This window comes from Streptococcus sp. HMSC071D03 (genome assembly GCF_001812125.1).
Lineage (GTDB): Bacteria > Bacillota > Bacilli > Lactobacillales > Streptococcaceae > Streptococcus > Streptococcus pseudopneumoniae_N.
This window is the reverse complement of the sequence record NZ_KV807780.1, coordinates 30,188-73,427: the sequence shown is the minus strand read 5'-3', so window position 1 is coordinate 73,427 and position 43,240 is coordinate 30,188. Positions and strand designations below refer to the sequence as shown.

63 protein-coding genes, 1 pseudogene and 1 other annotated feature are annotated in these 43,240 nt (G+C 39.2%); of the genes and pseudogenes, 10 read left to right on the top strand and 54 right to left on the bottom strand.

Features of this window, described 5'->3' with window-relative positions:
• Positions 1–303: 303 nt before the first annotated feature.
• The 40 genes and pseudogenes from HMPREF2837_RS07760 to HMPREF2837_RS11465 form a co-directional block, all read right to left on the bottom strand.
• Positions 304–1,248, bottom strand: a complete 945-nt coding sequence (locus HMPREF2837_RS07760; RefSeq protein ID WP_075230808.1) for an N-acetylmuramoyl-L-alanine amidase family protein — start codon at positions 1,246–1,248, stop codon at positions 304–306.
• A 2-nt stretch (positions 1,249–1,250) separates the two neighbouring features.
• The gene (locus HMPREF2837_RS07755; protein WP_049549242.1) at positions 1,251–1,583 is read right to left on the bottom strand and encodes a phage holin; all 333 of its coding nucleotides are present in this window, start codon (positions 1,581–1,583) and stop codon (positions 1,251–1,253) included.
• Positions 1,567–1,986, bottom strand: coding sequence for a hypothetical protein (locus tag HMPREF2837_RS07750; protein ID WP_075230807.1), 420 nt, complete (start codon positions 1,984–1,986; stop codon positions 1,567–1,569). Before HMPREF2837_RS07750 ends, HMPREF2837_RS07755 begins: the two co-directional genes overlap by 17 nt.
• Positions 1,987–2,002: 16 nt before the next feature.
• Positions 2,003–2,635, bottom strand: coding sequence for a hypothetical protein (locus HMPREF2837_RS07745; protein ID WP_075230806.1), 633 nt, complete (start codon positions 2,633–2,635; stop codon positions 2,003–2,005).
• Positions 2,635–2,889: a hypothetical protein gene (locus tag HMPREF2837_RS07740; protein WP_075230805.1), complete on the bottom strand. Its 255-nt coding sequence runs from the start codon at positions 2,887–2,889 to the stop codon at positions 2,635–2,637. Before HMPREF2837_RS07740 ends, HMPREF2837_RS07745 begins: the two co-directional genes overlap by 1 nt.
• Before the next feature lie 18 nt (positions 2,890–2,907).
• A complete protein-coding gene (locus HMPREF2837_RS11480) occupies positions 2,908–7,485 on the bottom strand; it encodes a phage tail spike protein (protein ID WP_075230804.1) in 4,578 nt (1,525 codons plus the stop codon).
• On the bottom strand, positions 7,482–8,177 hold the full coding sequence (locus tag HMPREF2837_RS07730; RefSeq protein WP_049549239.1) for an adenylosuccinate synthetase: 696 nt from the start codon (positions 8,175–8,177) through the stop codon (positions 7,482–7,484). The genes HMPREF2837_RS11480 and HMPREF2837_RS07730 overlap by 4 nt, the downstream gene beginning before the upstream one ends.
• Positions 8,177–11,200, bottom strand: coding sequence for a phage tail protein (locus HMPREF2837_RS07725; RefSeq protein WP_049549238.1), 3,024 nt, complete (start codon positions 11,198–11,200; stop codon positions 8,177–8,179). The genes HMPREF2837_RS07730 and HMPREF2837_RS07725 overlap by 1 nt, the downstream gene beginning before the upstream one ends.
• Positions 11,200–11,580 (bottom strand): DUF5361 domain-containing protein, encoded by a 381-nt coding sequence (locus HMPREF2837_RS07720; RefSeq protein WP_049549237.1) that lies wholly within the window; start codon positions 11,578–11,580, stop codon positions 11,200–11,202. The genes HMPREF2837_RS07725 and HMPREF2837_RS07720 overlap by 1 nt, the downstream gene beginning before the upstream one ends.
• 14 nt (positions 11,581–11,594) lie before the next feature.
• Positions 11,595–11,906, bottom strand: coding sequence for a hypothetical protein (locus HMPREF2837_RS07715; protein ID WP_065426694.1), 312 nt, complete (start codon positions 11,904–11,906; stop codon positions 11,595–11,597).
• Positions 11,907–11,908: 2 nt separating this feature from the next.
• On the bottom strand, positions 11,909–12,460 hold the full coding sequence (locus tag HMPREF2837_RS07710; RefSeq protein ID WP_049549236.1) for a phage tail tube protein: 552 nt from the start codon (positions 12,458–12,460) through the stop codon (positions 11,909–11,911).
• A 14-nt stretch (positions 12,461–12,474) separates the two neighbouring features.
• Complete coding sequence (locus HMPREF2837_RS07705) at positions 12,475–12,810, bottom strand: hypothetical protein (RefSeq protein ID WP_049549235.1); 336 nt, start codon at positions 12,808–12,810, stop codon at positions 12,475–12,477.
• Positions 12,811–13,047, bottom strand: coding sequence for a hypothetical protein (locus tag HMPREF2837_RS07700; protein ID WP_049549234.1), 237 nt, complete (start codon positions 13,045–13,047; stop codon positions 12,811–12,813).
• Positions 13,040–13,378, bottom strand: a complete 339-nt coding sequence (locus HMPREF2837_RS07695; RefSeq protein ID WP_049549233.1) for a hypothetical protein — start codon at positions 13,376–13,378, stop codon at positions 13,040–13,042. The genes HMPREF2837_RS07700 and HMPREF2837_RS07695 overlap by 8 nt, the downstream gene beginning before the upstream one ends.
• Positions 13,365–13,759: pseudogene (locus HMPREF2837_RS07690) on the bottom strand (phage Gp19/Gp15/Gp42 family protein). Before HMPREF2837_RS07690 ends, HMPREF2837_RS07695 begins: the two are co-directional and overlap by 14 nt.
• Positions 13,760–13,779: 20 nt before the next feature.
• A complete protein-coding gene (locus tag HMPREF2837_RS07685) occupies positions 13,780–13,998 on the bottom strand; it encodes a HeH/LEM domain-containing protein (RefSeq protein ID WP_049549231.1) in 219 nt (72 codons plus the stop codon).
• A 3-nt stretch (positions 13,999–14,001) separates the two neighbouring features.
• Entirely contained in the window at positions 14,002–14,898 is an 897-nt protein-coding gene (locus HMPREF2837_RS07680; RefSeq protein WP_049549230.1) for a phage major capsid family protein, read from the bottom strand.
• A gap of 14 nt (positions 14,899–14,912) precedes the next feature.
• Positions 14,913–15,374, bottom strand: coding sequence for a capsid assembly scaffolding protein Gp46 family protein (locus HMPREF2837_RS07675; RefSeq protein WP_049549229.1), 462 nt, complete (start codon positions 15,372–15,374; stop codon positions 14,913–14,915).
• Positions 15,375–15,454: 80 nt separating this feature from the next.
• Positions 15,455–16,867, bottom strand: a complete 1,413-nt coding sequence (locus HMPREF2837_RS07670) for a terminase (protein ID WP_075230803.1) — start codon at positions 16,865–16,867, stop codon at positions 15,455–15,457.
• Positions 16,868–16,930: 63 nt separating this feature from the next.
• A complete protein-coding gene (locus HMPREF2837_RS07665) occupies positions 16,931–17,197 on the bottom strand; it encodes a hypothetical protein (RefSeq protein ID WP_075230802.1) in 267 nt (88 codons plus the stop codon).
• Between the two features lie 59 nt (positions 17,198–17,256).
• On the bottom strand, positions 17,257–17,436 hold the full coding sequence (locus HMPREF2837_RS07660; RefSeq protein ID WP_075230801.1) for a CPCC family cysteine-rich protein: 180 nt from the start codon (positions 17,434–17,436) through the stop codon (positions 17,257–17,259).
• Complete coding sequence (locus HMPREF2837_RS07655; protein ID WP_075230800.1) at positions 17,426–18,631, bottom strand: hypothetical protein; 1,206 nt, start codon at positions 18,629–18,631, stop codon at positions 17,426–17,428. The genes HMPREF2837_RS07660 and HMPREF2837_RS07655 overlap by 11 nt, the downstream gene beginning before the upstream one ends.
• On the bottom strand, positions 18,621–19,889 hold the full coding sequence (locus tag HMPREF2837_RS07650; protein WP_049549224.1) for a phage portal protein: 1,269 nt from the start codon (positions 19,887–19,889) through the stop codon (positions 18,621–18,623). Before HMPREF2837_RS07650 ends, HMPREF2837_RS07655 begins: the two co-directional genes overlap by 11 nt.
• Before the next feature lie 195 nt (positions 19,890–20,084).
• On the bottom strand, positions 20,085–20,429 hold the full coding sequence (locus HMPREF2837_RS07645; protein WP_049549223.1) for an HNH endonuclease: 345 nt from the start codon (positions 20,427–20,429) through the stop codon (positions 20,085–20,087).
• Positions 20,430–20,642: 213 nt separating this feature from the next.
• Complete coding sequence (locus HMPREF2837_RS07640; RefSeq protein WP_049549222.1) at positions 20,643–21,209, bottom strand: site-specific integrase; 567 nt, start codon at positions 21,207–21,209, stop codon at positions 20,643–20,645.
• Between the two features lie 133 nt (positions 21,210–21,342).
• Positions 21,343–21,768 carry an ArpU family phage packaging/lysis transcriptional regulator gene (locus tag HMPREF2837_RS07635; protein ID WP_049549221.1) on the bottom strand — a complete coding sequence of 142 codons (426 nt, stop codon included), beginning with the start codon at positions 21,766–21,768 and terminating at the stop codon, positions 21,343–21,345.
• A 30-nt stretch (positions 21,769–21,798) separates the two neighbouring features.
• Positions 21,799–22,662, bottom strand: coding sequence for an SPFH domain-containing protein (locus HMPREF2837_RS07630; RefSeq protein ID WP_049549220.1), 864 nt, complete (start codon positions 22,660–22,662; stop codon positions 21,799–21,801).
• Between the two features lie 15 nt (positions 22,663–22,677).
• A complete protein-coding gene (locus HMPREF2837_RS11475) occupies positions 22,678–22,842 on the bottom strand; it encodes a hypothetical protein (protein ID WP_186823215.1) in 165 nt (54 codons plus the stop codon).
• Positions 22,832–23,068 (bottom strand): DUF3310 domain-containing protein, encoded by a 237-nt coding sequence (locus HMPREF2837_RS07625; protein WP_049549219.1) that lies wholly within the window; start codon positions 23,066–23,068, stop codon positions 22,832–22,834. Before HMPREF2837_RS07625 ends, HMPREF2837_RS11475 begins: the two co-directional genes overlap by 11 nt.
• On the bottom strand, positions 23,065–23,457 hold the full coding sequence (locus HMPREF2837_RS07620; RefSeq protein WP_049549218.1) for a YopX family protein: 393 nt from the start codon (positions 23,455–23,457) through the stop codon (positions 23,065–23,067). The genes HMPREF2837_RS07625 and HMPREF2837_RS07620 overlap by 4 nt, the downstream gene beginning before the upstream one ends.
• Positions 23,454–23,714, bottom strand: coding sequence for a DUF1372 family protein (locus HMPREF2837_RS07615; protein WP_049549217.1), 261 nt, complete (start codon positions 23,712–23,714; stop codon positions 23,454–23,456). Before HMPREF2837_RS07615 ends, HMPREF2837_RS07620 begins: the two co-directional genes overlap by 4 nt.
• The gene (locus HMPREF2837_RS07610; protein WP_049549216.1) at positions 23,711–23,908 is read right to left on the bottom strand and encodes a ribbon-helix-helix domain-containing protein; all 198 of its coding nucleotides are present in this window, start codon (positions 23,906–23,908) and stop codon (positions 23,711–23,713) included. The genes HMPREF2837_RS07615 and HMPREF2837_RS07610 overlap by 4 nt, the downstream gene beginning before the upstream one ends.
• Positions 23,908–24,393 (bottom strand): DUF1642 domain-containing protein, encoded by a 486-nt coding sequence (locus HMPREF2837_RS07605; RefSeq protein WP_049549215.1) that lies wholly within the window; start codon positions 24,391–24,393, stop codon positions 23,908–23,910. Before HMPREF2837_RS07605 ends, HMPREF2837_RS07610 begins: the two co-directional genes overlap by 1 nt.
• 299 nt (positions 24,394–24,692) lie before the next feature.
• Complete coding sequence (locus HMPREF2837_RS10845) at positions 24,693–24,923, bottom strand: hypothetical protein (protein WP_080979395.1); 231 nt, start codon at positions 24,921–24,923, stop codon at positions 24,693–24,695.
• Positions 24,924–24,937: 14 nt separating this feature from the next.
• On the bottom strand, positions 24,938–25,708 hold the full coding sequence (locus HMPREF2837_RS07595) for an ATP-binding protein (protein ID WP_049549213.1): 771 nt from the start codon (positions 25,706–25,708) through the stop codon (positions 24,938–24,940).
• Positions 25,702–25,860, bottom strand: coding sequence for a hypothetical protein (locus tag HMPREF2837_RS11470; protein ID WP_180821094.1), 159 nt, complete (start codon positions 25,858–25,860; stop codon positions 25,702–25,704). Before HMPREF2837_RS11470 ends, HMPREF2837_RS07595 begins: the two co-directional genes overlap by 7 nt.
• A complete protein-coding gene (locus HMPREF2837_RS07590) occupies positions 25,848–26,645 on the bottom strand; it encodes a phage replisome organizer N-terminal domain-containing protein (protein ID WP_049549212.1) in 798 nt (265 codons plus the stop codon). Before HMPREF2837_RS07590 ends, HMPREF2837_RS11470 begins: the two co-directional genes overlap by 13 nt.
• Before the next feature lie 18 nt (positions 26,646–26,663).
• Positions 26,664–27,092 (bottom strand): hypothetical protein, encoded by a 429-nt coding sequence (locus HMPREF2837_RS07585; RefSeq protein WP_049549211.1) that lies wholly within the window; start codon positions 27,090–27,092, stop codon positions 26,664–26,666.
• An 18-nt stretch (positions 27,093–27,110) separates the two neighbouring features.
• Entirely contained in the window at positions 27,111–27,377 is a 267-nt protein-coding gene (locus HMPREF2837_RS07580) for a helix-turn-helix domain-containing protein (protein ID WP_049549210.1), read from the bottom strand.
• A gap of 74 nt (positions 27,378–27,451) precedes the next feature.
• Entirely contained in the window at positions 27,452–27,595 is a 144-nt protein-coding gene (locus HMPREF2837_RS11465; protein ID WP_186823214.1) for a hypothetical protein, read from the bottom strand.
• A 117-nt stretch (positions 27,596–27,712) separates the two neighbouring features.
• On the opposite strand from HMPREF2837_RS11465, the gene HMPREF2837_RS07575 reads away from it, so the two are divergent.
• Positions 27,713–28,057, top strand: a complete 345-nt coding sequence (locus HMPREF2837_RS07575; protein WP_049549209.1) for a hypothetical protein — start codon at positions 27,713–27,715, stop codon at positions 28,055–28,057.
• Positions 28,058–28,138: 81 nt separating this feature from the next.
• On the opposite strand, the gene HMPREF2837_RS07570 is transcribed toward HMPREF2837_RS07575, so the two are convergent.
• Genes HMPREF2837_RS07570 through HMPREF2837_RS07555 form a run of 5 tightly spaced genes read right to left on the bottom strand, consistent with a single transcriptional unit; the run spans position 28,139 to position 29,796 of the window.
• Complete coding sequence (locus HMPREF2837_RS07570; protein WP_075230799.1) at positions 28,139–28,849, bottom strand: phage antirepressor KilAC domain-containing protein; 711 nt, start codon at positions 28,847–28,849, stop codon at positions 28,139–28,141.
• A gap of 33 nt (positions 28,850–28,882) precedes the next feature.
• On the bottom strand, positions 28,883–29,044 hold the full coding sequence (locus HMPREF2837_RS11460; protein WP_186823213.1) for a hypothetical protein: 162 nt from the start codon (positions 29,042–29,044) through the stop codon (positions 28,883–28,885).
• A gap of 18 nt (positions 29,045–29,062) precedes the next feature.
• On the bottom strand, positions 29,063–29,293 hold the full coding sequence (locus HMPREF2837_RS07565) for a hypothetical protein (protein ID WP_049549207.1): 231 nt from the start codon (positions 29,291–29,293) through the stop codon (positions 29,063–29,065).
• Between the two features lie 10 nt (positions 29,294–29,303).
• Entirely contained in the window at positions 29,304–29,501 is a 198-nt protein-coding gene (locus tag HMPREF2837_RS07560) for a hypothetical protein (RefSeq protein WP_049549206.1), read from the bottom strand.
• Positions 29,502–29,559: 58 nt separating this feature from the next.
• Positions 29,560–29,796 (bottom strand): hypothetical protein, encoded by a 237-nt coding sequence (locus HMPREF2837_RS07555; protein ID WP_049549205.1) that lies wholly within the window; start codon positions 29,794–29,796, stop codon positions 29,560–29,562.
• Between the two features lie 55 nt (positions 29,797–29,851).
• On the opposite strand from HMPREF2837_RS07555, the gene HMPREF2837_RS10835 reads away from it, so the two are divergent.
• Entirely contained in the window at positions 29,852–30,046 is a 195-nt protein-coding gene (locus HMPREF2837_RS10835; RefSeq protein ID WP_239665541.1) for a YjzC family protein, read from the top strand.
• A gap of 186 nt (positions 30,047–30,232) precedes the next feature.
• Positions 30,233–30,928 (top strand): hypothetical protein, encoded by a 696-nt coding sequence (locus HMPREF2837_RS07550; protein WP_049549204.1) that lies wholly within the window; start codon positions 30,233–30,235, stop codon positions 30,926–30,928.
• Here the strand turns inward: HMPREF2837_RS07550 and HMPREF2837_RS11710 are convergent.
• On the bottom strand, positions 30,918–31,049 hold the full coding sequence (locus HMPREF2837_RS11710; RefSeq protein WP_261674347.1) for a hypothetical protein: 132 nt from the start codon (positions 31,047–31,049) through the stop codon (positions 30,918–30,920). The genes HMPREF2837_RS07550 and HMPREF2837_RS11710 overlap by 11 nt on opposite strands.
• A 74-nt stretch (positions 31,050–31,123) precedes the next feature.
• Complete coding sequence (locus tag HMPREF2837_RS07545; RefSeq protein ID WP_049549203.1) at positions 31,124–31,399, bottom strand: hypothetical protein; 276 nt, start codon at positions 31,397–31,399, stop codon at positions 31,124–31,126.
• Positions 31,400–31,560: 161 nt separating this feature from the next.
• On the opposite strand from HMPREF2837_RS07545, the gene HMPREF2837_RS07540 reads away from it, so the two are divergent.
• The 3 genes from HMPREF2837_RS07540 to HMPREF2837_RS07530 all read left to right on the top strand — a co-directional run bounded on the left by HMPREF2837_RS07540 (position 31,561) and on the right by HMPREF2837_RS07530 (position 34,667).
• Positions 31,561–32,289 (top strand): XRE family transcriptional regulator, encoded by a 729-nt coding sequence (locus tag HMPREF2837_RS07540; RefSeq protein WP_049549202.1) that lies wholly within the window; start codon positions 31,561–31,563, stop codon positions 32,287–32,289.
• A 166-nt stretch (positions 32,290–32,455) separates the two neighbouring features.
• Complete coding sequence (locus HMPREF2837_RS07535) at positions 32,456–33,406, top strand: Abi family protein (RefSeq protein ID WP_075230798.1); 951 nt, start codon at positions 32,456–32,458, stop codon at positions 33,404–33,406.
• A 154-nt stretch (positions 33,407–33,560) separates the two neighbouring features.
• A complete protein-coding gene (locus tag HMPREF2837_RS07530) occupies positions 33,561–34,667 on the top strand; it encodes a site-specific integrase (RefSeq protein ID WP_075230797.1) in 1,107 nt (368 codons plus the stop codon).
• Positions 34,668–34,752: 85 nt separating this feature from the next.
• Here the strand turns inward: HMPREF2837_RS07530 and rpmA are convergent, their stop codons facing one another.
• From rpmA to HMPREF2837_RS07510, 4 genes are all read right to left on the bottom strand, one after another.
• Positions 34,753–35,046 (bottom strand): 50S ribosomal protein L27, encoded by a 294-nt coding sequence (rpmA, locus tag HMPREF2837_RS07525; protein ID WP_000916509.1) that lies wholly within the window; start codon positions 35,044–35,046, stop codon positions 34,753–34,755.
• 16 nt (positions 35,047–35,062) lie between these two features.
• Positions 35,063–35,407 (bottom strand): ribosomal-processing cysteine protease Prp, encoded by a 345-nt coding sequence (locus HMPREF2837_RS07520; RefSeq protein ID WP_049549198.1) that lies wholly within the window; start codon positions 35,405–35,407, stop codon positions 35,063–35,065.
• 15 nt (positions 35,408–35,422) lie between these two features.
• Positions 35,423–35,737 carry a 50S ribosomal protein L21 gene (rplU, locus tag HMPREF2837_RS07515; protein ID WP_000109141.1) on the bottom strand — a complete coding sequence of 105 codons (315 nt, stop codon included), beginning with the start codon at positions 35,735–35,737 and terminating at the stop codon, positions 35,423–35,425.
• Between the two features lie 36 nt (positions 35,738–35,773).
• Positions 35,774–35,860, bottom strand: a sequence feature (ribosomal protein L21 leader region).
• 64 nt (positions 35,861–35,924) lie between these two features.
• Complete coding sequence (locus HMPREF2837_RS07510) at positions 35,925–36,611, bottom strand: YoaK family protein (RefSeq protein ID WP_049549197.1); 687 nt, start codon at positions 36,609–36,611, stop codon at positions 35,925–35,927.
• A gap of 145 nt (positions 36,612–36,756) precedes the next feature.
• Between HMPREF2837_RS07510 and HMPREF2837_RS07505 the strand changes: the two genes are divergently transcribed.
• Positions 36,757–37,734 (top strand): Gfo/Idh/MocA family protein, encoded by a 978-nt coding sequence (locus HMPREF2837_RS07505; protein ID WP_049549247.1) that lies wholly within the window; start codon positions 36,757–36,759, stop codon positions 37,732–37,734.
• A complete protein-coding gene (locus HMPREF2837_RS07500) occupies positions 37,731–38,813 on the top strand; it encodes a DEAD/DEAH box helicase (protein WP_049549246.1) in 1,083 nt (360 codons plus the stop codon). Before HMPREF2837_RS07505 ends, HMPREF2837_RS07500 begins: the two co-directional genes overlap by 4 nt.
• 115 nt (positions 38,814–38,928) lie before the next feature.
• On the opposite strand, the gene HMPREF2837_RS07495 is transcribed toward HMPREF2837_RS07500, so the two are convergent.
• Positions 38,929–39,306 (bottom strand): YwiB family protein, encoded by a 378-nt coding sequence (locus HMPREF2837_RS07495; RefSeq protein WP_148131838.1) that lies wholly within the window; start codon positions 39,304–39,306, stop codon positions 38,929–38,931.
• Between the two features lie 71 nt (positions 39,307–39,377).
• On the opposite strand from HMPREF2837_RS07495, the gene HMPREF2837_RS07490 reads away from it, so the two are divergent.
• Complete coding sequence (locus tag HMPREF2837_RS07490; RefSeq protein WP_049549195.1) at positions 39,378–40,682, top strand: HD domain-containing protein; 1,305 nt, start codon at positions 39,378–39,380, stop codon at positions 40,680–40,682.
• Positions 40,683–40,694: 12 nt separating this feature from the next.
• Entirely contained in the window at positions 40,695–41,501 is an 807-nt protein-coding gene (yidA, locus tag HMPREF2837_RS07485) for a sugar-phosphatase (protein ID WP_049549194.1), read from the top strand.
• 235 nt (positions 41,502–41,736) lie between these two features.
• Here yidA and HMPREF2837_RS11705 read toward each other — a convergent pair whose 3' ends face one another.
• Both HMPREF2837_RS11705 and HMPREF2837_RS11700 read right to left on the bottom strand, forming a co-directional pair.
• Complete coding sequence (locus HMPREF2837_RS11705; RefSeq protein ID WP_261674346.1) at positions 41,737–42,111, bottom strand: MFS transporter; 375 nt, start codon at positions 42,109–42,111, stop codon at positions 41,737–41,739.
• Positions 42,112–42,205: 94 nt separating this feature from the next.
• Positions 42,206–42,958, bottom strand: coding sequence for an MFS transporter (locus tag HMPREF2837_RS11700; RefSeq protein ID WP_239665539.1), 753 nt, complete (start codon positions 42,956–42,958; stop codon positions 42,206–42,208).
• Positions 42,959–43,240 lie beyond the last annotated feature (282 nt).

Sequence of the window (43,240 nt, the reverse complement as noted above, 5' to 3'; positions counted from 1 at the left end):
CCGAAAACTCGGAAAGCCTTATTTAATGCTACTTCTAGCTTCCTAGCCTTTACATTTCAAGGCTCGGGATAAAAAGGTTCACTGGACCTTTTTATTTTGCGATTGGGTAAACAGAAACTTGTTGTTGCAATAAAAGAAAACTATTATGCAATATCCTTCAAAACCTTGAAAAATCAACAAGTTACATTCGTAAAAATTACCGTAAAATTACATAGTCAATAATTATGGGTATCATTTTGGGTATCAAAAAAACCGCAAGCGTGAGCCTGCGGTCTAGTGTAATAATTTTTTATTCTTTCTGTTTTATTTTGTCGTGATGAGCCCATCAGGCTCAACTGTAAATTCTGGTTTGTCTGCCATGCTGCCGTCTGGTTTGAGATAGTACCAACCGTTGCCTGATTTGATGAATTGATTTGATTTCATGTCGCCATCTTTTTCATCAAGATAGTACCAGGTTTCTCGGTATTTCACCCAGCCTTTAGCCATACGACCGTCTGCCTTGAAATAATACCAGTAATTACCGATGTACATCCAGCCTGTAACCATTGCGCCACGTTTGTCAAGATAGACCCAATCCTTCCCATCATTGAACCATCGATTGATTAGGCAATAGCCGCGATTATCAAAGTAGAACCATTCATTGTTAACTTTCTTCCAACGGTCTTTCGGATAAGAACCATCCGACTCCTCCCACCACCAGCCGGTTTCATTACGTTTCCAGCCAGCTTCAGATAGACCACCTTCAATATCTTTCTTGAATTGCTCACGGCTAATGCCCCATTTTGCCAAGTAAGGGTATGGATCCACATGGTCTGAGTGGTTGTTTGGTTGGTTATTCGTGCAATATTGATGCGTCTTGATTCCTGCTAGGCTGTCAGAGTCCAGCGTTCTCGGAATGCCTGCTTCGTCCGCAAGATTCCGCAGAAGTTCAATATAGAGCTTGTAGTCACGCATGAACTCTTCTTTACTTCCGTGACTTTCGATCAATTCGACTGCTGCGTAACTCTCAGCATTCCAACCGCCACCAACGTCCCAAGATCCGTTATTTACAGGCCCTACTTGCATGACACGGCCGTTTCCGACAACATGTGAAAAGAACCCTAGTTCAGGGTCTTTACGATAATGGTAGTCAGCTTCATTTTGTGCGGTTGAGTTTCGATTTCCTGTTGAGTGTGCATGCACTTGACGATAAGGTTGTACACCGACCTGAGGTAAGTTAGTTCTTAATCTGCTTGTATCAATATCCATCCTTACTCCCCTTTCCACTCTTCGTTAATTTGTTTGACCGCTGACTCAACGAAGGTATCAAGGTCACGGTCAGTCATGCTGATGTTGTATTTTGACAATTCTGCACGGATTTTAGTTCGTGCCTGTTCCAGTTTTTCCTCGCCTTTAAAGCCAGTTTCTGAAGCTACTTGCTCTACGGCATTGACCGCATTTTTGGCCAAGCTCTCAACAATTTTGATGGTTTTCTCCCCACCTTTTTTAATGAGGTAATCTTTGACTGCTTTAACCACAATCCCAATCAAAATGATTAAAATGCTGATGGCTCCGTTTGCGATAATTTCATTGATTTGTTGCATTTATATTTTCCTCCACAATTTCTAATGCTAGAAATTTTTCATACAATACCTTGATGGCTCCATTCCCACCAAGTTCCACGTAACTTTCATAAAGACGAGACAATTCCTCAATCTCATGCTGATTGGTATTGCCTCGTCTAATGGCTTTTTTTAGGTTTTCTTGCAATCGAAAACGTTGTAATCTTTGAAGACCTTTTCCAATAACACTCAATCCTTTGCTATTATCTTTACCGATAGCCTCAACATTCGAGACTGTCTTTTTAATGGCGCTAATTTCATCAGATAAGAGACTGATTTGCTTGTCAGTCTCTTTCGTGTTCTGCGTGCTTTTGAAAGAGAAATAGCTAGGAATGATCACGATTAGAATTGGGCTCAATTTATCCAGAAATGCTAGTAATTCCAATCAGACCACTTCCAATCTACTGTGCAGGAACTCGAGTAGTTTCAAGATTACTTTCGTTTTTTTGCCCTTCCCACTTCCAGATTGCAAGAATACCATTTTGCGATGGCACGCCTTCAAGTTGCTTGAGAGATTCGCTTTTGTAAGTGAAAGCCTGATTTGTCTGAATCAAGACACGCTTGCCCTCGCCGTTCAATTCGACATGTTCAGGATCTTCAATCACAAACATATCACCTGGTTGATAGGCCTTACCTTCTTCAGCGAATGGGAAGAGTTCAACAAGTTCCTTGTAGGTTGTTCCATAGGCGATTTTCTCACCCATAATGGAATCTTGAGCCATGACTCGTACTACTTTGTCGATTTTATTTGCAAGCGCAGAGAGTCGATTCTGCTTGCTTTCATTCTGAGCAATCTTCTGATTAGCCTGTTCAAGCTGCACCTGTGTTTTGACGATGGCATTAGTTGGGTCAAGTTCTGTACGGATATGATCCAGCACTTCTTGAATCAAGGTTGCTTCATTATCCTGCGTATGGTCGCCGTGCAATTCTACTTGCTCGTAAGAATAGCGTCCGTTGTTTTCCATCTTGATTGCGACAACTGTCACATTTTCTGCGCCTTTAAGATATGGTTTAATTGCTACTTCGTAATTCATTAGTTAGTTCCTTTCATTTTTGCTTGTATCTCTTCAAATAATTCTTTAAGCGCTGGATCATATTCTAAAACAGCTTCAAATTCATTGATTCGTTCTTTGATGTTGTTGTTTTCTTGCATCAACTCCTGATTCGCAATCTTTTGATCGTTCAACTGAACAATAGAAAAATTATTTTCAATCATAGTATTCGTTGATGCAGTTGACAATTCATTGATTGTCATTCGTAGTGCTTGATTAATTTGCTCTGTAACCATTTCTGCCTCCTTGCATTATTAATTTAATTCAGAGAAATCTGTATATAAGATTCCTCTTTTATCTCTAAGAGTATTAAAATTGACGATAAATCTTTCAAGGATCCCTAAGAGAGAAACTTTTTGGCCCCATTTATTAATAAAATAAAAATCACCAGATAAAATCGCTGAACGTTTTCCTGTTTCAGGTTTGTCTTTATCAACAATAGGCCCGATTGTAGGTGTATCACTTGTCTGAATTATCCAGCCTTTTTCATTTTCTCCGAAGCCTTTATTTGATACTCTCAAATAATCTCCTATGGAATTCACGTTTCTTTGTTGAGGATTGTTCCAAATCTGTATTCCTGCAAAAGTTTGATTATTACCATTTTCCGTCCCATCTGAATTAGAGCCTATAACAGTAACTCCAGATTTTGTTTCTCTATTACCTGCTACTTCTTGAATACCGGTGTCAAATTTTATAAATTGATTCGGATAACCTGCTACAACACGTCTCATAGCTGCTTTTTCTGTATAGACTTCGTACTGACCTTTGTTTAAGTCAATTTTCATCGCTCCATTCGTAGCACTTAAATTCCCACCCGTAATTCTATCAGCGTCAATGGTGATGCTGTTAAGGTGATTGATAAATGCTTGCTTGCTTATAATGCCTTCAATCAACGCATCCTTCGCGGTAATTCTCTTGATAAACGCATCATCGAATTTCACTTTTTCCGCAGTAACAGCTTCAGCATCCAAAACTACAGTAGTCACCGAACCAGCTTCAAAATTGGCCGTCTTCAGCTTGTCAATCATGGCCGACTTGATAACTGCTTTATCAATCAAAGTTTCACCCGTGATGTGAGTTAGTTTCCCATCAAATCGATTATGGCCATTAGCGCCAAGATTAATTCCTGAAATCAAATCACCTGCACTGTTGATGTTTTGAACCGACCATGAGTCAGCAAGTTGTCTTTGAACGGTTTTCAGGCCTTCATTCTTAGATACTTCAACCTGGAACAGCTGGCTGGTCATAGCCATGCGAGCAACCTTATCCGCAATCCCGTTTTCAGTATTGCCTAAAATCCGCTCATAAAGCTGACTGGTTTCTTTAACACGCTGGAAGTCAGTAGTCTCTACTTTTCGTGCTAGTTGATTGGTCACATTCTTAAATTGACTATCAGCATTCGCTTTGTTAGCAGAGACCTGATCAGATATTCTACCCATTTGTCGTTCAGCATTATCCTTATTTGTAGCGATCTGAGTCTTTAAATTTGAAATCTGATTATCTGCGCCTTGCTTATAAGTAGTTATCTGACTTGAAATATCCGTGAACTTACCATCTACAGATTGACGATAGCTTGCGATTTGACTAGCGATTTCTTTATTCGCACTAGTTTTAACAGCTTCAATCTTCTGATTGATACCCTTCACATCTTCTTGATAAGTCGCTTTGCCTACATAGTCCTTCGTTGCCAGCTCACGGACAGAAGTTGCTTGCTTAGCGCTCTCTTCTCGAGTGTATCTTCTCAATGCTTCTTGTCGCTGGCCGTCTTGGCTGATATAGGTTTCAACCGTTGCCAGTTTAGCAGATAGGCCTTCAGCAGTCTTCTGAAATTCAGACTTGGCAACAACCAGATCCGTCTTCCCATCTTCAGGGGCAGGTCCTGCATCTATACGAGTCGAGCTTCTGGTCAATTCAACCTTGCGAAATGCCACATGGCCAATCCCGTCATAACCAAGAATAATTCGCCAGAAATCAAAATTCACAGGCTTGGTCAATGCTGGTATAGTGACTTGATAAGTCTGCCAGCTAGATGTGAGGTTGAAAGTGCCAGGTATAATTTCAGGATTACCGGAAACTGTACGGTTGGCCCTTAATGATAGCCAAACACTTGAAGAGCCAGAGTAGCAAATTCCTTGAAATGAGAGAGTATAAGTCTCTCCCACCTCCAAATCAAGAAGAGCAGTCGAACTCTTCCACGAAGATCGACTCCCCTCTTTCGAGTGGATTTGCAGCTGCTTCCAAGTATTAGTCGTGCCTTTTACATTGTATTCACCGTTGATAATTTTCCAGTCAACAGGACTACTATCTCCTTGAGAGTAAACCCAGAGCCCTCTTGAGAAATCGTAGTCTTCAGCATAGTTGCGACTACCGACCTTCATTTTTGAAAATTCTTCACGCAATTTCCCAGCTTCAGCCACAACTAAGGTCTTGTCTGCCTTGTCTTTGGTTGCATTGACAATCTCTTGTCTAATACCAGATGCCCGCACCTCAAATTCAGCCATGCTCAATTTCTTGTCCAGCTTGTTCTGCGTGCTTGTTTCCAAACTCTTCACGGACTGCCTGATGTTCTCAGCAGTCACGTTGAGTGAGCTGATATCCGCTTTAGTTCTAAGCCCTTCGGTCAGACGATTTACACCAGCATCAAGTGCATCAGCACGCTGTTTGAAGGTCGATTCGACAGTTGAAATCTGACCGTCAATATCTTCAGGAGCTTCTGAATAAGAAGTATCTACATCGCTTATTTCAAACTTCGGCATCCAAATCCAAACGGTTCCTTCTTGGTTAAAATCGAACAACCATTCATTTGTGGTCTGCTTGGATTCGTTTGTCCAACTTTTGGGAATATGGATAACATATCGTTTAATTTCTGTCGACAATGTTACATTTCCGGTTTTGTACCAAATGTTGCCTAATCGAGATCTCAGCATTATTCCGTTTTTATTCGCCTTGGCATAAAAACTAATGGTTACATCTTGATTAGTCGTACTTCCAAAAATTACTTTTCCAAATTGACCCAGAGCTGGATAAGTAATCTTAGGATTACCTCCGTCCCGACCAGATGGATTCTGACCAACGATTTTTAAGGCATTATGACCTAAATACTTATCTGTGCTATCAATAGCGGCCTCGTAAGTACTCGTAGTCCAAATCCCTGTTTTTGAAATATTCTGCTTGAATAGTGAATTCAAGAATAGATTTCGGCCGGATGCCTGCACACTCGCTATCCTACTAGCTAGTTCCTCCGCAGTCTGCGTGAGTTCTGACTTGCTGGCCTTACCATTAGCTAAGTTGGTCAGTTCTGACAGTCTGCGAGTCGTCGTCTCTTCATAGGTCGCTTGCGCTGACTTCACACCAGCCAGTTCTTTTTTGGTCTGAACAAGTGCTTCAACTTGTTCATCAACTTCATCTTTTATTTGTTCTTGCTTCGATAGAACTTCATTTGCTAAATCATCCAAATCACTTGACAAAGTCATCTGAGCGCTCGTAGCCTGTGTCTTAAACTCTTCAAGTTTAGCGATTGAATCCAGACCAATTCGCTTCGCTTCCTGAGCAAGCAGACTACTTGCGCCAGCGTTTTGTAAGGCTTCTATAGCCCTACGTTTAGCATCTTGTAAAGGACCATTTTCAAAGCTGTCGAAACGCTGATTGGTAGTGTCAGAGAGTTCTTGCTTGACTTCTTCAGCTCTTGCTTTGGTAGAATTCAGGCCATCAGTAAATTGATTGACCAACTCTTCTTTCTGTCTGTCAAAAGCAAGGTTAGCATTCTTGAGTTCTCTTGCTAACTGCCGTTCAAAATTACCTTGAAGTTGTTGAGTTTCGTCCTTGACAGCATCACTCACTGCGTTACCAATCGCATTCGCAAGACCTGACTGGAACTGACCGAAGCCAATTGATTTCAATTTCTTGGCCATTGGTGAGTAAGTGTACTTGGTAATCTTCTTACGCACATCAAGGTTGTAGACCTCATGAAAAAGACTAACAATATCGAACATCTGAACAGGCACGTCACTCTGGCCGACAACCTCAATCTCAAGGCTATCTTCCATCATGTCACAAAGTGAGGTTCGATAATACTGCTCACCATACTTACGAAGGCTTGCTTCATCCTTCACATCCTGGTCATTAACCTCAATCACATCTTCATAGATTTGACTATACTTGTTAATGAGTGGACTATCAATTGTGACCGTAAATGTACGATCAGGTGCTTTCTCTTCCTCACCTTTGACAGTCGTAGTGAAAGTAATTCGAGTCTTCAAAGACTTGGTAGAGGTCTTGTGCTGATAGCTAGACAGGTTCTTTTTGTACATAAAAAGCGATTCATTTTCTGAACCGCCATTTTTTAAAAGTCTAACTTGATATCCATGACGTACAAGGTCTCCACCCCATTGACCAATAATAGAGTGCTTATCTTTCGCAAATGCCTCCATAGCATTCTTAGAGCCAATATTGAAGGTGTGCCTATCTTCAATATCCGAGAAGAACGAGAACGGATTGTCACGAGTGATGCTTCCAGCGAAGCGACTCAAGGCAGTCGAACCAGTCTGCCTATCCAAAGAGATTGGATTGACCACATAGTTATTCAAGAGGGTGAACACCTGGTTCGCATAGACTTGAATATAACCATGCTTCTTCTCAACCTCGAAGATGACAAAATCCTGCTCGCCGTGAAGATCATCAGCAGTTAGGAATGTCTCCTCCTTCAACTTCTCCCACAAGGGATCAGAAGTTGGGAATCGAAAACTCAATTGGTAGGTGCTATTATCCTCTTGAACAATTTCATCAGCGTATGCAGCATTCAGAGGCATATTCCCATTTGTTAAATAAATCAAATCTTATACCTCCAATTTGGTCGAAAAGTAATCTTACGGACGGTTCCAGTAAACGAAACACCAATCTTACCAGTCGGGATTTCTAAGAACCCTCCACGCTTCCGAAGTGTGTTCTGAACCGCACCAGTAGCGTTGTAGATGTTCTGCTTTCCTTGTCTACAATCGATTGTAGCCTTGGTCTTAATCGTAAGATACATGGTCTTACGACCAATCGTAAGAGAGATATCACCATCCCCCTCGATTTCGATGATAGGCTCTGAATAGATTGTTCCAAGATTATTGATTGTACCAGATGCAGTCAGAACCACAGGTTCTACGCTCTTCTGATATCTGAATGGTTGCATTTCTAACTTAATTTCTAACTTCCAAGCATGATTCCCAAAAGGTTCAAAACTAGCAGTCACAAAGTTAGCATAAAACAATGAGCCAAGCTGATAGCTAAATTCCAAAACGTTATCATTCGATTGAAACTTATCAAGAATACTTGAAATCTCAACCATTTTTTTAACGTATAGAATGAAGGTCCTTTCGTAACTGTCGAAAGAACCGTCTAATACACGATAACTGCCATTGACTCCATAAAGGTCAGCCTTCTCTCCCTTCGGCTTAGCAGCCTCCACCTTCCCAAAATCTGTCACATCACAACCAGGAAGGCTTGATGTATTAAAACCGTTGATGATCATATAATCCATTAAATTCCTCCCCTCGCATAAATAGCACCATGTTGTTCGTAGGTTTTGAGCGAGATAATGTCATTGTCTAGATAGACATCTGACGATTTCTCAAGGATAGCAGTAAGGATTCTTTCCATACTTGCTCTCAGAATCGCTATCTCAGACACGGTTCTATTTTCATGCGCTTCAAATTGAGTTGATGGCATAGCCAACTGAGCCTCAAGACTTTTAGTAACTGAGGCAGAGGAATTCAGGTCCAGACCGTCTCCTGAAAATACATCCGCAATCTCATCAGCCATGCCTCCGACCGTTTGCTTGACATCCTTAAATTGGTCTTGCAATCCTTGATCTAACCCCTTCATGATTGCAGTACCAGCAGGAATCAAGAGTTTACGGTCATATTCGATAGGACCTTTGTGATCACGAATCCAATCCGCGATTCCACCAACAAAGTCGGTAACAGAGGACCACATAGACTGCAAACCATTCAAGAAACCTTGCAAGATTGCTTGTCCTGCACTATACAAATCAATATTCCACAATTGATTGAAAAAACCAGTGACATTGCTTACAAGACTAGACACAGCATTAGACATAGTGTTCCATGCGTTCTGTGCTCCAGATACAAGACCATTGATAATGCTTAAAACACTAGATGCTAGAGAACTCCAAGCATTGCTTGCCGTTGACTTGATGTCTTCCCACAAACTTGATAGGAAGTTCATAAAGCCATCCCAGATATTTTGAGCTCCCTGCACCAAACCTGTGATCAGACTTGTTACAGTAGATTTTAACCATTCCCAAGTCGCTGAAGCAGCCGACTTGATAAACTCCCAAATCGCACTAAGAACAGCAGAAAAGTTTTCAAAAACAGCAATACCATAACCAACAATAGTATCTACAACTCCAGAGAAGTATGTTTTGATACCTTCCCAAATCATGGAAATGCCATTTTGAATACCTTCCCAAATTAGAGAAAGATCAGCTCCTAGCTGATTAAAGTTCCCTGTTACAAGGTCAATAATGATTAGAATAGCGCCCAAGAAAATGGATTTGATGAACTCCCAAGCGCCTTGAAAAATCATCTTAATCCCTTCCCAAATTTGAGTAAGACCGTCTGAAATGTTATTCCAAACATTCATGAATCCGTCAATGAACGGTTGAACAATAGCCATTACTACCGTTGTGATAGCTGTCCATGCCACAGACGCAGCCTCTTGAATACTTATCCACAAGTCAGAAAAGAATGTTACAACAGCAGTCCACATCGCTTTCAAAGATTCGATGTAAGCAGTCCAAGCTGTAACAACTCCATCCCACAATGTGCTAGCACCCTCAGAGATACCAGACCAAAGACCGACAAAGAAATCAGCAATCCCCTGCCAAGCCTGCTTGATCCAATCCACAAAAGATGACCAAATTTGCTGACCAGTTTCTGTTTGTGTGAAGAACCATACCAGTCCAGCAGTCAATGCTGCGACTGCCGTTACGATTAGGCCAATCGGATTTGCAGATAAAACTGCATTAAAGATACCAAACGCTCCACTTGCTCCCATGGTTGCAGCCGCATTCGCCGCCTCTGCGGTAGTGAGTGCACCGGTTCTTACGAACTGAGCTAGCATTAAGCCATTCGTAATAGCTAGAGTTGCATTCCTGATTGTTTCAATTCCTTTTATTACCGCTAAGACAGCTTTATATCCTGCCCATGCACTCGTAATACCAACAACAGCCGATTTTAAGGCATCTAATGCAAGAGGTGAATCTTTTAACCAAGAGGTAAATTTACTAAGACTTTCAGAGGCGTCCCTGATAAAACCTGTGATACTTTCAAAGGCAATGCCTAGCAGATTCACTCCCTGCTCTCCATCTTTGATCCCTAAAAGATCACCAACGAAACCCCCAATAATGCCTAATACATCACCGATTGCAGAACCAATGTTCTCAAAAGTAACTCGAATATTGTCTGCTATGTTGATAATTTGGTTCGCTGCATCTTCGCTAAAACCAAGTGCATCTAATATTTCAAAATTCCCCTCTTTATCCATAGACCCAAAGATCATATCAAAGAAGGTTTCGAAAATTCCTGTCACATGTGCAACTTGATCAAAAACAGCACTACCAAAAGCATCTCCGAAAAGTTGAGAAGCAATATCACTGAGTCCGTGTGTTAAAACAACACCTAGCCCTGATAAGATGTTCCCTATCATGGGTAAGAAATTTCCGAATAAAAATGTTTTCGTTGTTTCTAATAATGACTGCAAGGCTGGTGTTACATTTTCACCAATTGCTATCTTCCCTAGCACATTCTGAGCAGCTGCTTTCATGGATTCAAAAGAACCACTAAAAGTAGATGCTGCCTCTTTGGCAGTTGTACCAGTGATGTCGAGATTTTCTTGGATAGCATGGATAGCATTATAAACATCCGAAAGATTGTTAATGTCGTACTTAACACCCGTCAGTTTCTCTGCATCAGCTAAGAGCCGTTGCATTTCTTGCTTTGTACCACCGTAACCAAGCTTCAAATTGTCAAGCATGGTGTAGTTCTGCTTAGCAAATCCTTGATAAGCCATCTGAATGCTCTCCATAGATGTACCCATCTTGTTCGCATTATCTGACATATCAATCATGGCCATGTTTGCTGTTTCAGCAGCTTTATTAGTGTCACCACCAAGAGATTGCAAGAGGCTAGCTGAGAAGCCTGTCACATTTTCCATATAGGCATTAGCTGACAAACCTGTGGTCTTGTAGGCTTCGTTAGCATACCCCTTCACCTTGTCAGCAGAACCTTTGAATAGAGTTTCGATACCTCCAAGTGATTGCTGAAGCGCTGCTCCTTCACTGATAGCTGCCGAAAAGGCCTTGCCAATTCCTGCCGCTGCAATAACTTTCGTCATAACGCTAACAAGACTAGAACCCAATGACTGTCCAGCGCTTTGCCCTGCTGAACTCGCTTCAGGATCGAGGATTGATTGGATTTTACCAGTAATACCTCTGGCTGATGGTATCAATTGTACATAAGCTTGTGCTATTTCTGTCGCCACTAATCCTCACCTCCTATCTTTTCTAGAATTTGCTGACGATATTCTTCAAAGTCCTCACCAGAATCAAAGATCATCTCCTTACTTTCTTTAGCTTTAGTTTTACCTGTCAGCTCCTCTGCAACCATTAATGGTTTGTTGATTCCTTTCTGACCGTCTGTTGTTTTAAACCAAACAAGAGCAGAAAGTCTATCTAGTACGCCCGCAAGCAAAAAGGTTTCAAAAGGAACCTTGATATTGGTCATTGCTAGTTTGATCCGTGAATCATCTCTCAGACCAAAAGCAAAGACAGCTACCTGGTCAGCAGGTAACTGTCTGTAGTCAAAAATTCCATAGGTTTCAGCTAAATCACAGATAAGAGCATCTTCGTCTGTTTGAATCATTCTAGCAAGGAGTGCTATTTTTTTAACTGGTTCTTACTTGTAAAGATTTCCCGAATTTCATTCCCAATCTTGTCCAAAGGAACAATTCCATCCGCAGTTCGCACATGATTTTTCAAATCTTCCGATTTGTTACCAAGCATGAGTTTGACCACTTTGGGTAAAACTGCCGGATTTGTATCTACTTCAGCGATGGCTTCAAGTAACTCATAGTTTTCCAAGCGCTCTTTTGTAATTTCAAAAGCAAATCCAGTCGAAGTAACACCACGAATTGTTTTAATCTGTGGGGTTGCTCCGTTATTTTTTTTCTTATGATTTCGTCTTGACATGATTAAGCTCCTTTGATGTATTCATAGTGTGTGTCGTCAGCAGCGTTAGGGAAGGCAGTGACTGTCGTACCATATCCGAGAACACTTCCATCGTTATAAGTAATTTCATCGATGGCAGTTACCTTTCCTGAAGGGATAACAATACGTTTAAGTACACCACCTTTTAGAACCGTTTCGATTACAAGGCAATGATGTGGCAATTCTTTTGAATTTGCCTTAATTGTAATTCCTGATGACAAGTCCCCAGATACATTATCTGGTCCATACACTTCCTTCAAAACATGTAGATTCAATGCCTCAATAAGCATATATTTGAATGTGTCTGTTTTTTCCTTTTGAACTGAACTTACAATGACACCGCCCCATGCTTTAATATTCTCTGACTCAGGGGAGTTGCTATTGGTCATACCGTCATCTGAAATATAACCTAGTGCTTCAAACGCCTCATCTAATTTTGTTGTTGCGTCTGTCGGCAGTGCTGTTCCAAGAGGTGCAGAATAAACCGCACCTCCGATTTTAGGTTTTGCAGTCGTTACATTTGCTTCTTTTCCCATTTAATTTCTCCTTTTTAAAAATAATTAATATCAAATACGGCTTGATATCGATATTGTTTCGTTTCAGTGTCCGTAAAGTTGTAATCGCTGTTTAAGTGGACACCACAGATTGAATCTAATTCAATCAACTCTTTTACAGCTTTTTTCACTTTCACATTAAGCTCTGCAGCCTTCTGCATAGTAGGACCATAGCTTTGAAAAGCAAAGGTCGCACTACCAGAATGATTTCGCTCCTTACCTCCAGTTTTTTGAATAATGACAAAACTGGCTGGAGCTTCAGCTTCATGCTCAAAAAATGACGGTACATCTAAATGACCGTCAAGATATTTCTTGATAATAATTTCAATCATCTAATGCACCGCCTTCAACAAAGTGTTATTTTTCAAATTATCCCTTTTCGCTTTTCGCGTAGCTGGATAAATCATAGCATTGGCCCTTGTCTTACCAACGTGGCTATCTTGTTCGTAACCAGGGCCACATCTTTTTTTAATGACTGTCGCTTCTTTGTTCAGAATGTCCTGAATCTCTTTTGATTTCAAAAGAGCTCCTACACCCGAACCGATAAGCTTGACTTTTGTATTACTCATACGCTTCAACCATCACTTTCTTGTTCCAGTCTAAAGGCATCATGGCTTCAATTCCTTCCAAAGGAATACCAATCGTGCGCCATTTGCGCCCAAAGAAACGAACTTCACGGTCTTTCCACTCGTTCTGATCGCCTTTTGGAATGCCTAGTGTATAAGAGACCTTCTTTCCAGTCAGATTGAGTTGATTAGTGACATCTTCTGTCGAAGCTGGAACAACCAGGACGTTATCTACTTGAACTTCGGTATTCTCATAGATTGGATGCCCAAAGTCATCCCGACCATTCTTGGTTTTCCCAATCAAAGTCACAGTAATTCCTTTAATCCGTCCCATAGATATCAATCACCCCATATCTTTGTTTTTTAGACCCAGACGTTTCAATTCAGAGTCCTTGATGAAGAGGCCGCCACCAGGTACTAGATAAGAACCACTCACTGAATAACCCAAAGCGCTCTCAGCAAATTGAGTCATCGGCTCCTGCTCAGTTGAGGTCATCAAGGTACGAGCTACCACATCGACTGTAACCGATTTGACCACTATGGCAAAAGATGGATCAGTAGTAACCAATCCATCTATATCTTTGCCAACTTTTTTAGCTTCAACGCGAAGAGAATGAGAAACAACTTCCAACAGCGCTTCGGCTCGTTTTTCCTCATCGAATTTCAACGCCCGCCACAATTTTTTCAAATCTTCTACTGTTGCAAAGTTTTCCATTTCTACCTCCAGTCAAGCGACTACTGGACTTCAGTGTCAGCTTGTTCGATTATCGAAATCAATTCAGGTTTTGTGGCGCGGTTATCATAAGTAATACCTTTTTCATCAAGGATTTCTTTCAACGCTGCGTTAGTTAATGAGTCCAAAGGTTTGTATTCTGCAATTGGAACCCAATCGCCTCCACTAATTGCATTTTCAGTAACGATAGTAGTCCCTGTTTTTACATTAATGTATTCCATATACTACCCCGCTTTCACAACACGAGCAAAGCTGTTTTTGTCCAAAATTCCCCAACCGAGATAGATTTCTGCACGAAGATAGACTTGGTTATAACCTTTCAAGTCTTTCCCAGAATTGTCTGGATCACCATATCGAATAACTTCGAGTGGAATCTGCTTAGCATATCCCCATTTAACCATGTTAGCAAAGTCACCAACAATAGCAACATCCTTATTGGTTCCAACATTAAGACCAACTGTAGTATTCACATCTACAGGTAGACCATTAATAGCCCCTGGATTTGCTCCCCATGCCAATTCAGGGTATAGGCGCTCATTAGCTGAGTTCTTCATGCTAGCTAGTGCACTTGCAAATGTAGTATCAATAGCCATACCGCTAACGATATTATCAGCTCCTTGAATCATTTTAACTGCATCTTCGACATTAGTATCTGGATCGCTTGTTGTAAAGTTCACTGTCTGAGTGACCGCCTTGTCAAAACAGTTATCCCCAATAACAGCGGATTCTTGTTTAGTACGTGGATTTACGCCATGGAAGGCCATGATATCAATACCACGAGCTACTTTATTAGCAAACCCTTCATTGAATGACTTCAAAATATCGATTTTAGCCTCTTCTGATGCAAAAATGAACTCATCAGATACACGAGCGCCATACTCGATTTTAATAGGCACAATAGTTACAGGTTCTAGACTTGCACCACCATGCGTTTTCTTCCCGTTTTCTGCAACGATATCTACATCAGCATCTAACGAGAACGTAAATTCTTTCAATCCATTGAAAGGAATCGCTTGTTGATTAGACAATTTAGCCAGTGAGCTGTGACCCTTAACTTTGTTGATAAGGTCTGTCACAAGCATTGGATCAAATAATGTTCCTCTTGATAGTTGATCTGTCATATATTATTACTCCTTTAATCTTCAAAAACTAAACCTTGTACTAGGTTTTTATAAGATGTATTTTCAGTTTTTTCTAGAGCAGGCTCTAGATTTCGCATTGGTGCGAAATGTTCAGTAGGTTTTACGAAAGATGCCAAGCGCTCCGCATCAGCTTTGAAGCTTTCTTCATCATTTCCATGCAAACGATCTGCAAGGTCATAAGGCAGTCCATGTTGCAAAGCTACTCGAGTTCGCAGACTAGCTGTCTCATAACCAGCGATTTGATTCTGCAAAACTTCAAGTTGCTTGTCAGCATCTGACTTACTTTGATTAGTAGCTTCGATTGTTGACTTCAAGCCAACATTTTCTGTTTCCAATTCTGTAACTCGAGATTTGAGCTGGTCATAGTCGCTATACTTCGCTTTCTCACGAGATAAACGCTCCTTAATAGCAGCATCAAATTCTTCTTGTGTAGTGATTGGTTTAAATTCTGACATTCTCATGTCTCCTTTCTCCTGCTTCCCCGGCAGTTCGGTAATTTTTGGCATCAAAAAAAGCAGTCACAAGACCGCTTATTTTAATAACTGATTTTTTGCTTTTTCTTAGGCTTGGTCGTAGCACAAGCCCAGTGCGCAAGCAAAGCACTATCCATCAAAGAAATATCCATATCGTCAAAGTGCGATCGATAACCAAAACCACCATTTGAGCCAATATTCCGCTTATCGCAGTTAGTAGCTACTTTTGATAGCGATGGTTGACCAGCGTGACAGATGGTTTTCTGGTAAATTCCCTGCTCCCAAAGAGCGTTGGCCACGATGATTTCTTTCACCGTCGGTAGAATCACGTTCTTGATTCTATAGTCCTTCAACTCTTCATCCAGGATCTTTTGACCACTTGCGCCATCGATGACAATTTGAGCCACGTCAGCTTGACGCAAGAAAGCAACCATCCACTCATTCCCATTACGAACAGATTGACAATCGACTGTCTCGATAAAAAAACGGCCATCCTTGGTTCGTGCAGCAATACTCAATGCCACATTCGTTCCATCTTGACCATACTTAATACCAACAGACAACTTGCCAGACAATTCTGGTACATCATCCACCTTGAGCTCATTCCACTCCGTTTCAGAAATGGCAGATTTTTGGTTGTAGGTTGGCCAGAATCCCAAACGTTGGATATTATGGTCAAACTTATCCTCACCAAGCTCTGCTTCTATTTTCCGCTCGTTCAAATGGTAGCCCATGGATGGATTGGAATTATACCAAGCTTCCACATCGTCAATTTCCTTTTCATCGGATACCGACCACTCAGCCCAGCCTGAATACTTCCCTTTCCTGAAAAGACAAGTCTCACGATACTTAGTAAAGACCGTTCCACTTGATACTGGTGTCGGAGGTGTTCCACACATGATTGTGATAGGATTTTCACTATCCGTAACCGTATATTTCAAAGCAGATTCTTGCTCGGTTGTGTACTCTTGAGCCTCGTCAATGATTAGCATATCAAAACCTTCACCAAGACCACCATTTGATGTCCTAGTACGGAATTGGATAACACCACCTGTCGAATAAAGTTCAATCCGCTCCTGCCCCTTAGCCCGAATGGAGTTAAAATCCTCACCATCAACATACCCCATCTTTTCAAGGTATCGCTTGACCTTTTCAAAAGAGGCATGAGAGGTAGAAATTCGGTGAGCCGTGTGCAGGATATTTAATCCTTCATGTAGCCCCCAAATTTCACCAATATATAGGATTTCAGATTTACCATTACGACGAGGGATAGAATAACCAAACTTCTGATGCACCCAAAGACCATTTTTATCAACAGCCATCATTGGCAACAAAAGGTTTTTCTGCCAGGCATAGCAAGAAAGACCAGTCCGTTCGTAAAGTTCAATCGCTTCTTTAGCTTTTGAATTTTTCTTGACGTATTTTAAAATCACCGATTGAGTAGGATTCTGATTGCCAAGTTTCTTCCTCGCCATTCCACTTTCCTTTCAATCGTCATCGCATGATAACCCTATCGCTGGGAGATATCGGATCACCTCCTAGATACTAGCTAAAATATTCAGATACTTTACTTCTTCGTAAGTTTCTGCAAAAATATCTGGTTTGCATGGATAAAATTCACCTTGAACTCCTTTGATAATATAATCCCCTTTTTTGGCTATCATATCACCTTCAAGTGTAGCAATCCATATATTCCCAAGTGCATCAAACCAAATCTTATTTTCTGCAAAGTCAATTACTTCTTTATAGTTATTCCCGTTCCAAAGCACTGCCTCAACCACAACAGGTTTCTTTCTGTACTTCATTTTCTGACTCCTTTCAAAGCATAATAAAAGCACCTAACTTCAACTTCAGTTAAGTGCTTTTATTTAATCGGTTCACCCATAGCATAAGCTTGTTTAGCTTCTACTAACGTCATCTTGTTGGGACCACCATCAATGTTGGTTTCACCCGTATTTTGCCAATTACAATGATCACAAATGTCATAAACAGCAGTCAATGTTCCACAAACCGGACAATGTACATACTCTTCATCATTGATCATCACCAAGTTGCCTTTTCCAATCTTGCTCAAAATAATTCACTCCTTCCTCTGGTTTTAGGATCGTTGTAACACGTCCCCTTTTGTTATCACCCAATGCAAATATGTTTTTTTCTAAATCATATCTTACACGTCGGTATTCCGTATCATAACCAAGTACATTATCGCCAATAGGTTCACCTAAAAGTGTTCTCCCTAGTTCAAGATACTGCATTTGTGTAATATTACCAAATTCTTCACTATGCTTTCTGAAATGCCCGTTGAAAGATTTTTCAGTAGGAAAGCTAGCCTGAGACCAACGAACGCGGTCTTTTAGTTCTTGATATCCCTCACCACCATTATACTTCAAATCCTGAAACTTTGCTAGTGAAATAGGAGCATTTTGAACTCCTAAAACATCAACTATTTTCTTGTATTCCTGAATATCTGCTTTGCGATTATTATCACGCACATCAATATTCATTCTCTTACGCTTTTCTAATTCATCGGAACTCTCATTTCTGATTTTTTTAGTCCAAGAATTTTGAACCTTACCATTTTTAGGATGATAGTCAATTACACAAGTACAATGCTGATGCCTTCTGTAGAAATTCGCTGGTTCCTCACCGTATATGTAATTTCCTACTAAGCTATCACACCATTTGCAGCAACGTCTAGTAGAGTGTCTACTAATCGTCGGTACCAAGCCAGTTTTAGCATGAAACTCCGCATTCTTCCTGATTGTATCATCAATAATTGACTGTGTAAAGTTCACAATAGGTTCACCGAGCAACCAACTGACATCCTCAAAATTCTCCTCAGACGAAAAGCGATTGACAATGCCAGCTATTCGATCCTGATTCAATTCAGGGACTTGCACTTTGAGACCGATTTTGGCTTCATCATTCAAATTCTTCTGAACATCGCTAGCATAACCACTCACAAGCTCGTGATTTCGCCCTAGCATGTCCGTCAGCAAACGATGAGCGATATTGTAATACATTTTACCGTCTGGCAATTTATCGGCGCTCAGAGACGCTCCTAGAGCCTTAGAGAGAATCTCTCCAATTTCAACCGCAAACTCATTTGCAGTTTTGTAAGTGGCTTTTTTTGCCTTCAAAGTAGCAAAAGCATTTCTGACAATCTCGCTCTTGCCAAAATCTCGTTCAAACCTCTCTTGAACCTCTTGCAAGATACCAGGTAAAACATCATTCTCCATTTGAACCACCCTCGCTTATCACTGGCCTAGCAGACATGTCTCCAGCAATACCAGTAAGGTCTCGAATTGTCTCCGCATTGATGTAACCAGGCAATGCCTGATTCAACTTCACAACACCGTCACCAATCATAGTCATTGTATTCGCATCCGCTTCAAACAATGGCTCCCACTTGACTGTGGTTCTTACAAATTGACTTCTAGTATAGCAAAACTCATCACGCAAACAAGCTGCAACATAAGCGACATTTAGCAATCCAGCACCTAGTGAGCGCTGAGCCTTCCGCCCAGCTAAACGCAAATTCTCATGACTAGCCTTGATGGCTTCCACAGATGATGGATTATCTGAAACGAAACCAAGGTCATCCAATGTCAGCCCCATTTCGCCAGCAAATCCAGCTGCGGCTGTTCTGAGCTGTTCAGTAAAAGGTGACATGCTAGCGGTAGTAAATTGCCCAACGCTCGGCTTCTCTCCTTTGTCACTAGAAGAAATCGTCAACAAGCTTGATACAGTAGCTTTCCATTTTTCCATAGGCTCTGCATCAGGATCAAGCCCAAGAATATATTTCTGTGGCCATGAGTAGAACTCAGCCGTAATATCCGCTCGTTCCAAAGTACGCTTAGCATATTTCTGATAATACATCCCAGCTCTGGTGATACGACTCCGACCAAACGGACGAACAGCATCAGGACGATGAATGACTGGAACCAACAAAGGGATACCAGTTTCATTCACAACTGAGTATGGACTACCATCTTTTGGAATAAAATGAGTAGCATTAGGCTCGAAGTAGGCTTCAAGCGTTGGACGATTGTAATCATCACGAGCCAACACCGCATAACCTTCCACAAGCAATCCAGTAATAGGATCAATGACACCAGTTGCATTACTTGATTCAATGACTTGCAACCTCACCTTATCATCTTCACCCTTCGAAATGTAGACAAAGCTACACGAACCAATCAGCGCAGCTAAAATAGCACTATCAAAGAAGATATCAGGATTGTTCCGATTAAAGATTTCTGTAACATTAAAATCATCGTTAGCAAATTCCCTGAAAATCAAACGATCTGCAAGACTATCAACGCCCTTTGCAGCCCAACCAAGGACAGCCTGGTACTTCACCCTGACTTGTGGAGGAATTGTGATTCCTGTCGGTGCTTCATGGTGTTGCATTGCATAATGCTTGTACCTCAGATTAACTCTGCTCTGATAGAGAGTCAACTTTCTCCTGAGATAGTCAATTCCTCTTAATTCCAAACCGTTCTCCTTTCTTGTGATGATTTGGCGCGAGAAAAAATGTACAGTGACGGCGTGAAGCCCTCGAGCGCCTAGTGGGAGGGGGATACCCCCCTATCCTCTGCTAGGACTTCCTCACACTCTTCTATTTTTCTCTAAGTCTAATAATCCGGTAATTCATATTTTTATTAAAAATAATTTAATATATTTTTTATTTTAAGATCTATATTTTGTCCAATCTCTCGATTGTGGCAAATTTCTGTTGCCAACAACAGTTGTACTTGCTGATTTATCATCAGCATAAAGCTTGTCAGACTTCTGTCTATTGCACTGCCAGTGCGCGAGCTGTAGGTTATTGATGTCTGATGGATGACCGTTCCGATTAATTGGAATGATGTGGTCAATGACTGGTGACAAAGGATGTGGATACTTCAATGACTTGTCTACTGGTAGTCCACAAATCCCACAAGTATTTCTTGTCTTAAGAATAATCTTCTTATTTTTCTCAAAGGCGACTCGGTGAGGACCACTCCGGTCTGGTCTTTCTTGGGGGATATTCATTTAGGGAGGGGCCTTTCTTTTTTGGGGAGGTAGGTAGTTAAATTTTTATGATGTAGGGGGGAGTTTTTCAACCTCTGACACCCTCATATATTTAACATATCTTATATTTTGTGACTTTCAAGAAAGTATGGTTTAGCCCAATCATGACAATGGGTTTCCGGTTTTTCTTATTTTTTAATTTACCATTTCTCAATATGATAAATAAGCGTGCTTTTAATACGTAAAAGTAAGCATACTTTCATCAATTTCATCTTGATTGTATCCAATATAATCTAATGTGATGTCTGGAGCAGAGTGATTAAGTATTTGCATTAAAATAGCTATATTCCCATTTTGTTTATAATGATGATAACCAAACGTTTTTCTCATCGAATGTGTTCCGATGTGCTTGAGTCCTGAATGTTTAGCTGCATCGTTCAAGAATTGATACACAGCCACTCTACCGATATGTTTAATACTTACTCCGTCACCTCTAACTTTTTTTCTACTTGGAAAAAGATAGTCGTAACTCTCAAGATGATTTTCTTTTATATAACGATTCAAAGCCTTTCGTAATTCTGGATTAACTGCAAATTTTCTTATTTTGCCAGTTTTTTTCTCTTTGATTTCAATTCTATCTTGAACTACATGTTTCACTTGAAGAGGAACAATGTCGCTTACTCGTAGACCTGAATATATTCCTACTAAGAAAAGAATATAGTTTCGTTCACTCTTTGATTTCAAGTAATTCTTCATTCTATCAATATCGTCTAGCTCACGAATTGGTTCTACTTTTTTCACGATATCACCTCCAAACTAAAAGAAAAGACAGGGTGTGCCTGCCTTTACAATTATTTCATAATATAATTTTAGCACATAAAATCATATATTTACTCCGGACTTACTCCGAGTTTACTCCAAAAAAACTCCAAATTTACTCCAAAATTTCAATCTGTTCTCCATTGCGGTATAGCTCTGCAAATGCCATCAGAGACTTATCCAAGATGTCGTAATATGAACTTTCTGAAAGAGACAAGTCCATTGCGATTGTTTCATCCTTCTTGCAATTCCACTGAAGATACTTCTCAAAAAGTATCCTACGATAGAGGGGATCATGTAATCTACTGACAGCTTGCTCAATTGCATCCAGCTCAATCTCTGCATCAACTTTTCGTATAGCCAATTTTTCAACTTGACTATCTCTCCCGCTTAATGGATTTCGTGGCATGAATGAGTAGGTGGTGGTCACTCTCTGACCATCAGTGTCATTTGCGACTCTTCTCCAACGAGGATATCCTTTTAGAATCCTTTTGGCATTCTCTTTCGTTTTTATTTCATTTATATCAGGAAAGAAGGGCATCGCTCACCTCGTTTCTATGCCGTTTATATTTTACTCATGATTTGTAATCACGCTACCAGCTCCATTGACAGTAACCCAGCCATGTTTTTCTCTGGCTTCCGCTTCCTTCATGCGGATAAGGTTGTCTGTGATTGAGTCTGACTTAGCTTTGTTAGCTTTGGCTTCACCTTCTGCTTTGATGATACCAGCATCCGCTTCAGCTTGAGCTTGAACTTTCTTAGTATCGGCTTCGACCCTAGCTTTTTCTTGTTCCTGTTTAGCTGTGTCGATTTCCTTCTGTTTGACAGATTCAGATTTGATTGCTGCTTCAATCTCATCTCCTGCATCCTGATCAGTTATTGTGAATGAAACAAATTCAAGATCATAAGATTCAAATTTTTCTTTTAGCGCCTTATCAATCCCTTCATAGACTTCTGTCCGTTTATTTCCAAGAATATCATAGATATCGTAATTTCCAGTCACAGATTCAATAGCCCGTTGAACTGCTGGCGCAATTACACTCTCATTCACATTTTCTAACTTGGTGTAGTTTGAAAAGATCGTCATGGCCTTTTCTTTATTCACACGATACTTCACATCAATGTTAGTATTCAGCCATTGACCATCTTTGGTCTGAGTTGTGATTTTTTCCATAGTCTTCGTCTGAACTGAAGTCGAAAGAGTATAGACGGTATCGATGAAAGGAATTTTAAGATGATAGCCTGTTTGTAGGGTGTTTTCCTGAACACCTCCGATCGCACTGACCTTTACTCCAACCGTATTAGCTGGGATGCGCTTCACGGCCGTGAGACGAAAAATTCCAAGTGAAGTAATAGCAACAACCATGATGATGCCACCTTTTGCAAGTTTCGTAAGTTTAGTTTTTCCTGTTTCATTATCGTATTGTGTAAACATTGTTTTTACTCCTTTTTAAATCATTTTTCCTTCAAATACTAATGTAATAGTCCCTGTCCCATCTATGTGCTTAGAAACCAGTGCACGACAATCTGAACCATACTCAACACCATCAATCGTGATGCTATGCTTTATTTTGTCAACGTTGATGATAGATCCATTTGATGTCTTAATTCTCATGTTCCATCTCCTCAATCAACCAATCAAGGTTCTTGCGTGCCTTCTTCAAGTCTTCAAGACCGTTTTTCTTCTGATGACGTAGTAAATACTTCAAACTATTTCCTAAGTAGAAGCCCTTTAACTGTTCTGGTGTCATGAAATTTCTTAAAGCATCGATAGACTCCATACCATATCGTCCTTGATAATGGCTTGGTTTGTTTACGTTGTCAATTATTTCTGGGTTCATTCCTTATCCTCCAAAAGCTCCTTATTTTCGTAGACATTGCCGATGATTTCCTCGTCTTCAGTCCACGCATACCCACTTAGCAATCCCTTTAGATATATGGCAGGCATTCCGCCTATGAATGTGCCACCGTATTCTTTTTCTAGATATACTTCATGGGAACATCCTCTTGTACATTTAACGATATCACCGATGAATACCTCTTTGCCATTCTTATCCTTGAGTCCTGTTGATTGCATGAGTTCGATTTCGTCAAACTCTACAGATATTTCTGTAGATCTTTCAATATCTCCCTGCTGGCAGATATCTACGAGCTTACTATCAAATGAAATGTTAGTTACATCACACATCCATTTTGGCGACTTCATCCACGCTCTAAATTTGGGTATCATAATTTCACCTCATCTCCAATCGTCAATGATTCGTAGCTTGTTTGCGTGACTACGAAAATGCCATAACTTTTAATAGTGATAGTGTACATGTCGCCAATCTTCTCCTTTTGTAAAACTCTGCCTTTGATTTCCGCACCTTGATTATCGGCTCGATAGATAACCATCGGGCGCTTTGCTTCTAGTTTTTTAATGTGGATACTCTGCCAGATATTTAATCCAGCAGACAATAAAATCCAGATTGCTATGAATCGTTTCAATCTGTGACCTCTCTTCCATCTCTTACTTTTTGCAAATAATATTTATATATTTCATTGTCGGTATGTTCATTTACTAACTTTTCAAGTGCTTTATTGACCACTTCTGATATGCTTCTATAACCACCATATTCTTTTAAGGCTTCGACATGGTCATACATATCTTTGGTAAGCGTTGTTTGTACCTTTCTAGCCATCACTCCACCTCCTCCACTTCAATTCCCGGACAATCGAACACCCAGCCAAAGCCAGCTTCTTCTAGTTCTTTGCGGGTAACTTTATAATTCCCAGCTGTTATATCTTGACTAAAATAAAGAATACTCCCTGATTGCGATTTGACCAAAGGCTGCCTATTTTTTAAAGTCACCACATACTGGTTCTCTTCCTCGATCTCGTAGCCATCTAGCCATGCACGAGCGGCTAAATCAAACGGTCGTTCTTGCATAAACCATTTACCAACTTCTTCATTTGTGAAATCAAAATCGAAGAAGTCTGCTACGTCTTTGCAAGATTTTCTAGCTTCCTCAATCCAATCTGCCACAAACTGCGGTACTACGACTTTTTCTGGTTCGTCAAGACTTTTAATAAGCTCCTCTATATATACATAAACTGCCCAGCCAGTAAGTCTTATGATGGTTTCTTTCTGTGCCTCAATCCTTTTTAACGCTTCCTGTTTATTCATCTTCCAACTCCTCCACTTTCTTCCTCAATTCTTTATTCTTTTTCTTCAACAAATCGCGCTCCAACGCTCTAATGCGTCTTTTCCGTGAATCGCACGGCTTCGAATACTCGATTATATTCTCTTCGTTTTGCTCGATTGTGCGTTTCAGTCCTTCGATTACTACCTTTTTGCTATATTCCATGGTTTATCTAACCTGTTTATAAAAATCCAGCTCTTGCCCCTCATGGCTCAAAGACACAAGAGCTAGCAAATTCTTTATACGTCATTCGTCCAAGTCTGACGCATATTCTAGCTCGCTTTTAACGTGGTTCGCGGCACGTTGATTTTGTTGCTAAGTAATAGCAATCTACCGCACCATAATCAAACCTCACATCGTCTTTTCCGATGTGTTTCTTGAATTTTGGTCTGGTAATACCTGAGAAAGCCCACTGATGATCTTTCATCTGTTCGATAAGTTCATCCACATTGTAAAAACTTCCAAGAAAAAATTGACAGTGTCCATTGTAGACGAAATATAGTCTTAATAACAAGGTGTCCCACCTCTCTAAAAGTAATCTTTCCTTTTATTTTTTAAGTCATTAAATACCATCAGATGATCATTGTCTACACCCTTCATCAACCGACTCATAAACGGCCGACCGTAGCGTTTCTGAATTTCTTGTGCAGTTAGATTAGTCGTGATAACCGTATTGGCCCTTTTGTTGAGAATGTTGTAAAGAATACTGAAGGACCACTCACTGTCCTTCTCCATACCCAAATCATCCAAAACCAAAAACTTAGCACTGGCAATCTTATTGACCAGGAACTCTTCCTGACTAAAGTCCGCCTTGATTTTCATCAGTAAATCAGTGACATTGATAAAGATAGCAATTTCTTTTGTAGCTTCTGATAAAGCTTTCATCATGGCAAAAGCAAGATGGCTTTTACCCGTTCCAGCTTCTCCTTGAAAAACAACATTGTTTCTCGCTCCACCTACCCACTCTCTACAAATTTTTTTGGCAAACTTCAATTTTTTAGCCTCTTTTTCAGTAGGTGTCTCAAAGTTATCAAGAGTAGCATTTTTCAGTACATCATCATAGAGAGAGAATCTCTCAAGATAGAACTTACGCTCTCGTTCATGTTCAGCATCAGCCAACTCATTGACCTTTATTTGATTCTCTGCATGTATCCGTTCTGATTCACATAATCGACAAAGGACATCATTTGTCCGGAGGATTTTGATCAAGGGAATTCCATGCTTTTCGCAAATTTCATCCTGCTGTTCAGTATTTCTATGGTAAGATAAGGCCATTTCCTCGAGTGCATCAGTTACCATGATACCTTACCTCCACAAGCTTGCCAGCTGGCCATATCTGACAAGCAAGCAGTGGCAGTAGAAAGAGATTGTTTTGCAAGCAGTGACTTCTTTTCCTCGCTTATCGGATAAAAGTCATCTTCAAATTGCTCGATAAGTTCTAAAATCCCCATTCGTCTGTCGCCTCCTTACCTGATTTTTTTTCTTGATGTTGTTTTTGAGATTGTTGAACCTGTTCAACTGTTGTAACCTGATTCAGCTGCCAATTTCGCAAAATACCACCTATGTATTTAACGTTTGGTTTTCCTAAATTAACAGCGGTCCTCAAAGCTTCTTTGACTAGTTCAGAGTCATTTTCGTTCAACAGATGATTGATTTCTTCAATTTCGAAACCTGATAGCAATCTGCGAAACTCAGACTGAAATAGTTCTAAGATATTTTCACTATTACTAGTAGTAGTTATATTCTTATCTTTATCTAATCTATTCTTAATCTTAGTCTTATCTCCTTCTTCTTCTAGTGCGTTACCGTCCGTTACTGTAACGTTACTTGTAACGTTACCGAGAGCTAGATTTTTTTGCTTCTCACGATGTCTTGCCACACGATTCCGTGTTTGTTCCTTGATTCTTTCCATGCCATCAATATTTTGATGTTTTTCCCAATTTGGCAAAGTAATGACACCGTCAATAATCTCAATCATCCCGAATTGCTCAAAGACTCCCAGAGCCATTCTGACAGTATTTAGAGGCCTTTGAAAAATTGTAGCAAGCATTTCATCAGTGTAATGAACCTTATCTGACATCATCAAAAGCCCGTTGCGATTATGTTTGCCAGCGAGAGCTAGGATTTTAAACCATATAACTAAAATGGCATCATGGTCTGGCAGTGCATCAATAAGACGTATTTTTTCATCGTCAAAAATGTCCGTCGTAATCTTAATCCATTTAATTTCTGACATATTTCCTCCTTGGAAGTATCATGCCCTAGCTCCCCATTTTCGTTGATTTCTCCGAAAATCCATGGTCATTTCTTTGTAAAGCAAACGCCCATTTTCTTCTAAGAGATTCGCATTTTGACTTCTTAGAAGGTCATTAATTCTTGCTTCTTCCTGATAGTCGCTAGCCAGTCTGTCATAATCTTCGATGCATTCTCTAAAACTATGAGGCACGTCCTCAATCGTTGAAGCGAGTCCGACAGGTGGTTGTGAATCATAGGTTGACTTTCTGTCACAGTTTTTCAGGTTTCTTCGTGCAACTTGTCTGAAATCTTCAGCTTCTTCAATGATGATCACTGTTTTTTGTTCAGCTTCTTCTTCATTTTTAGCAGTCAGTAGCATCAAGATAAAGAACCCGATAAAGATTGCCACTAAGCCAATCAATTGGCTTGATAAAGTTGGTTCTGTCATTTTTTCTTCTTTCTCCTTCTAAATCACTAAGTGCGACTGCACAAAGTTATCCAATTCATTTCTATCAATTCTTTTGGTTCCGTCAATCTTGTATAGATTCAAACCCATTCTTAACCATTTTCTGATAGTGTTAGCGCTACAGTCGGCATAATTAGCTGCGCTTTCGATAGATAGCCACCGTTTTTCTGTTGTTTCATGCTCTAACAATTCTTCGAATGATTCCTTGAATTGAGTTCTTACAACTGTTCGGATGCCATTTTCAAATTCTTCGCTAAGTATATTCACAAGAGCCTCCTAATGTGTTATAATTTTATTGGTTATTTTTCTATGCGCCTGATTTCCGTCAGGTGCTTTTTTGTTTACACAGTATTACTTTCCATCGCCCTGAGTTCAATCTCATGGCTGACTTGTTTCAATAGCTTCTCACACGCTATTTTAGCTTCTCTGTAGGTTTTAGATTCGCTGATGAAGTAATCAGCTAGTTCAATGATTTTATCTTCCAATTTGACCTCCTATATCAGTCTTGAGACGGATGTTTTTTTCTCCTCGATTGCTATAATAAATTTGACTAGGACCTCTCACCGTTTTAGTCAAAATTTCAACAGAAAGGAGGGAAAGTTATGAGTAACAACTTCAAAAAATATGACATTCTACTAGCACATGCTATTATCGCTAAAAATACAGGTCACAAGTTGATAGTCCAAACAGCTGCAGGGCGATACATTGGAGAAGCTTATAATCCTGATAGCTCTGATTATCCTGACGTATCTGCAGTTGCTCAAAACATAAAAGAACTTCGAGTTTCTGAATACGACCCAAAAAATCCAACAGCAATCTTTTTAGTAGATGTTGAAGTTCACACCGATTCAATAGGTGGACCGTTTAAAATGCCATACGTTTGTCTATTTCTAGATCAGATATTGGGTGTTTCGATTGGGAAATTCGAAGATCCGACTGAAGAATAGCATCTTTGTCTATCATAAAGTCTATCGATTGTTTGATAGGCTTTTTTATTTTCCCACTATACGGATATCGTCTTGGTCTCATTACACCGCCTCCTCATTCAAAAATTTGTTGATAAAATACTGCTGCCCCTTGCCAGTGACCTTGACGGTCTTGCTGACAGAGATATGACCGTCAGGATGTGTGATGGTTGACTCCTTGATTTCAAAGAGTTTCATTTCCATGCTTCGTTGTGTTGGCATGTTCCAGTCAGAACCTTTTCGCTTGATCAAGTAGCCATTTTCACGCAACCAGACAAAAAGGCGATTTCCTCCGATTTTGTAGCCGTTTTGACTGATGAGCTTAGCAAGGTCTCCGACCAAGATAGACGTGTGACTTGCGCTGACTGCGTCCGCAAAGAGTACCTTCGGTTTGTCCGCCTCAATCTGAGCTTCTAGCTTATGAACCTTCTTGTCTGCCATGAGCAAGGCTCTAGCCATAATCTTCTCAGGGCTGTTGAAGTCCTTTTCTACTTGGATGAAGTATTGTCGGACTTGCTTGCCTTGCTCTGTCCGCTGGATCATGGCAATTTCTTTGGCCATGTCTAACTTGATAACGTGGTCAGTAGCTCTACGACCTCCTGTACTTTGCGACAAAAATGTCGAAAAGTCTTCGTTTTCTGTAAATCCGTATTCCGTCATTCGTGGAAACCATTTATCATAAGGTGTTTTGACTTCTAGAGCCTCATGAAGTTGTCTTCCAGAAACAACAGGCTCATGACTATCATTAAGTGTAACGTTGATAAGTTCGTTCATAATATTCCTTTCTAAGTAAAGACCTCTAAAAAATCATAAATTAAATTTCTTTCTAACTCTTTCTATCTCCGTCTCTTGTCTCTTTTTGTATTCGTCAATACGCTTGTTCCTATCTCTTTTACTAGCGTAGTATGTAGCAAAGCCAATGATAAGATTGATTATGACAGCAAAGTAAAACCATACTAGTTCGTTCATAGTCCTCTCCTCTAGCACCTAATTTTGATGATTAGGTGTTTTTTGTTGCATAGCACGTTTTCTGATATTTTGCCTCAAACAATCAGCTAAGTGAAGCATGTTCGGGATCTTGCTTCCTTTGATGCTACTAATAGCTCCTAAAGCTTCATAGTAGGTCTCTGTGTGTTCCAAAATATCATCAACCATATTTTCAAAATGTTTCTCAATGATTTCTTTGATGACATCATTATTTTGTTTCTTTACGTCCATCTCAAACCTCCTACGCTAACACCTTACTGCCGACTACCAATCGTTTAACGACAACGTCCATCTCCTTAAATTCGGCATTCTCTGCACAGTAGCGGACGCTCTCACTGATGATGTGACAAATAGATACGCCGTACTCGTTCGCAAGTTCCGTAGCAATATCCCAGGCATCTTTGTCAATCCGTGTTACTTTTTGCGCTGCGTTGTTCATAATGTTCCTTTCTAAAAATGAGGACTGTTCTTTATATCTCAATTCGAGATATTTTGTTTTAAAAAAATAATTCACTTTCTGTCTTGTGAAAATAATTGGATATAATCGATATTTCATAATCGTGGAATGGTGCTTTACCACTTTCTTTTTGTTCGTATTGTCTTCGGTCTTTCAAGCCGATTAAATCAGCCATAAAAACTGTTGTGAGTTCGTGCTTTTTTCGCTCTTTTCGCAGCTTAGTTTTAGGCTTTAATTCTTGTTTTCTCAATCTTTGTTTTTTTGTAAGTTTTTGCACGTTCCTACCTCCTTATCTTAATTCATCCAAGCTGACTTCCAGTGCATCAGCGATTTTGCATATATTCGGCCAAGAAAGGTACTTTACCTTTCCGCTTTTCAAACCAGGAACTGACAATCAACCAGCAGGGACTTACCAAGAAGTGGGCCCTCGTGGCGGACAAGTTTCTGGCGGTCGTGTAGTCCACATCGACCAAGGTGATAGATTACCACCTACTCAAGAACCTGGTCGAAACTGGGTCAAACAATAATCTGGTGAGCGTATCAAATTTTGATACGCTTTTTCGATAGACAAAAGCACTTTCCAAAAATATTGATTTGTAGCCAACTTTCAGCGAAACGCTGATTATTTTCGGTGTACTTTGTTATATAGTGATGTATCATATTTTTCCTTTCTAAATATGGTATAATCAAAATAAAATGATTGGAGAAAAACCATGTCACAAAAAATTTGTTTTGTCGTCTCTGCTATCGGTCCAGAAAAATCAGAAATTAGAAATCATTCTGATAGCGTCTTAAGACACATCATTAAGCCAGCTTTGTCTGATAAATACGATGTAAAAAGAGCTGATGAATTATATCATTCTGATAGAATAGATGATAAAATATTTGACGCTCTAATAAAGTCAGACCTTGTTATTGTTGATATAACAGGTAACAACCCAAATGTCTTTTTAGAACTCGGCTATCGTAAGGCTTTGGATTTGCCAACCATTTTTTTAAGACAGCAAACCAATGAAGACATCCCATTTGATATTCGAACAATCAATATCATACATTATGATTTGAAAAATACTTCAGGAACAGATGTCCTTGAATCTGTTAGCAAAACTATCCAACGGATCCAAAAGACCGAAGAAAGTCTAGACTTTTCATCATTAAAAAAGAAAAATAATGATGAGAAAGACTATGTCACAACTCAAGAGTTCGCCCAGTTAAAATCTACTATTAACAATATCTATGATGCTATTGAAACGTTAAACAGCAATATTGCAAACGCACCAACTACCAATCGTCCAATGACTCAAGAAGATATTATCATGATGGCTTTTCAAGAACCTGAAAAACTTGAGAAAATCTTTGAGTTGCAAGCGAAGTATCCAAATGCTTTCACACTTAAAACTACTGATTAGCCTGTTCTAAACGTCTGATTCGTTCCTCAAGACCCTTAACATAGCCTCTTAAGTAACTTATTTCGGCTATGTTTTTTTCTTGGTTTTTTTCTAATTTTGAAACAACTTCTTTTGTATCCATCGCCTACCTCCTTTCCCTATTTTTTTGCTTCAAGAGCAACAGCCTGCCAGGGAGTCGAACCCTGGTGCTACCGATCAGGCTACATTCATTTTGTCCTGCATTCCTGCGAACGCTGCATCGAAACGAATGTCATCGATTTCGTCTTGAGTGAAGCCAGCATCAAGAAGGTAACGCTCTTGGCGTTCGATCTCTTCTGCCAACTCTGTCCATCCGAAAGCGAACTGACGGCAGTTGTTCCAGAATGATTCAAGCTGACCATAGAGGAAGCTTTCCTCGTATGTATTTTGAAGCAGGGTTTCTGCAACCACTGCTTTGAAGATGTTGATGGCTTTCTCGTTTAATGTGTTCATGGTGTTTCCCTCCGGTTTGTTTTTTTGTTATTTCCTTAAGCTTGATTTAATTATATCTCATTTTGAGATATATGTCAATAACTTTTTATCACTTTTTGAGATTTTTTTATTTATTTTTTTATCACATTGGTATATAATAAAAAAGAAAGGAGTTAATTGATATGAATATACTAGGAAACTCAATTAAAGAGGTGAGAAAATCCAAAAAGTTAACTCAAAAAAAACTTGCCGAACTGACAGGTTTTAAACAAAATACAATTTCTAACCATGAGAACGGGAATAGACAATTAGATGAAGGAGATATAAGAATATATGCTCAGGCTTTGGGTGTATCGCCTCAATATTTGTTTGATTTATCGAAACCTACATCGGTTGATAGCACTCCCCAAATCCAAACCATCTACGACCAGTTGCACCAGCCAAGACAAGCCAAAGTCTTGAACTATGCAGAGAGGCAACTGAACGAGCAGAAAAACGAAGAAGAAACGAAGATAAACGAAGTATCGGAAGTCATTCAACTTTATAGTTACGACTACTACGACCACCCAGTTTCTGCAGGTACAGGCCAGTATTTGAACGACGTACGAGTTGAACGGATTGAGTTGCCAGTAGATATCGATGCCGACTTTGTCATTCCAATCAAAGGGGACTCCATGGAGCCAGACTATCACGATGGTGATCTGGTATTTATCCAGACCAGTGTGGACTTAAATGACGGAGTTATCGGAGTGTTCAACTACAACGGCGATGCTTATATCAAGCAGCTTGTCATCGACAAAGACCAGGCATACCTACATAGTCTAAACCCAGCGTACAAAGATATGCCAATCACACCAGAGACAGACTTCCGAATTATCGGTGAAGTCGTGGATTTGTATAGGGAGAAATAAAAAAATATTTTTTTAAATATTAAAAATTTTATTTAAAAAATAAAAAAACAGTTGACTTTTTTAAAGAAATCATTTAGAATGAATTCATTAGAGAAAAAGCGTCGGGATCTCTACGGGGACCGATACGGGAAAGCTCCTTCATTCTAAATAGAATGGGGGAGTTTTTTTGAAACCATTTAAAACAATCGAGGAACAAATCTCAACACTAAAAAGCAGAGGGTTATCCATTACAGATGAATCTAAAGCAGCTAAGTACCTGCTCAGCAACAATTACTACAATATTATCAATGGATACAGTAAGTTTTTTCAACACCCTGGTACTGACATTTATATTGACGGTGTCACATTTGACGAAGTTTCAAGTCTCTATACATTTGACAAAGATGTAAAACGAGCCATTTTACAAGCTATTCTTGAAGCTGAACACCATATCAAGTCAATCACTGCTCACAGATTCGCCGAAGCCTACCCTAGTCAAAAATACGCCTATCTAAACACCAATTCTTATGCAGATAATAAAATATTAGACGTGGGATTTATCGTATCAAAACTATCCAAAATCATAAACACAAACAAGCGATACAGAGGAAATTCAATCCATCACTACGCACATACTCATTCAGATGTCCCAATCTGGGTACTAACTGATTATCTAGAGTTTGGAGATTTACGAACGATTGTTGAAAACCTACCGAATTCACTCCAAAATGAAATCGCACGAGATTTAGTAAGTTTTATAAGCACAAACGTACCGGACTTTAACGATGTTTTTCCACCAGAAACCTTGATATCTTTTCTAAAAAATATTAATGAGGTACGAAACAAATGCGCTCACAATAATCGCTTATTAAACTTCAGATGTCGTTCTAATAGTACGTTTTGGGAAATTATTCATAACGAAGAGATCTTAATAGGAGATGATAGTAGAAAAACTGTATATTCAACAATTATTAGCCTTCAATGCTTTATCAGTAAAGCGGAATTCAACATTTTGTGGAATACTCTTAGAAAGAAAGTTATCAAACTAGAGAAAAAGCTGCCTTCTATAGACATCAATGTAATCAACCAATCTTTAGGATTTCCTGATGATTGGCACCGTAATGAACCAAGAGTATAAATTAAAACCAACTGTTTCCATTTTGGAAACAACTCAAAAAATCCCCACACTCGCCATCGCCAAATCTTGAGTGTGAGGATATCCTGTATAAGAAACAACCATTCAAAAGGTCGTTTTCTTATACCCATTTTATCAAAAAAGTGAGGTAAAATCAATGATTGGAAAATACCAAAAAAATGGCACTACTGCTTATTACTTTAAAGCATATCACGGATTAGATCCGTTGACTGGCAAGAAGATTCAAACCTTCCGTCGTGGCTTTAAAACAGAACGTGAGGCAAGACTTGCTGAAGCAAAGTGCATCACTGAGTATGAAAAAAAGACATTCAGAGCAAAGAACATCACTACAACTACCTTCCTACAAGTCTATGAGATTTGGAAGGACCATTATAAAAACACTGTTAAAGAGTCAACCTACGTAAACCAGACTAGCATTGCCGACCGTCATATCTTGCCGATTTTTGGAGATAAAGCTATAAACAAGATTACTATGACCATGTGCCAAACTCAAGTCAATAAGTGGGCAGACGAATACAAAAGATTTTTTGGAATCATCAGTATAGCAAATCAAATCTTTGACTACGCTATTTCGATGGAGTTGATTGAAACGAATCCGATGAGAAAGACACTGAAGCCTAAACGACAAAAAAATAATACAGATGAACTCGAAAAGTTCTACAACAAAGAAGAACTGAAGGAATTTTTCAAAATCGTTAAAGGCTTTGACGATGATGAAATGCTGACGTATTTTAGACTACTAGCTTTTACCGGAATGCGAAAAAATGAAATCAGCGCTCTAAGATGGTCTGATATCGATTTAAAAAAAGGACATATTACTGTCAATCAAACCTTGGCCAAGGGTGAAGATAATAAACTTATCTTTCAGACTCCAAAGACAAAAAAGAGTGCCCGAACAATTACCCTCGATTCAAAAACAATTAAGGTTTTAAAAGATTGGCACAAGTATAGTACAAAAGGACTTCTTTTTAAAAATGAGAATGGAGAGCCTAAGAGTGTTGTCCATGTCAACAATATGTTGAATAGAATCTGGAGGAAGCATCCTGATTTCAAACGAATCACACCACATGGCTTTAGGCATACACACTGCTCACTACTCTTCGAAGCTGGTGCTACTATCAAGGAAGTTCAGGAAAGATTAGGTCATGAGAATATTCAAACCACTATGGACATCTATGCTCACGTCACTCAAAAAGCAAAGGATGAAGTGGCTGACAAGTTCGCTTCTTACATTGGTTTTTAAAATATGGGTATCAGCGTGGGTATCAAAACAAAAAAATAGGCTCTCCGAAAACTCGGAAAGCCTTATTTAATGCTACTTAGAGCGATTATTTTGCGATTGGGTAAACAGAAACTTGTTTTTTATCGCGACCTTTACGTTCAAAGCGTACTACGCCTTCAACTTTAGCGAATAAAGTATCGTCTCCACCACGTCCAACGTTTACACCTGGATAGATGTGTGTACCACGTTGACGGTAAAGGATTGATCCACCTGTTACAGTTTGTCCGTCAGCTGCTTTAGCTCCAAGACGTTTAGCTTGTGAATCACGTCCGTTTGATGTAGAACCTCCACCTTTTTTGTGGGCGAAAAGTTGCAAGTTGTTAAGAGTCATTTTTAACATAATGTTTTCCTCCGTGTTAGTTTTCTGTGATAACTCTGGTTTGGACGAACTCTGAAGAGTCCTCCGATAAGGTTGCCATACCTAAGAAAAATGATTCAAAAAATAACTGAGTCATTTCTCTCTGATGTGAAGGAAGATCTCTGGGAATTTCAACCATAAGATAGCCACCTTCATCTTCGTTTAATTTTAAGATTGGTTCATAGCCTGCAAATTTCTCAATGGAATTGAGAAAGTTAATGGCAAGCGTAGAAACCGATGCACACACGACATCAAAGCCGTATTCGCCACTCTCGGCGTGTCCAGTAATTTCCGCACTCCTCAGCTCGCCATCTTCGGCTCTCTCAAAGACTGCTTGTATCATGTGTTCTCCTTAAAATTAAGCGTTGATTGCGTTGATGACAACTTTTGTATATGGTTGACGGTGACCTTGTTTACGATGGCTACCTTTTTTAGGTTTGTACTTGTAAGTAACAACTTTCTTTTGTTTTCCTTGTTTTTCAACAGTTCCAACTACAGTAGCTCCAGCAACAAGTGGAGTTCCGACAACAGTGTTTTCACCACCAACAAGAACAACTTCGTTAAAAGTAACTTCTTGACCAGCTTCAACGTTCAATTTTTCAACGTAAACTGCTTGACCAACTTCAACTTTAACTTGTTTTCCGCCAGTTTTGATAATTGCGTATGTGCTCATTATGCACCTCCTATGATTTTTTGGGGTTCCCCCCGTATTTTTGTGAAGACTCGCCTAGCATCGTGGGACGAACCACTTACACTTGAAAATCAAGCAACGATGTTCGTGCGGTTGCACAGGATTGTGCATAGTCAACTCTTCAAGTATAGCATGATTCCTAATTTTTGACAAGTATTAATCATCGAATTTAAACTTTTTCTCCAACTTTTTTCCTCCAAGATGCAAAAAGCATACTTAGATAAAAAATACTCATCATGATTGGAATCCCTAAAATTGTTTTTTCTTTATAAGAAATACTCAGATAAGCTGATACAACAACTCCGAGAACAAAGCTAGATAGTAGACTGACAAAGATAAGACCTTCTCGTAAAAAAGGAGTATGTTTTGTGCGAACATATTCCCCAAATGCTAACATGGTTCGTTTAATATTTCCCGTCATAAAAGCATTGTTATATGCGATTCCTGAAACTTCTCCAAATGCTGTTGTTACAAGTCCCATACAAAATGCTAACGGTGGTACTATGTATATATTATCAACCGTCAAGGGAACAAATCCGATAATCAAAGATAAAATTGCTAGTGGAAGAAGGGATAGAATTGGTTTTCTTACAATCCGTAACTTTTCTTTATAGACTGTCAAGAGGAAAACACCTACCATAAAGGAAATCAAGGTCATTACCTTGGCACTGGCATCTGAAACATTGTCTTGAATGAGACCAACGGAAAGGAAAACGACATTCCCCGTTTGACCTGCAACTAGAGTATTCCCACGTATGATAAAGGTATAGGCATCTACATAGCCCGCACAAAAAGTCAAAAAAAGCGCCAATCTTTTTGAATGACGAGAAATTTTTCTCATAGGTAATAATCTCATACTACACTCCTATTTTTTCTGAATCTATTGTACCATTTTTTGATGAAAATTCGAAGTATCAAATAAAAGAATTGTCTCCCTTTGGCTAGTTTAGTCTATCTGTGATATAATGAAAGCAGTCATTACTTGTAGAAAAGGAGATTTCATGCTAAAACTTGGTATTATCGGTACTGGTGCAATCAGTCACCACTTTATAGAAGCTGCTCATACTAGTCAGGAATTCCAGTTGGTCGCTGTTTATTCAAGAAAACTTACGACTGCCCAGCAATTTACTAGTTCTTATCAAAATGTTAGTCTATTTGATAATTTAGAGGATTTCTTCCAGTCTGAATTTGATGTTGTCTATATCGCAAGTCCCAATTCTCTGCATTATAGTCAGTCTAAAAAGGCCTTATCTGCTGGTAAACATGTTATCCTTGAAAAACCAGCTGTGACTCACCCCCAAGAATGGCAAGAGTTAATTCAAATAGCTCAGGAGCATCACCGTTTTATCTTTGAAGCAGCCCGTAACTATCATGAGGAAGCCTTCACAACTATTGAAAACTTTTTAGTAGATAAGGAGGTTTTAGGTGCAGACCTCAACTATGCCAAGTATTCTTCTAAGATGTCAGACCTTCTTTCTGGAAACACGCCGAATGTATTTTCAGACCGTTTTGCTGGTGGGGCTCTCATGGACTTAGGTATTTATCCAATCTATGCAGCGGTGCGCTTATTTGGAAAGGCACTTGATGCGACCTATCAAGCTCAACAACTTGACAACGCTATTGATCTAAACGGAGATGGTATCTTATCTTATCCCGGTTATCAAGTTCATATCAAAGCTGGTAAAAACATTACTTCTAATCTGCATTGTGAAATATATACAACAGATGGAACCTTGACACTCAATACCATTGAGCATGTTTGCTCAGCTATTTTTACAGATCATCAAGGTAATGAAACACATCTACCTATTCAGCAAGCACCTCACACCATGACTGAGGAGGTCGCTGCTTTTGCTAACATGATCAAGCAGCCAAACCTAGAACTTTACCAAGCTTGGTTGGATGATGCAACACACGTCCATCAGCTACTCTACACCATGCGCCAGACTGCTGGCATTAGATTTGAGGCAGAAAAATGAAAACCAAACTACCTAAAGAATGGCAAGAGCTAACCGAACAACTCGGCTTTCAAGAATTCACCCCCATTCAAACTCAGCTTTTTGATCCGATTTTAGACGGTCAAACCCTTCTTGGAGTCAGTCCAACTGGAACAGGAAAGACTTTGGCCTATCTCCTACCTAGTCTTCTCAAACTGCAAAAGAAAAAAGCCCAACAACTATTGATTTTAGCGCCAAATACTGAACTGGCTGGTCAGATTTTTGAGGTAACCAAAACGTGGGGGGAAGCTATTGGCTTGACTGCTCAGCTCTTCCTTTCTGGTTCGAGTCAGAAACGCCAAATTGAACGACTAAAAAAAGGACCAGAAATTTTGATCGGAACTCCCGGTCGTATCTTCGAACTGATCAAATTGAAAAAAATCAAGATGATGAATGTGGAGACTATCATACTTGATGAGTTTGACCAGTTGCTAGATGATTCTCAAATCCACTTTGTAGAAAAGATTACTCACTACGCACCTCGCGACCACCAACTCATCTATATGAGTGCCACTACCAAGTTTGACCAAGATAAGATTGCGCCTAACACGCGCACTATCGACCTCTCTGATCAAAAGTTGGACAACATTCAACACTTCTACATGCAAGTAGATCAACGTCATCGAGTAGATATGCTTAGAAAACTGGCACATGTCGAAGACTTCCGTGGACTGGTATTCTTCAATAACTTGTCAGATCTTGGAAGCGCCGAGGAAAAATTGCAGTATCGTGATGTTTTAGCTGTTTCACTAGCTAGCGATGTCAACGTCAAATTTAGAAAAGTTATCTTAGAAAAATTCAAAGATAATCAGCTAACACTACTTCTTGCGACAGACCTTCTAGCTCGTGGTATCGACATTGATAGCCTGGAATGTGTGCTCAACTTTGACGTCCCTAGAGATATTGAAACCTATACTCACCGTGCTGGACGTACAGGTCGTATGGGTAAAGAGGGATATGTTATTACCCTTGTTACACATCCAGAAGATCTTAAAAAACTTAAGAAATTTGCAAGTGTACGTGAAATCGTCCTAAAAAATCAGGAACTATATATCAAATAGAGGCTGGGATAAAAATTCCAACCTCATTTTTTTTAGCAAAAAAATTTGACCTGCTAGCTGATTTGGAACTAGGAAATCGAGACTTTGTCTATCGATTTCTCCTCCACCGACTTTCTTATCCCCAAGTAATTTCTAAGCGATAGTCCGCAAATGGATTTCCTTCTTTGTTTTGTAGTTGATAGGCTAGTTCAATCTTTTGTTGTTCGACTTGATAATGGCTTGTTTGGATGATAAACTCCTGTATCCCCATTGGTGTAGGAATATAGGCTAAACTATCAGCTTCCTTCAGAAAACGCATGATGGTCTTAGGGTTGGAAAATCGAGACATCACCAACTCTGTATCATTAAACTTGAGTACCACTTTTTCCTTCTCTTCATTGTAAAAAAGGAGATAGGAAAAATCACCTTTCTCACGTAACTCAACATCATAAAGTTGGTCGATCACTTCCAATTGTTCATCAAATTGGATGGTATTTCTCATTCGAATCTTCACTTCAAGTCCTCTTTCTTCACTCTTATCCTACTATTTTACCAAAAACTGTAGCTTTTTGCTATAATGGTTTTATGAATGAAAAAGTATTTCGTGACCCTGTTCACAACTATATCCACGTTAACAATCAAGTCATTTACGACTTAATCAATACCAAAGAATTTCAACGACTTCGTCGAATCAAGCAGCTCGGAACATCCAGTTATACCTTTCACGGTGGAGAACATAGTCGTTTCTCTCACTGTCTGGGCGTTTACGAGATTGCACGACGCATCACCGAGATTTTTGAGGAAAAGTATCCTAAAGAATGGGATTCCTCGGAGTCCCTCCTAACCATGACTGCAGCTCTCCTTCATGACTTAGGACATGGTGCCTACTCGCATACCTTTGAAAATCTCTTTGATACCGATCATGAGGCTATTACGCAGGAAATTATCCAAAGCCCTGAAACAGAGATTCACCAGGTTCTTTTACAGGTAGCTCCAGATTTCCCAGAAAAGGTAGCTAGCGTTATAGACCACACTTATCCAAATAAGCAGGTGGTTCAATTGATTTCGAGTCAAATCGATGCAGACCGCATGGACTATCTCTTACGTGACTCCTATTTTACAGGGGCTTCTTATGGGGAATTTGACCTAACACGTATCTTACGAGTTATTCGCCCTATCGAAAACGGAATTGCTTTCCAACGAAACGGGATGCATGCCATCGAAGACTATGTTCTTAGTCGCTATCAAATGTATATGCAGGTATATTTCCATCCAGCAACACGTGCTATGGAAGTACTTCTGCAGAATCTTTTGAAACGTGCTAAAGAACTTTATCCAGAAAACAAGGACTTCTTTATACTTACATCCCCACATCTACTGCCATTTTTCGAAAAAAATGTTAGCTTAGCTGACTATCTATCTTTGGATGACGGAGTTATGAATACCTATTTCCAACTATGGATGACTAGTCCTGATAAGATTTTAGCTGATTTGTCACAACGTTTTGTCAATCGCAAGGTTTTTAAATCTATCACCTTTTCACAAGAAGATCAAGAACAGCTTGCATCTATGAGAAAACTGGTTGAAGACATCGGCTTTGACCCTGACTATTACACAGCTATCCATAAGAACTTTGACCTCCCTTATGATATCTATCGCCCTGAATCAGAAAACCCACGGACACAGATTGAGATTATACAAAAAAATGGAGAACTAGCAGAACTCTCTAGCCTGTCTCCTATCGTTCAATCCCTTGCTGGCAGCCGCCACGGAGATAATCGTTTCTATTTTCCAAAAGAAATGTTAGACCAAAACAGCATCTTTGCAAGCATCACCCAGCAATTTTTACACTTAATTGAAAATGATCATTTTACACCAAATAAAAACTAAAAGAGGAACTATATGAGTATTAAACTAATCGCTGTCGATATCGACGGAACCCTTGTCAACAGTAAGAAGGAAATCACTCCTGAAGTATTTGCCGCTATTCAAGATGCCAAACAAGCTGGTGTCAAAGTTATGATTGCAACTGGACGTCCTATCGCAGGAGTTGCCAAACTTCTAGATGACTTGAAATTAAGAGATGAAGGGGACTACGTTGTTACCTTCAACGGTGCCCTTGTTCAAGAAACTGCTACTGGCCATGAGATTATCAGCGAATCCTTGACTTATGAAGATTATTTAGATATGGAATTCCTCAGTCGCAAACTTGGCGTCCACATGCATGCCATTACCAAGGACGGTATCTACACTGCCAATCGCAATATCGGAAAATACACAGTGCACGAATCAACCCTCGTCAGCATGCCCATCTTCTACCGTACACCTGAAGAAATGGCTGATAAGGAAATCGTCAAGTGTATGTTTATCGATGAACCGGAAATTCTCGATGCTGCTATTGAAAAGATTCCAGCAGAATTTTACGACCGCTACTCTATCAACAAATCTGCTCCTTTCTACCTCGAACTTCTCAAAAAGGGTGTAGACAAGGGTTCAGCTATCACTCACTTAGCTGAGAAACTCGGTTTGAACAAGGATGAAACTATGGCTATCGGTGACGAGGAAAATGACCGTGCCATGCTTGAAGTTGTTGGTAACCCCGTTGTTATGGAAAATGGAAATCCAGAACTCAAAAAAATCGCCAAATATATCACTAAAACAAATGACGAATCTGGCGTTGCCCATGCCATCCGCACATGGGTACTGTAAAATAATTTCAATATAGAAAAAGCACTCCATAAGTTAGAGATAATGCACTGACCCCAAAAGTTAGACAGAAAAAATCTTACTTTTGGGGTGCAGTTTAAAATTCAGTATTTTTGGTTTCTAGTTCTATCCCCTCAATAATTATTAAATCTGAATTAGGTAGTACATTATGTAAAACCTTTTTCAATTTTTTATTTTACTACGAATTAATATTATTTTTCAAGTGATAATTGATCCACTAATCTTCCTTTATAAATGTTGCAGTTCTTTTCTTAGTTAGCTTTTTTTCATAACTCTTTATAAGAATAACCAATAAACTACTTAGTAATCCCAAAATAACTAGACTTAATCTCGGGTTTAAAAGCCAATTAAAATAAGCGGCCAATATCCCTCCAAAAGGAGCAAAAATGGTAGCTATTACAAAAGAACTTGAAAGTATCTTTCCAATATTATACACAGTACTTTCTTGTTGCTGTATTGTTGTAATGGAGACAGAAGCTATTGTAATTAATCCACTCAAAATTGAATAACAAATTCCAAAAAATATCCAATTTTCTACCATCCCACTTGCCATAATGACAAGTGGGATGGTTGCCATTGATATATTCATCAAGATAAAGGCATCCTTCTTATTCAAAAAAGTAGAAAGAAGGGTTACTGCTATCAAACTACCAAATCCAGCAATTGAGTATACAATTCCAACAAGACTATTTGATAACTTTAATTGATCCTGTAAATAAAAAATAATCGTTGCATTGAAACCTAGCATAGCGATATTCACAACAATAGTAAAGAGTAAAGAGTAAAGAAATCCTCAATTTAATATTTGTAAAGTTCTCTTTAAAACCTACAAAAATTTCTTTTATATCATCATTACCATTCTCCTTGTGTTCTTGATCTGGAATATATGAAATTAGGATTGAAAGAAATAATAACAAGAAAGAAGCACTATTAATAAAAAAAATGCTATTAATATTAAACTTTAACATTAGTAGCCCTGCTAGAGCTGGAGAAATTAATTTTGAAATAGTTCGAACACCTTGAAACTGAGAATTATATTTTTGCAATTCTTCCTTCTCAAATAAGGCAGGAGTAATGACTGAGAATCCTGTTTGAAAAAGTGTCGAAAATAAAGGTAGCAAAAATGCAATAACATAGTAAAAAAATATAGAAACTGAATATTTAGATAATATCGGTATTACACTACATAATAATGCAGGTATTAATGTAGACCATAATAGTATTTTTTTCTTATTGAAATTATCTAATAAGTAACCCATAACAAATCCCAAGAAGAATTGAGGTAGCAATTCAATAATCACCATTCCTCCCATTGCAAAAGACGAATGAAATTCTTGGTAAATTAAGATTGGAAAAGCAATTTTCTGAAATCTATCTCCAATATTTGATATAAATTCACCAAAAGTTATTGTATAAAACGTTTTCTTGTTAATATCCAAAATGTCCCTTCTTTCTAGTTAAACCACGATGAATATCACTTTTTATTAAATCGGTAAGACTTATTCCAAACCTCTTTGCAAGAGTTGGTACCGCACTATTTTCACTTAAACCATACATAGTTACTAACTCAATGAAATATACATCCTCGCCAGATACTCTAAAATTAAGATAACAAGTACCATCTATTTCATAATAATCCAAAATAAGTGTTTAGTTATAACTAAACACTTACCTGTACAGGTAAAATTCAACCTCCGACTATAATGATAATATCCATAATC

What these genes read in the sequence shown, in the direction of transcription:
- HMPREF2837_RS07550 (WP_049549204.1), top strand. Translation starts at nt 30,233, where the DNA reads ATGTCACAAAAAATTTGTTTTGTCGTCTCTGCTATCGGTCCAGAAAAA.
- HMPREF2837_RS07720 (WP_049549237.1), bottom strand. Translation starts at nt 11,580, where the DNA reads ATGATTCAAACAGACGAAGATGCTCTTATCTGTGATTTAGCTGAAACC.
- yidA (WP_049549194.1), top strand. Translation starts at nt 40,695, where the DNA reads ATGAGTATTAAACTAATCGCTGTCGATATCGACGGAACCCTTGTCAAC.
- HMPREF2837_RS07540 (WP_049549202.1), top strand. Translation starts at nt 31,561, where the DNA reads ATGAATATACTAGGAAACTCAATTAAAGAGGTGAGAAAATCCAAAAAG.
- HMPREF2837_RS07660 (WP_075230801.1), bottom strand. Translation starts at nt 17,436, where the DNA reads ATGATCAATGATGAAGAGTATGTACATTGTCCGGTTTGTGGAACATTG.
- HMPREF2837_RS07745 (WP_075230806.1), bottom strand. Translation starts at nt 2,635, where the DNA reads ATGAATTACGAAGTAGCAATTAAACCATATCTTAAAGGCGCAGAAAAT.
- HMPREF2837_RS07570 (WP_075230799.1), bottom strand. Translation starts at nt 28,849, where the DNA reads ATGAACGAACTTATCAACGTTACACTTAATGATAGTCATGAGCCTGTT.
- HMPREF2837_RS07505 (WP_049549247.1), top strand. Translation starts at nt 36,757, where the DNA reads ATGCTAAAACTTGGTATTATCGGTACTGGTGCAATCAGTCACCACTTT.
- HMPREF2837_RS07630 (WP_049549220.1), bottom strand. Translation starts at nt 22,662, where the DNA reads ATGTTTACACAATACGATAATGAAACAGGAAAAACTAAACTTACGAAA.
- rplU (WP_000109141.1), bottom strand. Translation starts at nt 35,737, where the DNA reads ATGAGCACATACGCAATTATCAAAACTGGCGGAAAACAAGTTAAAGTT.
- HMPREF2837_RS07685 (WP_049549231.1), bottom strand. Translation starts at nt 13,998, where the DNA reads ATGGAATACATTAATGTAAAAACAGGGACTACTATCGTTACTGAAAAT.
- HMPREF2837_RS07605 (WP_049549215.1), bottom strand. Translation starts at nt 24,393, where the DNA reads ATGAATAAACAGGAAGCGTTAAAAAGGATTGAGGCACAGAAAGAAACC.
- HMPREF2837_RS07595 (WP_049549213.1), bottom strand. Translation starts at nt 25,708, where the DNA reads ATGGTAACTGATGCACTCGAGGAAATGGCCTTATCTTACCATAGAAAT.
- HMPREF2837_RS07655 (WP_075230800.1), bottom strand. Translation starts at nt 18,631, where the DNA reads ATGGAGAATGATGTTTTACCTGGTATCTTGCAAGAGGTTCAAGAGAGG.
- HMPREF2837_RS07670 (WP_075230803.1), bottom strand. Translation starts at nt 16,867, where the DNA reads ATGGCGAGGAAGAAACTTGGCAATCAGAATCCTACTCAATCGGTGATT.
- HMPREF2837_RS11710 (WP_261674347.1), bottom strand. Translation starts at nt 31,049, where the DNA reads ATGGATACAAAAGAAGTTGTTTCAAAATTAGAAAAAAACCAAGAAAAA.
- rpmA (WP_000916509.1), bottom strand. Translation starts at nt 35,046, where the DNA reads ATGTTAAAAATGACTCTTAACAACTTGCAACTTTTCGCCCACAAAAAA.
- HMPREF2837_RS07755 (WP_049549242.1), bottom strand. Translation starts at nt 1,583, where the DNA reads ATGCAACAAATCAATGAAATTATCGCAAACGGAGCCATCAGCATTTTA.
- HMPREF2837_RS07665 (WP_075230802.1), bottom strand. Translation starts at nt 17,197, where the DNA reads ATGAAGTACAGAAAGAAACCTGTTGTGGTTGAGGCAGTGCTTTGGAAC.
- HMPREF2837_RS11470 (WP_180821094.1), bottom strand. Translation starts at nt 25,860, where the DNA reads ATGGGGATTTTAGAACTTATCGAGCAATTTGAAGATGACTTTTATCCG.
- HMPREF2837_RS07510 (WP_049549197.1), bottom strand. Translation starts at nt 36,611, where the DNA reads ATGAGATTATTACCTATGAGAAAAATTTCTCGTCATTCAAAAAGATTG.
- HMPREF2837_RS07760 (WP_075230808.1), bottom strand. Translation starts at nt 1,248, where the DNA reads ATGGATATTGATACAAGCAGATTAAGAACTAACTTACCTCAGGTCGGT.
- HMPREF2837_RS07575 (WP_049549209.1), top strand. Translation starts at nt 27,713, where the DNA reads ATGAGTAACAACTTCAAAAAATATGACATTCTACTAGCACATGCTATT.
- HMPREF2837_RS07645 (WP_049549223.1), bottom strand. Translation starts at nt 20,429, where the DNA reads ATGAATATCCCCCAAGAAAGACCAGACCGGAGTGGTCCTCACCGAGTC.
- HMPREF2837_RS07500 (WP_049549246.1), top strand. Translation starts at nt 37,731, where the DNA reads ATGAAAACCAAACTACCTAAAGAATGGCAAGAGCTAACCGAACAACTC.
- HMPREF2837_RS07715 (WP_065426694.1), bottom strand. Translation starts at nt 11,906, where the DNA reads ATGTCAAGACGAAATCATAAGAAAAAAAATAACGGAGCAACCCCACAG.
- HMPREF2837_RS07730 (WP_049549239.1), bottom strand. Translation starts at nt 8,177, where the DNA reads ATGGATTATATGATCATCAACGGTTTTAATACATCAAGCCTTCCTGGT.
- HMPREF2837_RS07620 (WP_049549218.1), bottom strand. Translation starts at nt 23,457, where the DNA reads ATGATACCCAAATTTAGAGCGTGGATGAAGTCGCCAAAATGGATGTGT.
- HMPREF2837_RS07675 (WP_049549229.1), bottom strand. Translation starts at nt 15,374, where the DNA reads ATGTCAGAATTTAAACCAATCACTACACAAGAAGAATTTGATGCTGCT.
- HMPREF2837_RS07565 (WP_049549207.1), bottom strand. Translation starts at nt 29,293, where the DNA reads ATGGACGTAAAGAAACAAAATAATGATGTCATCAAAGAAATCATTGAG.
- HMPREF2837_RS07740 (WP_075230805.1), bottom strand. Translation starts at nt 2,889, where the DNA reads ATGGTTACAGAGCAAATTAATCAAGCACTACGAATGACAATCAATGAA.
- HMPREF2837_RS11460 (WP_186823213.1), bottom strand. Translation starts at nt 29,044, where the DNA reads ATGAACGAACTAGTATGGTTTTACTTTGCTGTCATAATCAATCTTATC.
- HMPREF2837_RS07585 (WP_049549211.1), bottom strand. Translation starts at nt 27,092, where the DNA reads ATGACAGAACCAACTTTATCAAGCCAATTGATTGGCTTAGTGGCAATC.
- HMPREF2837_RS07705 (WP_049549235.1), bottom strand. Translation starts at nt 12,810, where the DNA reads ATGATTGAAATTATTATCAAGAAATATCTTGACGGTCATTTAGATGTA.
- HMPREF2837_RS07545 (WP_049549203.1), bottom strand. Translation starts at nt 31,399, where the DNA reads ATGAACACATTAAACGAGAAAGCCATCAACATCTTCAAAGCAGTGGTT.
- HMPREF2837_RS07695 (WP_049549233.1), bottom strand. Translation starts at nt 13,378, where the DNA reads ATGGGACGGATTAAAGGAATTACTGTGACTTTGATTGGGAAAACCAAG.
- HMPREF2837_RS11475 (WP_186823215.1), bottom strand. Translation starts at nt 22,842, where the DNA reads ATGAGAATTAAGACATCAAATGGATCTATCATCAACGTTGACAAAATA.
- HMPREF2837_RS07490 (WP_049549195.1), top strand. Translation starts at nt 39,378, where the DNA reads ATGAATGAAAAAGTATTTCGTGACCCTGTTCACAACTATATCCACGTT.
- HMPREF2837_RS07635 (WP_049549221.1), bottom strand. Translation starts at nt 21,768, where the DNA reads ATGCCCTTCTTTCCTGATATAAATGAAATAAAAACGAAAGAGAATGCC.
- HMPREF2837_RS07710 (WP_049549236.1), bottom strand. Translation starts at nt 12,460, where the DNA reads ATGGGAAAAGAAGCAAATGTAACGACTGCAAAACCTAAAATCGGAGGT.
- HMPREF2837_RS07520 (WP_049549198.1), bottom strand. Translation starts at nt 35,407, where the DNA reads ATGATACAAGCAGTCTTTGAGAGAGCCGAAGATGGCGAGCTGAGGAGT.
- HMPREF2837_RS07700 (WP_049549234.1), bottom strand. Translation starts at nt 13,047, where the DNA reads ATGAGTAATACAAAAGTCAAGCTTATCGGTTCGGGTGTAGGAGCTCTT.
- HMPREF2837_RS07680 (WP_049549230.1), bottom strand. Translation starts at nt 14,898, where the DNA reads ATGACAGATCAACTATCAAGAGGAACATTATTTGATCCAATGCTTGTG.
- HMPREF2837_RS07530 (WP_075230797.1), top strand. Translation starts at nt 33,561, where the DNA reads ATGATTGGAAAATACCAAAAAAATGGCACTACTGCTTATTACTTTAAA.
- HMPREF2837_RS07625 (WP_049549219.1), bottom strand. Translation starts at nt 23,068, where the DNA reads ATGAACCCAGAAATAATTGACAACGTAAACAAACCAAGCCATTATCAA.
- HMPREF2837_RS07560 (WP_049549206.1), bottom strand. Translation starts at nt 29,501, where the DNA reads ATGAACAACGCAGCGCAAAAAGTAACACGGATTGACAAAGATGCCTGG.
- HMPREF2837_RS07590 (WP_049549212.1), bottom strand. Translation starts at nt 26,645, where the DNA reads ATGTCAGAAATTAAATGGATTAAGATTACGACGGACATTTTTGACGAT.
- HMPREF2837_RS07610 (WP_049549216.1), bottom strand. Translation starts at nt 23,908, where the DNA reads ATGGCTAGAAAGGTACAAACAACGCTTACCAAAGATATGTATGACCAT.